This is a genomic window from Cupriavidus sp. GW822-FHT03E04, assembly GCF_058801495.1.
Genome location: NZ_JBXANI010000013.1, coordinates 1 through 55510 on the forward strand (window position 1 = coordinate 1; position 55510 = coordinate 55510).

54 protein-coding genes and 5 tRNA genes (1 of these 59 cut by a window edge) are annotated in these 55510 nt (G+C 65.4%); 39 read left to right on the plus strand and 20 right to left on the minus strand.

The window, feature by feature from the left end; all coding sequences use genetic code 11:
• The 5 genes from AC1RQC_RS19660 (at window position 1) to AC1RQC_RS19680 (ending at window position 4017) form a co-directional block, all read left to right on the plus strand.
• Window positions 1-76, plus strand: a tRNA-Gly gene (locus AC1RQC_RS19660).
• 79 nt (window positions 77-155) lie between these two features.
• Window positions 156-231: transfer RNA gene (locus AC1RQC_RS19665), tRNA-Gly, on the plus strand.
• Window positions 232-335: 104 nt separating this feature from the next.
• Window positions 336-409: transfer RNA gene (locus AC1RQC_RS19670), tRNA-Cys, on the plus strand.
• A 438-nt stretch (window positions 410-847) separates the two neighbouring features.
• Window positions 848-2392, plus strand: coding sequence for a methyl-accepting chemotaxis protein (locus tag AC1RQC_RS19675; RefSeq protein WP_492374584.1), 1545 nt, complete (start codon window positions 848-850; stop codon window positions 2390-2392).
• 386 nt (window positions 2393-2778) lie between these two features.
• A complete protein-coding gene (locus AC1RQC_RS19680) occupies window positions 2779-4017 on the plus strand; it encodes a cation:proton antiporter domain-containing protein (RefSeq protein ID WP_492809111.1) in 1239 nt (412 codons plus the stop codon).
• A gap of 27 nt (window positions 4018-4044) precedes the next feature.
• On the opposite strand, the gene AC1RQC_RS19685 is transcribed toward AC1RQC_RS19680, so the two are convergent.
• Window positions 4045-4950 carry a LysR family transcriptional regulator gene (locus AC1RQC_RS19685; RefSeq protein ID WP_492374582.1) on the minus strand — a complete coding sequence of 302 codons (906 nt, stop codon included), beginning with the start codon at window positions 4948-4950 and terminating at the stop codon, window positions 4045-4047.
• Between the two features lie 124 nt (window positions 4951-5074).
• Between AC1RQC_RS19685 and AC1RQC_RS19690 the strand changes: the two genes are divergently transcribed.
• On the plus strand, window positions 5075-6178 hold the full coding sequence (locus AC1RQC_RS19690; protein ID WP_492374581.1) for a YeiH family protein: 1104 nt from the start codon (window positions 5075-5077) through the stop codon (window positions 6176-6178).
• Window positions 6179-6228: 50 nt separating this feature from the next.
• Here the strand turns inward: AC1RQC_RS19690 and AC1RQC_RS19695 are convergent.
• A tRNA-Leu gene (locus AC1RQC_RS19695) sits at window positions 6229-6315 on the minus strand.
• Window positions 6316-6523: 208 nt separating this feature from the next.
• Here AC1RQC_RS19695 and AC1RQC_RS19700 point away from each other — a divergent pair.
• The 3 genes from AC1RQC_RS19700 to AC1RQC_RS19710 all read left to right on the plus strand — a co-directional run bounded on the left by AC1RQC_RS19700 (window position 6524) and on the right by AC1RQC_RS19710 (window position 7994).
• The gene (locus tag AC1RQC_RS19700) at window positions 6524-6850 is read left to right on the plus strand and encodes a hypothetical protein (RefSeq protein WP_492376824.1); all 327 of its coding nucleotides are present in this window, start codon (window positions 6524-6526) and stop codon (window positions 6848-6850) included.
• A 282-nt stretch (window positions 6851-7132) separates the two neighbouring features.
• Window positions 7133-7390, plus strand: coding sequence for a hypothetical protein (locus AC1RQC_RS19705; protein WP_492884391.1), 258 nt, complete (start codon window positions 7133-7135; stop codon window positions 7388-7390).
• 196 nt (window positions 7391-7586) lie between these two features.
• Window positions 7587-7994, plus strand: a complete 408-nt coding sequence (locus AC1RQC_RS19710) for a heme-binding protein (protein WP_006158644.1) — start codon at window positions 7587-7589, stop codon at window positions 7992-7994.
• Window positions 7995-8242: 248 nt separating this feature from the next.
• On the opposite strand, the gene AC1RQC_RS19715 is transcribed toward AC1RQC_RS19710, so the two are convergent.
• The 4 genes from AC1RQC_RS19715 to AC1RQC_RS19730 all read right to left on the minus strand — a co-directional run bounded on the left by AC1RQC_RS19715 (window position 8243) and on the right by AC1RQC_RS19730 (window position 10659).
• Window positions 8243-8575: a hemin uptake protein HemP gene (locus AC1RQC_RS19715; protein ID WP_492809115.1), complete on the minus strand. Its 333-nt coding sequence runs from the start codon at window positions 8573-8575 to the stop codon at window positions 8243-8245.
• 217 nt (window positions 8576-8792) lie between these two features.
• Entirely contained in the window at window positions 8793-9206 is a 414-nt protein-coding gene (locus AC1RQC_RS19720) for an ExbD/TolR family protein (protein WP_492809117.1), read from the minus strand.
• Between the two features lie 29 nt (window positions 9207-9235).
• Complete coding sequence (locus AC1RQC_RS19725) at window positions 9236-9973, minus strand: MotA/TolQ/ExbB proton channel family protein (RefSeq protein WP_150983190.1); 738 nt, start codon at window positions 9971-9973, stop codon at window positions 9236-9238.
• Between the two features lie 29 nt (window positions 9974-10002).
• Window positions 10003-10659, minus strand: a complete 657-nt coding sequence (locus tag AC1RQC_RS19730; RefSeq protein ID WP_150983191.1) for an energy transducer TonB — start codon at window positions 10657-10659, stop codon at window positions 10003-10005.
• Between the two features lie 448 nt (window positions 10660-11107).
• Here AC1RQC_RS19730 and AC1RQC_RS19735 point away from each other — a divergent pair, with 448 nt between their 5' ends.
• On the plus strand, window positions 11108-13408 hold the full coding sequence (locus tag AC1RQC_RS19735) for an AAA family ATPase (protein ID WP_492376244.1): 2301 nt from the start codon (window positions 11108-11110) through the stop codon (window positions 13406-13408).
• Window positions 13409-13429: 21 nt separating this feature from the next.
• On the opposite strand, the gene murI is transcribed toward AC1RQC_RS19735, so the two are convergent.
• Complete coding sequence (gene murI, locus AC1RQC_RS19740; RefSeq protein ID WP_492809120.1) at window positions 13430-14242, minus strand: glutamate racemase; 813 nt, start codon at window positions 14240-14242, stop codon at window positions 13430-13432.
• A gap of 96 nt (window positions 14243-14338) precedes the next feature.
• Window positions 14339-15862 carry a fumarate hydratase gene (locus AC1RQC_RS19745; RefSeq protein ID WP_183035092.1) on the minus strand — a complete coding sequence of 508 codons (1524 nt, stop codon included), beginning with the start codon at window positions 15860-15862 and terminating at the stop codon, window positions 14339-14341.
• 285 nt (window positions 15863-16147) lie between these two features.
• Here AC1RQC_RS19745 and AC1RQC_RS19750 point away from each other — a divergent pair, with 285 nt between their 5' ends.
• The 3 genes from AC1RQC_RS19750 (at window position 16148) to AC1RQC_RS19760 (ending at window position 19039) form a co-directional block, all read left to right on the plus strand.
• Window positions 16148-16960, plus strand: coding sequence for a hypothetical protein (locus AC1RQC_RS19750; RefSeq protein ID WP_492829151.1), 813 nt, complete (start codon window positions 16148-16150; stop codon window positions 16958-16960).
• Between the two features lie 82 nt (window positions 16961-17042).
• Window positions 17043-17777, plus strand: coding sequence for a response regulator (locus tag AC1RQC_RS19755; protein ID WP_492376240.1), 735 nt, complete (start codon window positions 17043-17045; stop codon window positions 17775-17777).
• Entirely contained in the window at window positions 17774-19039 is a 1266-nt protein-coding gene (locus tag AC1RQC_RS19760; RefSeq protein WP_492809124.1) for a sensor histidine kinase, read from the plus strand. Before AC1RQC_RS19755 ends, AC1RQC_RS19760 begins: the two co-directional genes overlap by 4 nt.
• Window positions 19040-19120: 81 nt before the next feature.
• Here AC1RQC_RS19760 and AC1RQC_RS19765 read toward each other — a convergent pair whose 3' ends face one another.
• Window positions 19121-20056, minus strand: coding sequence for a DMT family transporter (locus AC1RQC_RS19765; RefSeq protein WP_492884393.1), 936 nt, complete (start codon window positions 20054-20056; stop codon window positions 19121-19123).
• A gap of 356 nt (window positions 20057-20412) precedes the next feature.
• Here AC1RQC_RS19765 and acs point away from each other — a divergent pair, with 356 nt between their 5' ends.
• From acs to AC1RQC_RS19785, 4 genes are all read left to right on the plus strand, one after another.
• Window positions 20413-22395, plus strand: a complete 1983-nt coding sequence (gene acs / locus AC1RQC_RS19770; protein WP_492884395.1) for an acetate--CoA ligase — start codon at window positions 20413-20415, stop codon at window positions 22393-22395.
• A gap of 101 nt (window positions 22396-22496) precedes the next feature.
• The gene (locus tag AC1RQC_RS19775; protein WP_492376236.1) at window positions 22497-24548 is read left to right on the plus strand and encodes a VC_2705 family sodium/solute symporter; all 2052 of its coding nucleotides are present in this window, start codon (window positions 22497-22499) and stop codon (window positions 24546-24548) included.
• 62 nt (window positions 24549-24610) lie between these two features.
• Window positions 24611-24700: transfer RNA gene (locus AC1RQC_RS19780), tRNA-Ser, on the plus strand.
• Between the two features lie 501 nt (window positions 24701-25201).
• Window positions 25202-25582, plus strand: coding sequence for a DUF5594 family protein (locus AC1RQC_RS19785; RefSeq protein WP_492809129.1), 381 nt, complete (start codon window positions 25202-25204; stop codon window positions 25580-25582).
• 21 nt (window positions 25583-25603) lie between these two features.
• On the opposite strand, the gene AC1RQC_RS19790 is transcribed toward AC1RQC_RS19785, so the two are convergent.
• Both AC1RQC_RS19790 and AC1RQC_RS19795 read right to left on the minus strand, forming a co-directional pair.
• A complete protein-coding gene (locus AC1RQC_RS19790; RefSeq protein WP_492809131.1) occupies window positions 25604-26428 on the minus strand; it encodes an IclR family transcriptional regulator in 825 nt (274 codons plus the stop codon).
• The gene (locus AC1RQC_RS19795; RefSeq protein ID WP_492376233.1) at window positions 26428-27210 is read right to left on the minus strand and encodes an IclR family transcriptional regulator; all 783 of its coding nucleotides are present in this window, start codon (window positions 27208-27210) and stop codon (window positions 26428-26430) included. Before AC1RQC_RS19795 ends, AC1RQC_RS19790 begins: the two co-directional genes overlap by 1 nt.
• A gap of 216 nt (window positions 27211-27426) precedes the next feature.
• Here AC1RQC_RS19795 and AC1RQC_RS19800 point away from each other — a divergent pair, with 216 nt between their 5' ends.
• From AC1RQC_RS19800 to AC1RQC_RS19825, 6 genes are all read left to right on the plus strand, one after another.
• Window positions 27427-28584, plus strand: a complete 1158-nt coding sequence (locus AC1RQC_RS19800) for an acyl-CoA dehydrogenase family protein (RefSeq protein WP_416049155.1) — start codon at window positions 27427-27429, stop codon at window positions 28582-28584.
• Between the two features lie 65 nt (window positions 28585-28649).
• Entirely contained in the window at window positions 28650-29627 is a 978-nt protein-coding gene (locus AC1RQC_RS19805) for a Bug family tripartite tricarboxylate transporter substrate binding protein (RefSeq protein WP_492376232.1), read from the plus strand.
• 54 nt (window positions 29628-29681) lie between these two features.
• Complete coding sequence (locus AC1RQC_RS19810; protein WP_492376231.1) at window positions 29682-30923, plus strand: CaiB/BaiF CoA transferase family protein; 1242 nt, start codon at window positions 29682-29684, stop codon at window positions 30921-30923.
• Between the two features lie 82 nt (window positions 30924-31005).
• Window positions 31006-31209 carry a hypothetical protein gene (locus AC1RQC_RS19815; RefSeq protein WP_043347764.1) on the plus strand — a complete coding sequence of 68 codons (204 nt, stop codon included), beginning with the start codon at window positions 31006-31008 and terminating at the stop codon, window positions 31207-31209.
• An 89-nt stretch (window positions 31210-31298) separates the two neighbouring features.
• Window positions 31299-31520, plus strand: coding sequence for a hypothetical protein (locus AC1RQC_RS19820; RefSeq protein WP_253927639.1), 222 nt, complete (start codon window positions 31299-31301; stop codon window positions 31518-31520).
• A 117-nt stretch (window positions 31521-31637) separates the two neighbouring features.
• A complete protein-coding gene (locus tag AC1RQC_RS19825) occupies window positions 31638-31922 on the plus strand; it encodes a hypothetical protein (protein WP_043347757.1) in 285 nt (94 codons plus the stop codon).
• A gap of 122 nt (window positions 31923-32044) precedes the next feature.
• On the opposite strand, the gene AC1RQC_RS19830 is transcribed toward AC1RQC_RS19825, so the two are convergent.
• Window positions 32045-33316 (minus strand): serine hydrolase domain-containing protein, encoded by a 1272-nt coding sequence (locus tag AC1RQC_RS19830; protein WP_492387192.1) that lies wholly within the window; start codon window positions 33314-33316, stop codon window positions 32045-32047.
• A 202-nt stretch (window positions 33317-33518) separates the two neighbouring features.
• On the opposite strand from AC1RQC_RS19830, the gene AC1RQC_RS19835 reads away from it, so the two are divergent.
• Both AC1RQC_RS19835 and AC1RQC_RS19840 read left to right on the plus strand, forming a co-directional pair.
• Complete coding sequence (locus tag AC1RQC_RS19835) at window positions 33519-33746, plus strand: hypothetical protein (RefSeq protein WP_150983206.1); 228 nt, start codon at window positions 33519-33521, stop codon at window positions 33744-33746.
• Between the two features lie 128 nt (window positions 33747-33874).
• Window positions 33875-34159: a hypothetical protein gene (locus tag AC1RQC_RS19840; RefSeq protein ID WP_043347749.1), complete on the plus strand. Its 285-nt coding sequence runs from the start codon at window positions 33875-33877 to the stop codon at window positions 34157-34159.
• A 518-nt stretch (window positions 34160-34677) separates the two neighbouring features.
• Here the strand turns inward: AC1RQC_RS19840 and AC1RQC_RS19845 are convergent.
• The 5 genes from AC1RQC_RS19845 to AC1RQC_RS19865 form a co-directional block, all read right to left on the minus strand.
• Complete coding sequence (locus AC1RQC_RS19845) at window positions 34678-35064, minus strand: hypothetical protein (RefSeq protein ID WP_043347745.1); 387 nt, start codon at window positions 35062-35064, stop codon at window positions 34678-34680.
• A gap of 98 nt (window positions 35065-35162) precedes the next feature.
• The gene (locus tag AC1RQC_RS19850; RefSeq protein WP_492376099.1) at window positions 35163-35537 is read right to left on the minus strand and encodes an MliC family protein; all 375 of its coding nucleotides are present in this window, start codon (window positions 35535-35537) and stop codon (window positions 35163-35165) included.
• Window positions 35538-35660: 123 nt separating this feature from the next.
• Window positions 35661-37265, minus strand: a complete 1605-nt coding sequence (locus tag AC1RQC_RS19855) for a glycerol-3-phosphate dehydrogenase/oxidase (protein ID WP_492376100.1) — start codon at window positions 37263-37265, stop codon at window positions 35661-35663.
• Between the two features lie 111 nt (window positions 37266-37376).
• A complete protein-coding gene (gene glpK, locus AC1RQC_RS19860) occupies window positions 37377-38939 on the minus strand; it encodes a glycerol kinase GlpK (RefSeq protein ID WP_492376101.1) in 1563 nt (520 codons plus the stop codon).
• Entirely contained in the window at window positions 38936-39079 is a 144-nt protein-coding gene (locus AC1RQC_RS19865) for a hypothetical protein (protein WP_492884397.1), read from the minus strand. Before AC1RQC_RS19865 ends, glpK begins: the two co-directional genes overlap by 4 nt.
• On the opposite strand from AC1RQC_RS19865, the gene AC1RQC_RS19870 reads away from it, so the two are divergent.
• Both AC1RQC_RS19870 and purU read left to right on the plus strand, forming a co-directional pair.
• Window positions 39078-39944 (plus strand): NUDIX hydrolase, encoded by an 867-nt coding sequence (locus tag AC1RQC_RS19870; protein ID WP_492376102.1) that lies wholly within the window; start codon window positions 39078-39080, stop codon window positions 39942-39944. The two genes, AC1RQC_RS19865 and AC1RQC_RS19870, sit on opposite strands and share 2 nt — an antisense overlap.
• Before the next feature lie 29 nt (window positions 39945-39973).
• Complete coding sequence (gene purU, locus AC1RQC_RS19875; RefSeq protein WP_043347737.1) at window positions 39974-40840, plus strand: formyltetrahydrofolate deformylase; 867 nt, start codon at window positions 39974-39976, stop codon at window positions 40838-40840.
• 127 nt (window positions 40841-40967) lie between these two features.
• On the opposite strand, the gene AC1RQC_RS19880 is transcribed toward purU, so the two are convergent.
• Window positions 40968-41735, minus strand: coding sequence for a DeoR/GlpR family DNA-binding transcription regulator (locus AC1RQC_RS19880; RefSeq protein ID WP_150983211.1), 768 nt, complete (start codon window positions 41733-41735; stop codon window positions 40968-40970).
• A gap of 156 nt (window positions 41736-41891) precedes the next feature.
• On the opposite strand from AC1RQC_RS19880, the gene AC1RQC_RS19885 reads away from it, so the two are divergent.
• The 8 genes from AC1RQC_RS19885 to AC1RQC_RS19920 all read left to right on the plus strand — a co-directional run bounded on the left by AC1RQC_RS19885 (window position 41892) and on the right by AC1RQC_RS19920 (window position 49531).
• Window positions 41892-42992: an ABC transporter ATP-binding protein gene (locus AC1RQC_RS19885; protein ID WP_492809137.1), complete on the plus strand. Its 1101-nt coding sequence runs from the start codon at window positions 41892-41894 to the stop codon at window positions 42990-42992.
• Window position 42993: 1 nt separating this feature from the next.
• On the plus strand, window positions 42994-44100 hold the full coding sequence (locus AC1RQC_RS19890) for an ABC transporter ATP-binding protein (RefSeq protein WP_492376104.1): 1107 nt from the start codon (window positions 42994-42996) through the stop codon (window positions 44098-44100).
• Window positions 44097-44990, plus strand: coding sequence for a carbohydrate ABC transporter permease (locus tag AC1RQC_RS19895; protein ID WP_492376105.1), 894 nt, complete (start codon window positions 44097-44099; stop codon window positions 44988-44990). The genes AC1RQC_RS19890 and AC1RQC_RS19895 overlap by 4 nt, the downstream gene beginning before the upstream one ends.
• A complete protein-coding gene (locus AC1RQC_RS19900; RefSeq protein ID WP_492376106.1) occupies window positions 44983-45816 on the plus strand; it encodes a carbohydrate ABC transporter permease in 834 nt (277 codons plus the stop codon). The genes AC1RQC_RS19895 and AC1RQC_RS19900 overlap by 8 nt, the downstream gene beginning before the upstream one ends.
• Window positions 45817-45828: 12 nt before the next feature.
• Window positions 45829-46137, plus strand: coding sequence for a DUF2160 domain-containing protein (locus AC1RQC_RS19905; protein ID WP_459371386.1), 309 nt, complete (start codon window positions 45829-45831; stop codon window positions 46135-46137).
• Between the two features lie 147 nt (window positions 46138-46284).
• Window positions 46285-48015 (plus strand): ABC transporter substrate-binding protein, encoded by a 1731-nt coding sequence (locus tag AC1RQC_RS19910; RefSeq protein WP_492376115.1) that lies wholly within the window; start codon window positions 46285-46287, stop codon window positions 48013-48015.
• A 336-nt stretch (window positions 48016-48351) separates the two neighbouring features.
• Window positions 48352-48828, plus strand: coding sequence for a copper resistance protein CopQ (locus tag AC1RQC_RS19915; protein ID WP_492376107.1), 477 nt, complete (start codon window positions 48352-48354; stop codon window positions 48826-48828).
• Window positions 48829-48964: 136 nt separating this feature from the next.
• Entirely contained in the window at window positions 48965-49531 is a 567-nt protein-coding gene (locus AC1RQC_RS19920) for a TetR/AcrR family transcriptional regulator (RefSeq protein WP_492809138.1), read from the plus strand.
• Between the two features lie 16 nt (window positions 49532-49547).
• Here the strand turns inward: AC1RQC_RS19920 and AC1RQC_RS19925 are convergent, their stop codons facing one another.
• Window positions 49548-50942, minus strand: coding sequence for an APC family permease (locus tag AC1RQC_RS19925; protein ID WP_492809139.1), 1395 nt, complete (start codon window positions 50940-50942; stop codon window positions 49548-49550).
• 128 nt (window positions 50943-51070) lie between these two features.
• On the minus strand, window positions 51071-51943 hold the full coding sequence (locus tag AC1RQC_RS19930) for a LysR family transcriptional regulator (RefSeq protein ID WP_492809140.1): 873 nt from the start codon (window positions 51941-51943) through the stop codon (window positions 51071-51073).
• Window positions 51944-52082: 139 nt separating this feature from the next.
• On the opposite strand from AC1RQC_RS19930, the gene AC1RQC_RS19935 reads away from it, so the two are divergent.
• From AC1RQC_RS19935 to AC1RQC_RS19950, 4 genes are all read left to right on the plus strand, one after another.
• The gene (locus AC1RQC_RS19935; protein WP_492376116.1) at window positions 52083-52688 is read left to right on the plus strand and encodes a cysteine hydrolase family protein; all 606 of its coding nucleotides are present in this window, start codon (window positions 52083-52085) and stop codon (window positions 52686-52688) included.
• A 256-nt stretch (window positions 52689-52944) separates the two neighbouring features.
• A complete protein-coding gene (gene waaC / locus AC1RQC_RS19940; protein ID WP_492376111.1) occupies window positions 52945-53943 on the plus strand; it encodes a lipopolysaccharide heptosyltransferase I in 999 nt (332 codons plus the stop codon).
• Window positions 53944-54195: 252 nt separating this feature from the next.
• On the plus strand, window positions 54196-54810 hold the full coding sequence (locus AC1RQC_RS19945; protein ID WP_492376112.1) for a TetR/AcrR family transcriptional regulator: 615 nt from the start codon (window positions 54196-54198) through the stop codon (window positions 54808-54810).
• Window positions 54811-54869: 59 nt separating this feature from the next.
• On the plus strand, window positions 54870-55510 hold the 5' portion of the coding sequence (locus AC1RQC_RS19950; protein WP_492884399.1) for a YbfB/YjiJ family MFS transporter. 595 nt of this gene lie beyond the right edge of the window; the window shows 641 of its 1236 coding nt (coding positions 1-641); its start codon is at window positions 54870-54872; its stop codon lies off the right edge, out of view.

Genomic DNA, 55510 nt, shown 5'->3' on the forward strand with positions numbered 1-55510 from the left:
GCGGGAGTAGCTCAGTTGGTAGAGCGCAACCTTGCCAAGGTTGAGGTCGCGAGTTCGAGCCTCGTCTCCCGCTCCAGGTTTCGGTTAAGTCTGGAAGTCCACAATGTGTGTTTTGTGGTTCCAGGTTGGCACGCAGAGTAGTCAAAGTAGTAAATGCGGGAGTAGCTCAGTTGGTAGAGCGCAACCTTGCCAAGGTTGAGGTCGCGAGTTCGAGCCTCGTCTCCCGCTCCAATCCCAAAGGGAAGCACCGCTTCCCTTTTTGTTTGTGATGGTAGTGCGCAAGCGCAGCCCGGCAGGGTCTGGCGAATGCGGCTACAATCCAGCAGCCGTCACCCGGCGGGGTGGCAGAGTGGTCATGCAGCGGCCTGCAAAGCCGTGTACGCCGGTTCGATTCCGACCCCCGCCTCCAGTATCTTCAAGCACAGAGCGCTACCCTAACCGGTGGCGCTTTTTGCTTTCTGGCGATCCGATCGCTGGCGCCATCCGCACCGGCAATTCCCTCTTCCTTTCCCCTCCTTCTTCCCCCTCTTTTTTCCCCTCAAATTTCCGCTAGATTGCGCGTCTCGGCTCTTTTTTGTCGTTTATCCTCTCCGATTTTTAGGACAAGTCCTAATATCGTCGCTTATTTTTGTTGTATTTCCCAATTCTGCTTCAGCTATTCCAGCGGCTGCCGTAAAGGCGGATGTGAGGGTCGTCCAAAAGACGGCTCACCGGATTCCGAGATTGTTGCAAGCGCGCTTCCAAAACAGACTGCTTGACCCCGTTCCCGTTGCTCACGGGCGTCATTTCATCGTCCACCTTTCTTGGAGAATCGGTGCCGCCCTCTCGCGCGCGCCGACATTGCGTCATGAACATCACCCAACGCCTCTTAGCTACCTTGTCGCTGGCCTTGCTGGCCCTGCTTGCCGTCGGAGTCGGCGGCCTCTGGCAGCTTCGCGAGTCGCAGGAGCGTTTTACCTACTTCAATGACAACACGCTCATCAGCGTTCGCACGCTGAGCGACCTGCGGGATACCGTCAGCACCATGCGCGTGTCGCTCTACCGCTATGCCTTGTCGCCGGAGGCGAGCAGCCGCGCCGAAGCCACGAAGGCGTTGGCGGAGGCGGATGCGGTTTTCGACAGCACGGTCGCGACCTACGAGCGCAGCGATATTTCCGACGAGACAGACCGCCAGATGCTGGAGGCGGACCGCGCCGCGGCGAGGCAATATCGCGCGGAGCGGGAGCGCTTCCTGGAGCGCTTCGCCGCCAACGACGATGAAGGTGCGCGTGGCATGCTGATGGGGGGCTCGCTCTTTGTCGCGGCCTCGGCGCTGCGCACCGCCATCAACAAGCACGTGGCGTATAATGCGGGTCTGGGCGAGCAGGTGGTGGTGAGCAACGGCAAGGCATACGGACTGGCCTTGACGGTCTTCTCGGCGATCATTGCCTGCGGCTTTCTGGTTACCGGTACGCTTGGCTATTCGCTCTACCGCCACATCCACAACAGCCTTGCCGAGATTGAGCAGACCCTGCGCTATGTGAGCGAGTCGCTCGACCTCAATCGCCGCGCTTCGGTGCGCCATGAGGATGAGATCGGGCGCACGGCGATTGCTTTCAACCAGTTGATAGAGCGCGTGGCGTCGGCACTGCATGAAGTCCGCTCGTCGACCGACTCGGTCAGTACGGCCGCCCACCAGATTGCGGCGGGCAACGCGGATCTGTCCACGCGTACCGAGCAGCAGGCGGCATCGCTGGAGCAGTCTGCCGCCAGCATGGAAGAGTTGACCACGACCGTGCGCCAGAATGCCGACAATGCGCGCCAGGCCAGCAGCCTGGCGGACAATGCCGCCGAGGTGGCGGAGCAAGGCAGCACGGCCGTGCAGCAGATGGTGGAAACCATGGGTGCAATCAGCACCAGTTCCACCCGCATTGCTGAAATCACCACGCTGATCGAGGGCATCGCCTTCCAGACCAATATCCTCGCGCTCAATGCGGCGGTCGAGGCGGCGCGCGCCGGCGAGCAGGGCCGCGGCTTTGCGGTTGTGGCTGGCGAGGTACGCAGCCTGGCCCAGCGTTCGTCCAGCGCGGCGAAGGAAATCAAGGATTTGATCGACACCTCGGTGGACACGGTTCGCCAGGGCTCGACGCAGGCCGAGGGTGCGGGCAAGACCATGAGCGAGATTCGCCAGGCCGTGCGGCGCGTCTCCGACATCATCGGGGAGATTGCCGCGGCGTCGAGCGAGCAGAGCACCGGGATCGAGCAGATCAACCAGGCCGTCGGGCAGATGGACCAGGTCACGCAGCAGAACGCAGCTTTGGTGGAGCAGGCGGCAGCGGCTGCGCAATCGCTGGAAGAGCAGGCCGACAAGCTGCGCGATACCGTGGCGACGTTCCAGTTGGCCGGGCGGTAGGACTTCAGGGCGGCGGGATGGCAGGTGGGGCGGCGCACTTGCGCGGGGATGGGGGCACATCCTGCCCCGATTCCGCGCTTTGCCATTGTGGTGATCGTGTTACATTCCATGTTGTAGTCTTCACGGGGCGTTCAGGGGATATCCGACCTGAACAGCGTGCCATCGTCGTCCGCTTGGACTCATGCCGCGCTTTTTGCCTCCAGGCTGCCGTAAAACTCCCGTTCCCGTTTTCCCTCAATCAGTGCGGTACCTCTCGGCCTGTGCCCGGCGTTCAACGCCGCAGCGCGGCCCAGAGGTCGCTTTGTGGTCCCCGCCATACGGCCGCTGGGGGCGGGCGGGTTGTCCAGTCACCGCCGCCATGGCCAAGCACGAGGAACCCAGAACGCATGCATCACGCTACCCCGCTCATCAGCACCATCGTCGGCGGTCTCGTCCTGGCGTTTATATTGGGCGCGCTGGCCAACCGGCTAAAGCTCCCGCCGCTGATCGGATACTTGTGCGCGGGCATCGTGGTTGGCCCGTATACGCCGGGCTACACCGCGGACCAGGCGCTGGCGCCGGAACTGGCGGAACTTGGCGTGATTCTGCTGATGTTCGGGGTTGGCTTGCATTTCTCGCTCAAAGACCTGATGGCGGTGAAAACGATCGCCATTCCCGGGGCGGTGGTACAGATCGGCATCGCCACCTTGCTCGGGATGGGCGCGGCCTGGGGCTTTGGCTGGGAATGGGGGCCAGGCCTGGTCTTCGGGCTGGCGCTTTCGGTGGCTAGCACCGTGGTATTGCTCAAAGCTTTGCAGGAGCGCGAGCTGGTGGAGTCGCCGCAGGGCCGGATCGCGGTGGGCTGGCTGATCGTGGAAGACCTGGCCATGGTGCTGACGCTGGTGCTGCTGCCGGCGCTGGCGGGCCTGCTCACGCCGTCCGCAGATGCCACGGCGTCAGGCGTGGCCGCACCGGACTCCGGCGACATCGTGTTCGCCGTGTTCGCTACCCTGGGCAAGGTGGCTGCCTTCGTCGCGGTGATGCTGGTGATCGGCCGTCGCTTTATTCCCTGGATGCTGGAGCGCATCGTCTGGACCGGGAGCCGTGAACTCTTCCGTCTGGCGGTGTTGGCAACGGCGCTCGGCGTGGCCTTTGGCGCGTACTCGCTGTTTGGCGTGTCGTTTGCGCTCGGTGCATTCTTTGCAGGCATGGTGCTGGCGGAGTCGGAATTCAGTCACCGCGCGGCAGAGGAGTCGCTGCCCCTGCGCGATGCGTTTGCAGTGCTGTTCTTTGTTTCGGTCGGCATGCTGTTCAACCCCATGGTGCTGATCAACGACCCCTGGGGCGTGCTGGCCACGCTGTTCATCATCGTGGTGGGCAAATCGCTCGCTGCGCTTTGCATCGTTCGGGTGTTCGGGCATTCCACCCGTACCGGCATGACCATCGCGGTCAGCCTGGCCCAGATCGGCGAGTTCTCCTTTATCCTCGCGGGCCTCGGTGTCTATCTGAAGATCCTGCCTGAGCGGGGCCACGCCCTGATCCTGGCAGGCGCGCTGCTGTCCATCGTGCTGAACCCGCTGCTGTTCCACCTGCTCGATCGCTATACCGCCAAGCATGCAGGCGAAGCGGATCCCCACCCCGCGTGAGCGCGGGCATGCAGCGGCTTGCGCAGCTCACTGGCTGGTCGCCGCGGCATCGCGGCGAAGATACTCCGTAAAGGCCAGCAGGCCCTGCGTAGGGTACTTGTCCTGGTGAACCACGAGGTGCAGCGGCCTCACCACGTCGGGCAGGCCATTGCGCAGCGCCACCAGTGTGCCGCGTTGCAATTCGTCTTCCACCACCTGCAGCGACAGGCAACTCACTCCATAGCCGCTCATCACGGCACGCTTGATCGCTTCGGAGTTGCCCAGCTCCAGCGCAAAGCGCAACTCGCCCAGCAGTGGTGCCAGCCGCTGTTCGATGATCTCGCGCGTGCCCGAGCCGGGTTCGCGCACGACCCAGTCGGCGTCGCGCAAGGCAGCCAGATTGCCAGGGTAGCTTGCGAGCGGGTGTGACGGGCTGACCACTACCACCATCACATCGTCCCGCCAGTGGGCGCTGCGCAGGTCGCGCTCGTGGCATGTGCCCTCGATCAGCCCGATGTCCGCCTCGAAATGCAGCAACGCCTGCAGGACCTCGCGCGTGTTGCCAATGCGCATGTCGAGCGCGCAGGGCCCGCTCTGTGCATGTCGAAAACCCGCGAGCAGACCCGGCAGGATATAGCTGCCGATGGTGTTGCTGGCGGCAATGCGCAGTTGCACCCCGGGTTGCACGGTGAAGCGCTCGAGTTCCTGTGCCTGGTCCAGCAGCGACAGTGCGCGCGGGAAAAACAGCCGGCCGGTCTCATTGATGCTCAGGCGGCGCGCGACCCGGTCAAAGAGGGCGCCGCCCAGCGTGGCCTCCAGATCCGCCAGCGCGGCGCTGACCGCGGATTGCGACATGGCCAGCGCATCGGCCGCAGCCACGGTGCTGCCGTGCTGGGCCACCGCGACGAACACGGAGAGTTGGCGCAGGGTCAGGCGTAGCGGGCGATGGGTCATATCTGTAAAGCAGGTAATGTATAGCGATATTACCTGTTTTACAGATTTCTGCCTGCTAAGTACGCTTCGGACATATTCAATATGCGCCCCGAAGCCCTCCGGCGTTACGGGCAGGACCCCCGCCATGTCTTCCATTCAATCGTCCGCAGTTGCCAATCTCGGCACCGAACCGCCTTCGTGGCCGACCCGGGTCTTGACGCTGGTGCCGCTGGGTTTCATCGCCTGGCTGGCCATGGTGTTCTCGGCCAACCCGGCGGTCTCTCACCTCGGCATGAGCGCGCTGACGCTGGCCATGTTCGCCGGCATGGTGGCGGGCAATACGCTGCCGCAACGCTGGCTCACCCCGCTTGCGCCGGGCATGCAGCTGGCACGCCAGCAACTGCTGCGCCTCGGCGTGGCGTTGTATGGCCTGCGCCTCACCTTCGGCGCTATCGCCGACCTGGGCTTGGCAGGCGTGCTGGTGCCGCTGGCCATGCTGGTCTCGACCATGTTGCTGGGGATCTGGATCGGTTCTTCGCTGCTGGGACTAAGCCGCCGTGAAGCCATCCTCGTTAGCGCGGGCAGCGCCGTATGTGGCGCCGCGGCGGCCATCGCGGTGGCTTCGGTGGTGCGCACCGACGACCGCCAGACGGCCGTGGCCGTGGCCACGGTGGTGCTGTTCGGCACGGCTGGCATGCTGCTGTATCCCTATCTGTTTGAGCTGGCCACCCAGCACTGGCACCTTGCCATCAGCGAGCGCACGTTTGGCATCTACACTGGCGCCACGCTGCACGAGGTGGCACAGGTTATCGCCTCGGGCAAGATGGTCAGCGATGCCACCGCGGATGCCGCCGTGGTGACCAAGATGGTGCGCGTGTTGGCGCTGGGTCCGCTGTTGCTGGTGCTGGCGTTGTGGCCGAAGGCCGGCATCGGGCTGGAGGAAGACGGCAAAGGCGAGAAGGCGGCAGGCGGGCGTCCGTGGGGTGCCATCCTGAAGGCGATCCCGTGGTTTGCGGTGGGTTTCGTGGCGGTGATGGCCGTGCATTCGGCGGGCCTTGTGCCCCAGGGCTGGAAGCCTGCCCTGCTGGCCTTCGATAACTGGCTGCTTGCCTGCGCGATGCTGGCAATTGGCTTGCACACCCGCATCGGCACCTTGCTGCGCGCCGGGCGCAAGCCCCTGGTGCTGGCCGGCCTGCTGTTTGTGTTCCTGGTGTGCGGTGGCGCGCTGTTGTGCGCGGCGGTGGCCTGAGCGCGCAAAGCCGGGACAGGGGGAGGGCGGAAGCTGGGGAGGGTGGATGCTGGTGCGGCCGACGGGGGTCGAACCCGTAAGCCCGTAAAGGCGGCAGATTTTAAGTCTGCTGAGTCTACCAATTTCTCCACGGCCGCACGGCAAGCCCGATATTGTGGTCGGTTGGGCGCGGTGATGCAAGCTTCGCGCGGGATTTGTACCGTGGGCAGCCAGGCGGGTGGCAGCAACGTGTTTATGCGTCGGTTGTTACGCTTGGTAACAATGTAACGTTCTCGGTTTCACCTGCAAATTTCCAGGAACCTACAATACCTCTTATCGAATAACGCATTGCAAGAGGCAAGGATCATGAAACGTTGGTGGCTCGCAGGACTCGCTTTGCTTGGGGCGCTGGCATCCGGTGCGGCAATGGCCCATGTGAGCGTTGGCGTGGCGATTGGGGTGCCTGGCGTTGTGGTCGGCGGCCCGGCGTACTATCCGCCGCCAGCCTACATTGCCGCGCCGCCCGTGGTCATGGCGCCTGCCCCTGTCTACTATGGTCCGCCGCCGGTCATCGTGCGGCCGGCGCCGGTCTACTACGGTCCGGGGCCGGCCTATTACGGCCCGCGTTACTACGGCCGCGGCTACTATGGGCGGGGCTACTATGGCCCGGGACATGGACGCCACTGGCGATAAGCATGAACGACCTGCCTCGTGCAGGCTGGTAAAAGGGGCCCTGCGGGGCCCTTTCGTTTTTCACGCACAGCCCTGGGAGGCAAACTGTAGGCGGCAATCCGGACAAGGTTCCATTGTTATTGGTGGGGTCAAAAAATTTGAAGAGACAGGTCAAACCGGCTCTCATATCCTTATTAGGGTTTCCACCTATACTGCTGCTGTGACGCCGTGATGACAAGATTCCGCAATGCTTCATCATCCAGCGCCCCTCCAGCACGACCTAATTCCCAAGAGGATCCGCCCATGAAGATCAAAAACAGCCTGGTGGCGATCGCAGCCCTGACCGCCCTCTCCGCACTCTCCGCCTCCACCTTCGCAGCCGGTATTGCCAAGGCAGACCCTTACACCGATGGCGCCAAGATCGGCAAGGTTGATCCCTACACCGATGGTGCCAAGCTTGGCAAGGTTGACCCGTACACCGACGGCGCACGCAAGGTGGATCCCTACACCGACGGCGCCAAGGTTGGCGATCGCCGCGACCAGTTCAGCGACGGAGCCTGAGTTTGCCGGACACAAGCCTGTGGCCCTGAGGGCTTCGGCCGTCCGCATCCAGCAACGCCGTGAATCATCGAAAGGCCCGCCTCGAGCGGGTCTTTTGCTTTTTGCGGGCAGGTGCCAGGACGGTGGCGGCATGGTCATGCCAAGGGCCGTGGCGCTATACTTCCGGCTCACTGAAATGATCTTCGAGGAGAGTGGTATGCAGCAAAAAACCGTGCTGACGGCAGATGATGTGAAGAAGGTACTGGCCGCAGCCGAGCTGGAAGCCAAGAATCACCAATGGGCGGTTTCGATTGCCATCGTGGACGACGGTGGTCACCTGCTGGCATTGCAACGCCTGGACGGCGCCGCACCGATCTCGAGCTACATCGCGACCGAAAAGGCACGCACGTCGTCGCTGGGCCGTCGCGAGTCCAAGGTTTACGAAGACATGATCAACAACGGCCGTCACTCTTTCATGACCGCGCCGGTGTTGCAAGGCATGCTGGAAGGTGGTGTGCCTATCGTGGTCAATGACCAGGTAGTGGGTGCAGTTGGCGTGTCGGGCGTGAAATCGACCGAAGACGCACAGATCGCGCGCGCGGGCATTGCCGCCCTGGGCGTCTGATACTCGCCTGCAAACAGAGGCGGCCGTGGTGCCGGCAGTGAGCGTGGCTCACTGCCCACGCACCTCCTGCCGACTGCGGAGCAAATCGCTTGTGCTTCCGGATGCTGAAGCCTGTCGACGGGCTTTGGCATCGGGCTGCCGGTTCCGGTAGCCCTTCTTGCATCGAAATCCCGTACAGCGTTACATGGTTGCCACAATGGTTTCCCACGGCATGGCTTGTGCTGGCGCGTGCGCGCGCCTGGGCACGGTCACTTCGTCAGGATCAGCTTGCCATAGCGCGTGATGCGCAGCGTGTAGACCTCGCCGTTATGCAGGATCGGCAGCAGGTTGGCGCCACGCATCAACAAATCCAGGGGCACTGCATCCCCTGCGGGCGCAGCTGGGAGGCTGTCGCGCACCAGCGCTTCGAGCCGTGCGGGCAGGGCAGCTACAGCAGATTTCATCGATTCGATCGCCGCGCTGGCGGGGCTTTCGCGCCGCGCCTGCGCAGCCTTGTTGGAATTGACTTCGACCCGGCGCAGGGAAAGGCGGCGACGGGTGACTTCATGCGGTTGCGACAGCGGCAGGGTCAGGGTGCTCATGGGCGGGCTCCGGTCCGGTGGTCTGTGGCGGCTGCGCGAGACTGCGAGCGGTCACGACCGGGTTCAAGTTGGCTCAATCTTAAATGAGAATTGTTATCATTACAATAGAGATTTTTAATCGTGCAGGACGGGTCAGCGCAAGCAAAAAGGGCACTCCTTTGAGCGCCCTTTTTGTCGATGCTACGTTGCCGGCCCAAAGAGCACGGCACGAACAACACTAGTGCTTGGGTTCCGTGATGAACCCGATCTTGCCCAACCCGCCGTGCTGAGCGGCTGCCATGACTTCCGCCACACGCTCATAGCGCACGTCGCGATCGGCCCGCAGATGCAGCTCAGGCTGCGGCTGCTGCTGCGCGGCCTGGGCTATGTTGGCTTCGAGCGTGGGCTCGTCCACCTCAGCCTGGTTCCAGAAGACCTTGCCGCTGGCGTCGATCGACAGGTTGATGTTCTGTGGCTTGGGATCGTTGGGCGTGTTGGTTGCACGCGGAAGGTCGATCTTGACCGTGTGGTTGATCACGGGAATGGTGATGATGAAGATGATCAGCAGCACCAGCATGACGTCGACCAGCGGCGTCATGTTGATTTCGCTCATTACTTCGTTATCGTCCGAGTCGAGGGTGCCGAATGCCATGATGACTTCCTTGTTGCCTTGCTGCGGCCTTACTGATTCTTGACTGCGAGGCGCACACCGTTGTCATCGGTGGCACGCGCGCTGGCGCTGGTCGGGCGCACACGGGCGCCGGTGACGAAGTAGGCGTGCAGGTCGTGGGCGAACCGGTTGAGTTTCGAGATCACGCCCTTGTTGCCGCGGGTCAGCGCGTTGTAGCCCAGCACCGCGGGGATCGCAACGGCCAGGCCGAAGGCGGTCATGATCAGTGCCTCGCCCACCGGGCCTGCCACCTTGTCGATGGTCGGCACGCCGGAGGCGCCGATGTTGATCAGCGCGTGATAGATGCCCCACACGGTGCCGAACAGGCCAACGAACGGCGCTGTGGAACCGACGGACGCCAGCACGGCCAGGCCCGATTGCATGCGTGCAACGGCCTCGTCGATGGCGCTCTTGAGCGAGCGGGTGATCCAGTCCGAGATGTCCATCACGTCGTGCAGCTGCGGTTGGCTGGCGCGATGGTGCTGCGCGGCTTCCTTGCCGGTCATGGCTAGCGTGCGAAACGGGTTGGCTTCGCTGCTGCCGAGGGTTTCGAGAGCGTGGTCGAAATCGTCGGAGTGCCAGAACTGCTTTTCAGCGCCATGCGCCATCTTCTTCAGCCGGAAGAGATCCCACGCCTTCGTGAGAATCACGATCCACGAAGCCAGCGACATGATGAGCAGAATGATGGCGGTGGCACGCATGACGAAATCGCCTTGCGTCCAGAGGTGAGAAAGTCCGAGGTCCTGCATGTTGGTTCCTGGTGAGGTCGGTATTGAAATCAGTTGAGTTCGAACCCGATCGGCTGCTGGGCGGTAACCGCCACGGCACGACCGTTGTCCAGATAGGGCTTGCAGCGCATGCGTCGCACCGCCTCCTCGGCGGCCTGGTCCAGCCTCGAGGATCCGCTCGAGGTCACGACTGCGGTCTTGACCACCTTGCCGGTATCGTCTGTAGTCAGACGCACCACGGCCTTGCCGGTTTCACCCATGCGGCGCGATTGCGACGGATAGGTGGGTTGCGGCGGGCTGCACTGGATCTCGCCAATGCCGACCGCGCGTGGCGCTGCCGACACCGGAGCGGCCGGCTCGGGGGCGGGGGCGGGCGGTGCCGGCGGGGCAGGTGGCGCGGGCGGTGCTTCCACGGCATTGGGCGTGGGTGGCAGCGATGCCACCGGCGTCGGCGTGGGGCGCGGTTGCGGCGGTGCAGGCTTGGGTGTAGTGACCTTCACCTGCTTGGGCGGGGTTTCCGGTTTGGGCTTTGGCGTCTCGACGGCGGGCTTTTGGGGTGGCTCGAGCGGGATGATGCGGGCGACGACTTCTGGCGAGATCACGGCCTCCGTGATCTTGCGTCCCAGCCCGCTCTGGATCAGGTAAAGCAGGCCGACGTGGAACAGCAGGACGGCAAGCGTGATCTTGAAAAAACGTTGATCGAACATGAGAAAACAGCAGATGTCGGCGAATTGGCGCGGCGCCGGCTTTATTAGCGATAGGGCCTATTTGCGATAGAACAGGATCAGCGAGATGCCACAACCGACCAGCAAGCTAAGCAGCAATTCCATGATAAACGCTCCTTCAACAGTGATGCCGGTGGGAGCGCCGCTCTTGAGGCAGCGTGTCAGGTCGTCAGTATAAACGATAATGATTCTTATTTGGTGGCATTTTGTGCAATGCGTTGAATCGCTGCCGCGCAGCCGTCTTTATACGCCGATTTGGCGATACCTTCCCGCGGCTGCGACAAAATGCGCGCTCTCGCACGGCACAGGGTTGCTGGCAATGCCCGATTTGCCACAAAGCGCGCTAGCATAGGAAAAAGACGAGCCATTCGATCCATTCGAGCATTTCGCCGCGCTGGCCGCGGCGCCCCCCGTGCGAGAGGACCAGGCCATGGATTTCACCCGTTTCGCCGAAGACGACCGCTCGACCCTCCTGCGTGCTGCGACCGGCTCGCCATGCACCTCCGCGCTCGACTGGATGTGCGCCCAGTTCGCCCTGCGGGTCGTGTGCTCGCTGGGGCCCAGATTCAACCTGCGCAGCAATATCAACGACATCCTGACGGTCAGCGCACAGGAGATGGTGTGGCCGTACGGCGTGGTGTTGCGCGTCCAGCGCTTCCTTGCCGCGCGCTGCGCCGATATGCCGGCCTGGAAAGGTGCAGCGCGCCTCACGCCTGAAGAATTCCTGGAGCGGCACGGGCAATGGAACAGCGCGTTCGACGAGAGCGCGCTGTTCTACTACCTGGATGAGTACGTCAAGCATCACGCCAAGGATATGTTCGCCGTGTTCGATGCGTCGGCGGCGGCGCTGGCAGCGCGGCTGGATGGCGAGCGCGTGCTGCTGGTGCGTAACATCGACATGCTCAGCCATGTGCTGGATTTGCCCGAGCATGAGCGCAAGCTGTTGCTGTATGCGGCGCTCGCAAAATACAAGCGCGACCTGCGCGCGGTGATGGTGGACTGCAAGGTGGCGCACAGCCAGGAAGCCTTCCAGATCCTCGCCGGCTTGACCGGCGCAAGTCCGGCCGCGGTGGCGGTGTCGCTGCGGCCCGGATCGCGTCTGGAGACGCTCAACCTGATCGAGCAGCCCCTGCCCGAGAACAGCGTGACCGATCTGGGCGACCTGATGCGCCTGTCGGACCGGCTGCTGCATGTCCTGCTTGGCAACTACGCGAACGAAGCCGAGATGATGGCGGTGTTCACGCGCCCGGCGGCAGCACCCACGCTTGGCACCGGCGACTATCCGCACGTCGAGACCGATGCGCGCTACCTGTCGGCGCTGCTGGCCAACGCCACGCAGCAGCATGCCTGCGGCGTCAACGTGTTGATCTACGGCCCACCCGGCACCGGCAAGACCGAGTTCGCGCGGCTGCTGGCGCGCGAGGCTGGCTGCGAGTTGTACGAAGTGGACTGCCTGGACCGCGACGGCAACAGCTTGTCAGGCAAGGATCGCTATCGCTCGCTGCAGGTGTCGCAGGCGTTCCTGCGTGGCCGCCCGCGCACGGCTCTGCTGTTCGACGAAGTCGAGGATGTGTTCCCGGGCAGCGCGCGCGAGCTCACCAGCCTGTTTGGCCAGGAGGACCCGCGCGGCTCGGTGAACGGCAAGGCCTGGGTCAACCAGACATTGGAGCAGAACCCGGTCCCGGTGATCTGGATCTCCAACTCGATTCGCCAGATCGACCCGGCCTATCTGCGCCGTTTCCAGTTCCACCTGGAGCTGAAGATCCCGCCCCCGCTGGTGCGCGAGAACATCATTCGCAAGCACCTGGGCACGCTGGACGTGAGCGACGCCTTTATCGCGTCGCTGGCCGCGCGCAAGACCTTGACACCGGCGCAGGTGCAATCGGCCGCGCGCTTCGTGCAACTGGCGGGCTCGGGCGTGGCCGAGCCGGTGGAGGCGCTGATCTTGCGGCAGCTTGACCATGCCGACCGCGCCATGGGCTTGCGCCCGGAAGTGGAAGGGCGCCCGGTGGTGACGCACTACCGCCTGGATTACCTGAACCTGGAGACGCGCTACGAGGTCGGCAAGATCGTGCAGGCGCTCAAGGCACGGCAGCGCGGCACCTTGTGTTTCTATGGTCCTCCGGGCACCGGCAAGACCGCGCTGGCCGAGCACATCGCGGCCGCGCTCGAGCAACCGCTGATGATCCGGCGCGCCTCCGACCTGATGAGCAAGTACGTGGGGGAAACCGAGCAGCAGATCGCGGCGATGTTCGCGCGCGCGGAGGAAGACGGTGCCATCCTGCTGCTCGACGAAGCCGACAGCTTCATGCAAAGCCGGCAGAACGCCGTGCGCAATTACGAGGTGTCCGAGGTCAACGAGATGCTTCAGGGCATGGAGCGCTTCAACGGCATCTTCGTTTGCACCACCAACCTGTTCGAGCGGATCGACGAGGCGGCGCTGCGCCGCTTCTCGTTCAAGATCCGTTTCCTGCCGCTCAAGCCCGAGCAACGCACGGCGATGTTTGTCGAGGAAGCGCTGGATGCCGATCCGCAGCGCATGGACGCAACCATGCGCGAGGAGCTGGCGAAGATGGATTGCCTGACGCCGGGCGACTTCGCCACGGTCAAGCGTCAGTGCGTGCTGCTCGGCGAGACGCTGACGCCAGACGAGTTCCTGGCACAGTTGCGCCAGGAACATGCGGTCAAGCCGGATGTGCGGCAGCGTCGCCCGCTGGGGTTCCTGCAATGACCTGAAGCGGGAGCCGGTGCCTCAGTCGAATGCGGGCGCCGGCTCGATTACCAGGGTTTCCGCGGGCGCGTCCACATGCAGCAGCGCCGCGGCCATGGCGCGCAGGTGGGCGGCATCCTTGGTCGACGTGTAGCGGTCGTTGGGCACCGCGTCGGCGTTTGCAGCCATGTCGTGCTCGGCCAGCTTGCGCCGAAGTTGCCGCGCGATCGCGTCACCGGTATCGACCAGCGTCAAACGGTCGCCCACCAGTTCACGCACGGTGTCCGACAGGAAGGGGTAATGGGTGCAGCCAAGTACCAGCGTATCGGCGCCGGCCTCGAGCATGGGCGACAGGTAGGTGGTGAGTTTCTCGCGCACGGCCGGGCCATCCACATCGCCTTGCTCGATCAGCGGCACCAGCCCGACGCCAGCCTCGCAGAGGAAGCGGCTCTCGCCTTCCAGGGAGGCAAGCAGCCGGCCGAACTTTGCGCTCTTCAATGTGTTACCCGTGGCCAGCACGCCAACTACTTTGCTGCGGCTGGCGGCGGCGGCGGGTTTCAGGCCGGGCTCGACGCCGATGATCGGCAGCGCCAGCTTTTCGCGCAGCGTTTGCACCGCATGCATGGTCGCCGTGTTGCAGGCGATCACCAGGGCCTTGCAGCCCTGCGCCACCAGCCATTCGCAAACCTGCAGCGTGCGCGCCTCGACAAAATGCTCGGGCTTCTCGCCATAGGGCGCGTACTTCGAGTCGGCTACGTAGATCAGCGATTCCTGCGGGAGCAGGGCACGGATTTCGCGCAACACGGACAGGCCGCCGAGGCCGGAATCAAAGATGCCGATGGGTGCGTTGTTCACGGGAGGGTTCGAGGCAATCAAGAGGTTAGGTAGCAAAAAGCCGGGTCGGAAGACCCGGCTTTTGCAGACAGCTGCGCTGTCACGGCGTGGCTCGCGTTACAGCGCAGCGACCGGGATCTTGCCGATCTTGGCTTGCCATTCGGCGGGGCCGGTCTTGTGCACCGAGGTGCCTTCGCTGTCCACGGCCACCGTCACGGGCATGTCCTTGACGTCGAACTCGTAGATGGCTTCCATGCCCAGGTCTTCGAAGCCGACCACCTTGGCGTGCCGGATAGCCTTGGCCACCAGGTAGGCCGCGCCGCCGACTGCCATCAGGTAGGCAGACTTGTGCTTCTTGATGGCCTCGATCGCCACCGGGCCGCGCTCGGCCTTGCCGATCATCGAGATCAGGCCGGTTTCGGCCAGCATCATCTCGGTGAACTTGTCCATGCGGGTAGCGGTGGTGGGACCTGCCGGGCCGACGGCCTCGTCGCGCACCGGATCGACCGGGCCCACGTAGTAGATCACGCGGTTGGTGAAGTCCACTGGCAGCTTCTCGCCCTTGGCCAGCATGTCGGCGATGCGCTTGTGCGCGGCGTCGCGGCCGGTCAGCATCTTGCCGTTGAGCAGCAGGGTCTGGCCCGGCTTCCACGAGGCGACTTCTGCCGGCGTCAGCGTGTTCAGGTCGACGCGCTTGGAAGTCTCGGTGTTCGGTGCCCACTCGACCTTCGGCCAGGCCGACAGGTCAGGCGCTTCGAGCTTGGCCGGGCCGCTGCCGTCCAGCGTGAAGTGCACATGGCGGGTGGCCGCGCAGTTCGGGATCATCGCGACCGGCTTGGAGGCAGCGTGGGTGGGGTAGCCCATGATCTTGACGTCCAGCACGGTAGCCAGGCCGCCCAGGCCTTGCGCGCCGATGCCAAGCGCATTGACCTTCTCGTACAGCTCGACGCGCATTTCCTCGATCCAGTCCTGCGGGCCGCGAGCGATCACGTCCTGGATGTCGATCGGGTCCATCAGCGATTCCTTGGCCATGACCATGGCCTTCTCGGCGGTGCCGCCGATGCCGATGCCCAGCATGCCCGGCGGGCACCAGCCCGCGCCCATGGTCGGCACGGTCTTGAGCACCCAGTCGACGATGGAGTCGGACGGGTTGAGCATGACGAACTTCGACTTGTTCTCCGAGCCGCCGCCCTTGGCCGCCACCTGGATGTCCACGGTATTGCCCGGCACCACTTCGTAGTGGATCACGGCAGGGGTGTTGTCCTTGGTGTTCTTGCGGCCGCCTTCGGGCGGGCTCACGATGGACGCGCGCAGCACGTTGTCCGGGTTGGTGTAGCCGCGGCGCACGCCTTCGTTGATCATGTCCGACAGGCCCATGGTGGCGCCATCCCAGCGCACATCCATGCCGACCTTGACGAAGATCGTCACGATGCCGGTGTCCTGGCAGATCGGGCGCTTGCCTTCAGCGCACATGCGGCTGTTGGTCAGGATCTGCGCGATCGCATCCTTGGCCGCGGGACTCTGCTCCAGCTCATAGGCACGGCCCAGGCTGGTGATGTAGTCCATCGGGTGGTAATAGCTGATGTATTGCAGGGAGTCGGCGACGCTCTGGATGAGGTCTTCTTGTTTGATGACAGTCATTTTTGTGGGGAGGACAGTCGAGGGGAAATTCAGCCCGAAATCATACACCTAGCGAGGGGGAGGTGCCTGACTGCATGCGGTTGTCGACAAGGCCGCAGGTGCGCTTCGCTGCTCACGGCCGGCCGATGCGCGCTTCCTGCCGCGAAGTTCTTCGCCTGCCTGCGACGCTTGCCTTACAGGGCCTTACGGGCGGGTGAAAAGGCCCCGATTCCGTTTTCTCCTTGGCGCATGTTCACGGTGGGCCGGCGGTTATCTTGGCATCTCCTCAATAACGGAGATGTGACCATGACCTTGAGCGCAATTGGCAGCAACACGTCGCTGTCCAGCCTCTTTCAGACGCAGTACACCGGCAAAAGCTGCGGTAGCCAGGATGCGTCCAGTGGCAGCGACACCAGCAACTCGGCCAGCAATCCGGCCGATGCGCTGATGCAGGCACTTCAGCAAACGCTGGCGCAGTTGGGCATCACGACCTCGTCGTCCAGCACTGACAGTTCGACGACCGCGGCGTCCGCCTCGTCTGCCACTTCCGCCACCTCTGCCAGCACCGCTTCGGGCGCCGCCGCCAGCAGCAGCACCACCGCGTCCAGCGCAACGGACAGCGCCGATGCGTCCGGCAACGCGGTGCAGGCGTTCGTCGGCGCGCTGTTCCAGGCACTTGCCGCCCAGGCTGCCGGCACCACCGCGAGCCAGGGCACGAGCGCTGCTACCACCGCTACCACCGCCGCCAGCACGACCGACAGCACCGTAGCCAGCGCGACCGGCACCGATGCTGCGCAGACGACCCAATCGCCGGCTGGCGCAACCGGCCATCACCACCATCATCACCACTACCAGAGCGTCAGCGCGGACCTGTCCAGCCTGGCGCAAGAAGCTGGCGCCAGCAGCACTTCATCGAGTGGTGCCAGTTCGGATAGCGCCAGCAACCCGGCCTCAGCAACGCTCGCGACCCTCGAGACGGATTTTTCCGCGCTTCAGCAATCCGGTAGCTCGGGATCGACGGTATCCTTGCAGTCGTTCCTGCAGACGCTCTCGGCCAACCTGAGCAGCGGCAACGGTACGATGAGCACCGTTGGCAACTTCGTTACCACGCAGGCATAAAGAACCACCCGCAAGGGGGTGCTGCTGTTCCCGGCACGCCCTGCGCATGCTGCCCCGGCAGCGTGCGCGCGCCATCACATTCATGACTCCTCACGTGCTTCTCGTCGACGACGACCCTGTCGCCTGTGACCTGCTGTCACGCATCCTGCTATCCAGCGGCATGACGGTGTCAGTGCTGCATGACGGCTACGATTTGTCGCGTCGCCTCACGCAAGAGAGGCCATCGGTGGTGCTGCTCGATATCATGATGCCGCGCAAGGATGGGCTGAGCGCGTTGCAGGAAGTGCGCGCTGCCGGTGACGATGTGCCCATGATTTTCCTGTCGGCGCGTGGCGAGGCCGCCGACCGTGCCGCGGGCCTGGAGCTTGGCGCCGACGATTACCTGCCCAAGCCATTTTGCTCGCGCGAATTGCTGGCGCGGATCCACGCGGTGCTGCGCCGCCGCCCGCAGGCCCCGGGGAGCGCGCCGGAGCAGCGTCACTCTTACAGTTTTGGCCCGTTCGACGTCGATTTTTCCGCCCGCATCTTGACCCGCGACGGCGAGCGCCTGCCTTTGCGCGATACCGAATTCGCCATGCTCAAGGTCTTCACCGGCCACCCGATGAAGGTGCTTTCGCGCGCCCGGCTGCACGACCGTCTCTATGGCTCCGACATGCATTTCCGCGACCGCAGCCTGGATGTGCCGGTCTGGCGTTTGCGCCGCGTGATCGAGGAGGATCCATCCGTGCCTCGTTACATCCAGACCGTGCGGGGCCGCGGCTACGTCTTCGTCCCCGGGCTCGACGCGTTCTGCGCCGACGAAGCGCCGGACGCATGAAGAATCCGTTCAATACGCTGTTTGGGCGCATGGCGGTGCTATCCGTCTCCGTGCTCGTCATTGTCCATCTGGGCTGGACTGCGCTGATGTTTCACCTGCGCCCGCATGGTCAGGCGGACGGCATGGCACGGGGCATCGTGCTGGCGCTGGGCACGCTCGACGGGAGGCCGGGTGCCGGCGCGCAGCGCAAGCCAGGCGCCGCCATCCGGCTTGCCGCCCTTGGCACCGAGCCCGCCGCCGGCCCGTTGCCAGAACATGGACCCTTGCGCCATCTGCTGCGTGACCTTCGGCAAGGGCTTCCAGCAGGGTCGGAGCTGCGTGTGGACCAGGCATGGCCGCCGCACCTGTGGGCGCGCCTTCCCGGGCAGTCCCGCTGGGCGGTCATGGCGCTGGACATGCGGCCGCCGCCATTGCCGCCGTTCGTCTTTGAAACCACGGGCATGCTGGTCGCGGCGATCCTGCTGTCCCTGTTCGTGGCATGGCAGATGCAGCGCCCGATCGCCCGCGTGGCCGGTGCCGCGCGCGAGCTTGGCAATGGCGGGAGCGCGGCGCTGATTCCGGTGACGGGCCCGTCCGAGTTGCGCTATCTGGCCGAGTCCTTCAACGACATGATGCGCAGGCAGGCGGAGAGCCGCGAGAACCAGGCGGTCATGCTCGCCGGCGTGGCGCACGACCTGAAGTCGCCGCTGACCCGGCTGCGCCTGCGTGCCGACGTGCTCGCGGACACCGCTGAGCGCGGTGGCTTTGTGCAGGACATCGACTCGATCACGCATATCGTCAACCAGTTCCTGGAGTACGCGAACGAGAGTCCCGATCCCGGTGCGGCCATCGAAGTCGATGCCTTTCTGCGCCAGCAGTTTTCCGGCGCGTTGTTTCAGTTGCGCGTGGACGCCGGGCCGCGGTTCTTGTTGCCACGCACGCTGGTGGACCGGATGGTCACCAACCTGGTGGACAACGCGCTAGAGTACGGCATGCCGCCGATCCAGATCGAGACCCGGCTGGACGGCGAGCACTGGCATATCGTGATACGCGACCATGGCGAGGGCATGCCGGATGCGCAGGTCGAGGTGGCGATGCGTCCATTCGTGCGGCTAGACACCTCGCGCGGCGGCGACGGCCATTGTGGCCTTGGGCTGGCGATCGTCAGCCGCCTGGTGGAACGCATGGGGGGCAAATGCCTCGCTCGCAATGCGCCCGGGGGCGGTTTCCAGGTCTGCCTCGTGCTGCCCGCGCCGCAACCGCCAGAGCATCTGGTGGCATGAAGCGCTGGCTGCCGGCGAAAAAAACCGCAGTCTTGGCTGCGGTTCTGTGATGCCGGCGTTGGGCCGAAGCCCCTCAATGGGCTAGCCCTTGCCTGTCCTGCTGGCGCGCCAGGCGCGGCGGGCCAGCGGTCCGGGCCAGCTCGCCAGTGCGATGCCGGCCAGCACACAGGCGAGCGCCACGCCGTGCGGCCAGCCCGGCGTCTCCCCGAGGAAGACGATGCCGTAGGTGGCGGCCGCGATCGGCAGCACCGCAGTGAACACGCCCGCCATCTGTGCCGGCACATGCCGCACGCCTTTCATCCACAGCCAGAACGAGAAGATGCTGGCCGACAGCGCATACCAGAGCACCATCCACCATATGCTCGCCGGAACCGATGCCATGTCGAAATGCAGCAGCGGCATCAGGCCCAGTGGCAGCATCAGCAGCCCGCCGATCAAGTGCGTGTAGGCGCAGATCTCGATGGCCGCCAGGGTTTGCGCCAGGCGCCGCGAGAGGATCACGTAGATCGATTCGCAGACCACCGCGCCCATGATCATCAGGTTGCCGAGCAGCGCATGCTCGCTGCCGACGTCGGCAGCGCTGCTGCCGCCGTGGTCTGTGCCCCGCGCCACGTTCAGCACCGCAATGCCCGCCACCGCCAGCAAGACCGAGAACACGGTGCGCCGCGATAGCCGCTCGCGCAGCATCAGCCATGAGAGCAGGGCCACGGTCGCCGGGATGGTGCTGGTGATCACGCCTGCGGCCATGGCGCTGGTCAGCCGCACGCCGCCCAGCATCAGCAGCGTGAACAGGAACGTGCCGAAAAAGGCTTGCAGGAAGAGGTTGAGCCATTCGCCGCGCGAGACGGCGCGCATGCGCGCGGGGCGGTACCAGGGCGCCAGGCACACGATGGCGATGGCGAAGCGCAGCAGCGCGAACAGCAGGATGGGTACGTAAGCGACGATGGCCTTGCCCAGCCCGACATTGCTGCCGACGAGGGCCATTGAGGCAATCAGGAAGAGGGCGTGGATGGGCACGGGGTTCTGGGTGGCGGCGCTGTTTGATCGGGATCTGGCCGGCTTCTGGCCTGGTTCTGGCACGGTACTGGCCGGTGGCTAGCGCAGGCGCGTTGCGCTGAGCATGTCTGCCAGCGAAGGTCCGCAATGCCGCAGCGCCGCGTTCGGGATAGGGCTCGCGGCATTATAGCTGTGCTAGCCTAATGGAGAAGGCTGCACATCCTTACCCGTGTCCGGCCGTTATCCATGGTGCGCCGCAGCAGCCGGCGCGCAGGTGGCGGCATGCGAGCGGGTTGGGTTTGGCAGCGTCAGGTTTAAGTAAGCCGTCGAGCGTAAGTTCGCAGCCAGGCAGCCACGCTATATCAGGAGACAAACAAATGTCCGCCATCGAGTCCGTGATGCAGGAGCATCGCATTTTCAATCCCCCGGCGTCGTTCGCCAAGCAAGCCGCGATCCCCAGCATGGAGGCTTACCAGGCTTTGTGCGACGAGGCCGAGCGCGACTACGAGGGTTTCTGGGCGCGCCACGCCCGCGAGCAACTGCACTGGACCAAGCCCTTCACCAAGGTGCTGGACGAGAGCAATGCGCCGTTTTACAAGTGGTTCGAGGACGGCGAGCTCAATGCTTCCTTTAACTGCCTGGATCGCAACCTGGACAACGGCAATGCCGAGAAGGTGGCCATTGTCTTCGAGGCTGACGACGGCACCGTTACCAAGGTCACCTATCGCCAGTTGCATGCCAAAGTGTGCCAGTTTGCCAACGGCCTCAAGGCGCTGGGCATCAAGAAGGGCGACCGCGTCGTCATCTACATGCCCATGTCCGTCGAGGGCGTCGTAGCCATGCAAGCCTGCGCGCGCCTTGGCGCCACGCACTCGGTGGTGTTCGGCGGCTTCTCCGCCAAGTCGCTGCAAGAGCGGCTGGTCGACGTGGGCGCGGTGGCGCTGATCACCGCCGACGAGCAGATGCGCGGCGGCAAGGCGCTGCCACTCAAGGCCATCGCCGATGAAGCGCTGGCGCTGGGTGGCTGCGAAGCCGTGAAGAGCGTGATCGTGTACCGCCGCACGGGCGGCAAGGTCAACTGGGCCGAAGGCCGCGACCGCTGGATGGAAGATGTCGCCGCCGGCCAGCCGCAGACCTGCGAGGCCGAGCCCGTCAGCGCCGAGCATCCGCTGTTCGTGCTCTACACCTCGGGCTCAACCGGCAAGCCCAAGGGCGTGCAGCACAGCACCGGCGGCTACCTGCTGTGGGCGCTGATGACGATGAAATGGAGCTTCGACATCAAGCCCGACGACATGTTCTGGTGTACCGCCGATATCGGCTGGGTCACCGGGCACACCTACATTGCCTACGGCCCGCTGGCCGCCGGCGCCACGCAGGTGGTGTTCGAAGGGGTGCCCACTTATCCCAACGCCGGCCGCTTCTGGGACATGATCGCGCGCCACAAGGTCAGCATCTTCTACACCGCGCCGACCGCGATCCGCTCGCTGATCAAGGCGGCCGAGGCCGACGAGAAGATCCATCCCAAGCAATACGACCTGTCCAGCCTGCGCCTGCTCGGCACGGTGGGCGAGCCCATCAACCCCGAAGCGTGGATGTGGTACTACCAGAATATCGGCGGCGAGCGCTGCCCGGTGGTCGACACCTTCTGGCAGACCGAGACCGGCGGCCACATGATCACGCCGCTGCCGGGCGCCACGCCGCTGGTGCCGGGCTCGTGCACCTTGCCGCTGCCGGGCATCATCGCGGCCATCGTTGACGAGACAGGGCAGGACGTACCGAACGGCAGCGGCGGCATCCTGGTGGTCAAGCGGCCGTGGCCTTCGATGATCCGCACCATCTGGGGCGACCCGGAGCGCTTCAAGAAGAGCTACTTCCCGGAAGAACTCGGCGGCAAGCTGTACCTTGCCGGCGACGGCTCGATCCGCGACAAGGAGACCGGCTACTTCACCATCATGGGCCGTATCGACGACGTGCTCAACGTCTCGGGCCACCGCATGGGCACGATGGAAATCGAGTCCGCGCTGGTCTCCAACCCGATGGTGGCGGAAGCCGCCGTGGTGGGCCGCCCGGACGACATGACCGGCGAGGCCATCTGCGCCTTCGTGGTGCTCAAGCGCTCCCGCCCGAACGAGGAAGAAGCCAAACAGATCGCCGCGGAGCTGCGCAACTGGGTGGGCAAGGAGATCGGCCCGATCGCCAAGCCCCGCGACATCCGCTTTGGCGACAACCTGCCCAAGACGCGTTCCGGCAAGATCATGCGGCGCCTGTTGCGCTCGCTGGCCAAGAACGAAGAGATCACCCAGGACACGTCCACCCTGGAAAACCCCGCCATCCTGGAGCAGTTGAAGCAGGCACAATAACGCGATAACGAGACAACGCGGTCATCCGCCCCTGCCGGCACGCCTTGCGCGTGCCGGCAGGTTGCTTGCTTGCCCAACCCGGCTGCCCAACCACTGCTCCCATGCCTGATGAACAGTCGCGCTTTCGCCGACGGCTGCTGCTGTACTACGGCTTGTTCACGATAGGCCTGTTTGTCTTTATCGGCATGATGGGCCTGCTGGAGCATTCCAGCGGCGATGCCCTCTGGCTCGGTTACGTCTTCCTGTTCGTCACCATCGCCATCTATGCGTGCATCGGGCTGATCTGCCGCACCTCCGACCTCAATGAATACTATGTAGCTGGCCGGCGCGTACCCGCGTTGTTTAACGGCATGGCGATCGCAGCCGACTGGATGAGCGCGGCGTCCTTCATCGGCTTGGCCGGCATCTTGTTTGCGTCGGGCTACGAAGGCCTGGCCTACGTGATGGGCTGGACCGGCGGCTATTGCCTCGTTGCGTTCCTGCTCGCGCCCTACCTGCGCAAGTACGGCGGCTACACCATCCCCGACTTCCTCGCCGCGCGCTATGGCAATGGCAAGCCCGGCGGCAACATGCCAGTGCGCGCGATCGCCGTGTTGGCGGCTTCGCTATGTTCCTTCGTCTATCTGGTGGCACAGATCCAGGGGGTAGGGCTGATTGTCACGCGCTTTATCGGCGTGGAGTTCGCCGTCGGCGTATTCTTCGGCCTGGCCGGCATCCTGGTGTGTTCCTTCCTTGGCGGCATGCGCGCGGTGACGTGGACCCAGGTTGCGCAATACATCATGCTGATCGCGGCCTTCCTGGTCACGGTCTCGATGATCGCGTGGAAGCACCATCACCAGGCGCTGCCGCAACTGAGCTACGGCACGCTGCTGCAGCAGCTCGACACGCGCGAGCGCAGCATCGAGCGCGACCCGGCCGAGCAAGCCGTGCGCGAGTACTACCGCCAGCAGGCCGTCCAGATGCAGGACCGCATCTCGCGGCTGCCGCAATCGTTCGATGAGGAGCGCAATGCGCTGTCCGCGCGCTTGCAGGAGCTGCGCTTGCGTAACGCACCGCTGCGCGAGATCAAGACGGTGGAGCGCGAGCGGGTCGAGTTTCCGCGTGACGTTGCCGCGGCCCAGCAGCAATGGAACCAGCAGCGCGAAGAAGCCCTGGCGCGCAGCCAGCCTTCCACGCCGTCGACCGAGCCCTATCCGTCGCCCTCGGAGGCGGAGCGCAAGACCAAACGGCTGAACTTCGTGTTGCTGGTGTTCTGCCTGATGCTGGGCACCGCCAGCCTGCCACACATCCTGACGCGGCTCTACACCACACCCTCGGTGAAGGAGTCGCGCAACTCGGTGGCGTGGGCGGTGTTCTTCATCGCGCTGCTCTACGTCTCCGCGCCCGCGCTGGCGGCGCTGGTCAAGTACGAGTTCTTCCAGCACCTGGTTGGCACGCCATACGCGGAACTGCCGCAGTGGGTGGTGCAATGGCGCAAGGTCGATCCGCCGGTGTTCGGCATTCGCGATGTGAACGGCGACGGCATCGTGCAGTGGGCGGAGATCCTCATCCAGCCCGACATGATCGTGCTGGCCGCACCGGAAATCGCGGGCTTGCCTTACGTGATCTCGGGGCTGGTTGCCGCGGGCGCGCTGGCGGCCGCGCTATCCACCGCCGACGGCCTGCTGCTCACCATTGCCAACGCGCTGTCGCACGACGTTTTCTATCACATGGTCGACCGCACCGCGAGTCACCAGCGGCGTGTCACCACGGCCAAGATCGTGCTGCTGGGCGTGGCCCTGTTTGCCTCTTACGTCACCTCGCTGCGGCCCGGCAATATTCTCTTTCTCGTTGGCGCGGCCTTCTCCCTGGCCGCGTCCAGTTTCTTCCCGGTGCTGGTGCTGGCGATCTTCTGGCGCCGCACCACGGCTGCGGGCGCGGTGGCAGGCATGGTGGCCGGACTCGGCGTGGCGGTCTACTATATCTTCGTCAACTACCCGTTCTTTACCCGCATGACCGGCATTTTCGGCAATCGCTGGTTCGGCGTGGACCCGATCGCTTCCGGCGCATTCGGCGTGCCCGCCGGCTTTGCCGTAGCCATCCTGGTCAGCCTGCTGACGCCGCGCAACGCCCCGGTGATTGACCGTCTCGTGACGTACTTGCGACGCGGCTAGTGTCTTCGATCACGAAACACTAGATTTGCGAAACAACACTCTGATATACTCGCGGACTTGCTGGAGAGATGGATGAGTGGTTTAAGTCGCACGCCTGGAAAGCGTGTATAGGTTAATACCTATCCGGGGTTCGAATCCCCGTCTCTCCGCCAGAACAACGGAAAAAGCCCTTGGTATTCAAGGGCTTTTTCTATTTTCGGGGCAGCTTCAGGGGCAGCGCGCGCGTCTTGCGCGCCGGCATGCGCGAACTCCCCATGCATAAAAAAAGCACCTGTAGCAGGTGCTTTTTTATTTCCCGCGGTTGAAGGGGGAGGGGACCGAACCGGGTCGGCAAACTCATTGGGATCCGGTTCGGACTTGCAAGCCTAATCGGCTTGCTCGATCTCACTGCCATGCTGGCCAGAGGATCATCTGCCACTTACCTTCGCTTTGCTACTGCGTGTCTCAGTCGGCAGGACTTCAGTATAGGTCAGCAGGAATCGGGGTCAACCTGAGTTTAATGGCGGGTTGCTGGTGGCTCTCATGGACGGCTTTTGCCGGCGGTTCATCGTGCTTGTGAGTTCTGCTGCAGGTGGTGAACCGCGCGTGTTCCCGATGCCGTCGCGGCAAACGCGCCGTGCTACGATCGATAAAAAATCGGGATGAGACACACAGTGAGCCAAGACATTGCAGCGCGTTTCAATACGGAGTTCGCCCCGCGGATTGCGCAGACGATCGCGGATTTGTTCAAGCGCCGCATTCACGTCGAGGTGGTGCCGGACGAGAGGCCTGGCCGCGCTGCGCGCGTCCGCCTTTCCGGCGAGCCGTTCGATGAGCCGCGGCGGTTCGCGCAGCCATTGAACGTCTACCTGTCGTGGGACGGCCTCGAGGTGGAAGCGCTGTTCGCCGCCGGTGGCGCGGAAAAATTCGAACACTATCTCGCGGCCCTGCCGGGCAAGATGCGCGCGTGGCAAACACCCCGGCAGATCGATTTCGGGACGCGCTCGCAGGCAGACCCTACCGTGCTGCTTGGCGGGCTGGATTTCGAGCATTGAGGCTGAGCTGTTCGGGCGTACTCACCGCATCCCCTGCAGCCTTTCCACGTTTCGCACCAGATCCATCAGCCCCGGCGCGACTTCCCGCTCGCGCGCGGCGAATGGCTTGGCTTGTGCTGATACCCCGCAGTTGAAGATCAGCCATTGCGAATCCACCGGCCGGAACAGCGGCACGGCAAAGGCATGGACATCGCTGCGCCATTCGCCACGGTTCACGCAGTAGCCCTTGGCCTCGAAATCCTGCCGCAGGCGCAAGATCTGTGGCTGGAAGCGCAGGAAGGCATCGGGGTCTTGGAGGCGCAGGCGATTGAGCACGCTTTCACGCTCTTCGGCGGGCGCCTTGCATAGCCAGGCCTTGCCGATCGCGGTGGTGAGCATGGGCAGCGCGGCGCCGATGTCCGGCACCGCGACAAGGCTGTCGGTGGAGCGGGCGGTCTCCACATAGATCATCTGCGTGCGGTCGCGCATGCCTAGCGATACCGCACCGCCGACGCGGTCGGCGAGCTCTTTCATCAACGGCCGGGCGATCTGGCGGATATGCATGCTGGCTAGCAGCGGATAGCCGAGCGAGAGCACGGGCGCGCCGAGCCGGTACTTGGCTTGCGCGGCGTCGCGCCGCAGGTAGCCGAGCACGGTCAGCGTGTGCGTGAGCCTTGCCACGGCTGATCTCGACTGGCCGGTGCGTTGTGCAAACTCCTTGTTGCCGAGCAGGGATTCGCCAGGGCGGTAGGCCAGCAGGATATCGATGCCGTGCGCGAGCGTGGTGGCGAACTGGCGATCGCCGGTGTCGCGCTCGTCGCCTACGGGCGTGCCGCGCGATCGGCCGGGTGAGGGCGCCGATGCCATCACGCGATCCCCAACGACGCTTCCACGCGCCGCACCATCCGCAGCAGGCGCGGCCCCATTTCGCGTTCGAGCTTTCGTGGTGTCATCCTGCCGCCTGGCACCCCGCAATTGAAGACCAGCACCTCGCCGTCGATCTCGGCACGCATCGGCACGGCCACGGCATGCACGTCGCGCTGCCATTCCCCGCGCGACAGGCAGAAGCCAAGCGTGGCGAAATCGTGCGCCGCGGCTTCCAGCGCGGTGGCGTGCGCCTGCCATTGCGCGGCGTCGCTGGCGCGTAGCGCCGCCAGCACCGGCTCGCGCTCGTCGGGGGATGCCTGGCACAGCCAGGCGCGTCCGATGGCGGTGGGGAGCATTGGCAGCGATGCGCCGATATCGGGCCGGAAGGCGATGGCGTCGTGCCCGCGGCTGGTCTCCACGTAGACCATTTGCAGCCGGTCGCGCAGGCCGAGCGAGACCGAGCCGCCCACTTCGTCGGCGAGCTGCTTCATCAACGGGCGCGCAAGCTGCCTGACCTTGAGGCTGGCCAGCAGCGGGTAGCCAAGCGAGAGCGCAGTGGAGCCCAGCCGGTAGCGGCGCAGATCGGTGTCGTAGAGCAACAGGCCGCGTGCCGCCAGCGTGTACGTCAGGCGGCTGATGGTGGCCTTGGACAGCCCGGTGCGCTCCGCCAATTGCTTGTTGCTCATGACCGTCTCTCCCACGCGAAAGCACTGCAGCAGCGCTAGCCCGTGCGCCAGCGTGGTGGCGAAGGCAGGGTCCGGGTGATGGGGGCGGAGCGGCATCTGGCGTGAGAGAAAAGCGGTTCAAAGGCGGTTCAAAGGCGGCGCATGGGCTGCATCGCAGGGCAGTGGTACGCATCCATCATAGCCATCGCCGGGCATTCCGGGCACGCCTCGCGTTCAAGATAGCGAAACATCGATCCGCTTTTCTGGCACGGGTTGCTACGCTGGTTTCCACGCAGCCGATCCCGGCCGCACTTACCGGATGGAGCAAGACTGATGATCAGGGAACCGGACGCCTTTCAAGCCTTTCTGGCCGAATTGCGGCGTTTCGTGCGCGAGCGGCTGGTGCCGCGCGAGGCCGAGGTGGCCGCGCTCGATGCCATACCCGAAGCGCTGGTAAAGGAAATGGCCGAGCTGGGCTTGTTCGGCTTTTCGATTCCCGAGGCGTACGGCGGCGCCGGCATGACAACCGAGGAACTCGTGCTGGCGGCGCTGGAGTTGTCACAGTGCTCGGTGGCCTTCCGCGCGCGGGTGGGCACCAATACCGGCATTGGCTCGGAAGCGCTGGTGGCGGATGGCACGCCCGAGCAAAAGCGCCGCTACCTGCCTTTGCTCGCCAGTGGCGAGCTGACCGGCTCGTTCGCGCTGACCGAGCCGGAGGCCGGCTCGGATGCCACGGCGCTGACGACTTCCGCGCGGCGCGACGGCGACCACTATGTGCTCAACGGCACCAAGTGCTTCATCACCAATGCGCCCATCGCAGGCTTGTTCACCGTGATGGCACGTACCGATCCCGCGCGTAGCGGGGCGGCCGGCATCTCGGCGTTTATCGTGGAGCGCGGCACGCCGGGCCTGACCACCGGGCAGCCGTATCGCAAGATGGGGCAAGAGGGCTCGCCGGTCTCGGAGGTGCACTTCAACGATTGCCGCGTGCCCGGCGCCAACCTGATCGGAGGCGAGGAAGGGCAAGGATTTCGCACGGCGATGAAGGTGCTCAACAAGCAGCGCATCCATCTGGCGGCGCTGTGCACGGGGCCGGCCATCCGCATGCTGGACGAAGCGATCCGCTTCGTCACCGGGCGCCAGCAGTTCGGCCAGCCGTTGGCGGAGTTCCAGCTGGTGCAGGCAATGATCGCCGATTGCCAGACCGAGATCTTTGCTGCGCGCGCGCTGATCATGGAAACGGCGCGCCAGCGCGATCGCGGCGAAGACGTGACCATGCAAGCCTCGATGTGCAAGTACTTCGCCTCCGAGATGTGCGGGCGCGTGGCGGATCGCTGCGTGCAGATGTTTGGCGGCTACGGCTATATCGCGGACTTCGGCATCGAGCGCTTCTATCGCGACGTACGCCTGTTCCGCCTGTACGAAGGCACCAGCCAGATCCACCAGCTCAATATCGCCAAGCGCACGCTGGCGCAGGCCGCGGCGAGCTGATCACGAAAGCGCAGAACAGCCGCCGGCCAACTTGCCAGGCGGCGTCATTCCTTCAAGGAGACACCATGTTGAAAACCTTGCTTGCAGCGGGCTCCGTCCTGCTGACCCTGCCTGGGCTTGCGCAACCGGCGCTGGCCGAGGCAAGTTATCCGGCCAAAGTGATCCGCCTGGTCGTGCCGTTCCCGCCGGGTGGGTCCACCGACACGCTGGCGCGCTTGCTGGCCGAGCAATTGAAGGAAGAACTCGGCCAGACCGTGGTCGTTGAGAACAAGGCAGGCGCTGGCGGCAATATCGGCGGCGATGCGGTGGCCAAGGCTGCGCCCGATGGCTACACGCTGCTGCTGGCCGCGGCCGGTCCCACGGTGATCAACCCCAGCCTTTACGCGCGCATGTCCTATGACCCCCTGCGAGACCTCGCACCGGTCACGATGCTGGCGCGCGAGCACAACCTGATGGCGGTCAACCCGTCGGTGCCTGCGCACAACCTCAAGGAGTTCATCGCCTATGCCAAGAGCAAGCCCGGGCAGCTCAGCTTTGGCTCGCCGGGCAACGGCACCACGGCGCAACTCGCGGGCGAGCTGCTGAACCAGTCCGCCGGCATCAAGCTGCAGCACGTACCGTACAAGGGCAGCGGCCCCGCGGTGGCCGACCTGATCGCCGGGCATATCACGCTGATGATCGACAACATGCCGGCGTTGCTGCCGTTTGTGCAATCGGGCCGCCTGCGTGCCCTGGCGGTGGCCAGCGACAAGCGCGCCAGCGCCTTGCCCGATGTGCCGACGGTCGAGGAGGCCGGGCTCAGGGGCTATGTGGTGACCGCGTGGAAGGGGCTGATGGCGCCGGCTGGCACGCCGCGCCCGATCATTGCCAAGCTGCATGATGCGACAGCGAAGATCCTGGCCAAGCCCCAGATTCGCAAGCGCCTGGTGGACCTCGGCGCGGAGCCGGTAGGCAACACGCCCGAGCAGTTCGCCGCGCTGATCCGCAGTGATACGGCGTGGTGGGCCGCGCTGGTGAAGTCGACTGGAACCACGCTCGACTAAGCACGCTGCCCTGAGCCAATTTCCAACACACCAGAACATCGCCTCGGCACCCGCATGAACCACATAGATCAAGACGCGCCCGCCGCGCAGCAGAACGGACCGCTCGCCGGCGTGCGCATCCTCGACATGGCCACGGTAGTCGCCGCGCCATTTGCCAGCACGCTATGCGCGGACATGGGCGCGGAAGTCGTCAAGCTCGAGTTGCCCGATGGCACCGATCCGCTGCGCGGGCTCGCGCCGGTGAAGGGCAAGCTGCCGCTGTACTGGAAGGTCACCAATCGCGGCAAGCGCGGCATCACGCTGGATGTGCGCAAGCCGCAAGGACGCGCGCTGTTTCTCAAGATGCTGCCGCGGTTCGATGTGCTGGTAGAGAATTTCCGCACTGGCACGCTGGATCGCTGGGGCCTCGACGCCGAGACCTTGCACGCAGCCAATCCGCGCCTGACGATCCTGCGCCTGACCGGCTTTGGCCAGACGGGGCCGTATGCGGGGCGAGCCGGCTTTGCGCGCGTGTTCGAGGCGATGAGCGGGTTCACCAACCTGGCGGGCGATCCGTCGGGCTCGCCGATGCACATGAACTATCCGATGGGCGACATGGTGGCCGGGCTGTTCGGCGCGTTCTCGATCGCAGCCGCCGTGGCCGACAGCCGGCGCGCGCACGCGCATGGCAACGAGGCGCGTGGCCGCGAGATCGACCTGTCCGCCACCGAGGCACTGTTCCGCCTGCTGGAGCCACTGGCAGTGGAGTACGAGCAACTGGGGCAGGTGCGCCAGCGCGCCGGCAATCGCGCCACCTACACCGCGCCATCGAATATGTACGCTACCGCGGACGGGCACTGGGTTTCGCTCGTGGCGTCATCGGACCCGATCTTCCGCCGGCTTTGCCATGCCATCGGCAAACCTGCCATGGCCGACGATCCGCGCTATGCCAGCAACCCGGCGCGCGTGCGTCATCTCGATACGCTCGACGCCATCGTCAAGACCTGGTTTGCCGCGCATGACGACGAAGCCGTGGCGCGGGCGCTGGGCGCGCACGAGATCCCGTTCAGCAAGATCTTCACCATTGTCGATATCCTGGAGGATCCGCATTTCCAGTCACGCGGCGCGGTCGTCCGCCTGCCCGACCCCGATCTCGGCTCGATTCCCGCGCCCTGCGTGGTGCCGAGGTTTTCCGGCCATGCGCCACCGGCACCCCGCAGCGGCCCCGCGGTGGGCGAGCACAACGCGGCGTTCTACGCCGAGCTTGGCCTGACGCCGGCCGATCTGGAAACGCTGCGCGAACTGCAGGTGGTCTGACAAGCGCGGTGCACCGGCGTTGCGGCAGCCTCGTGCGCAACTCGTGCTACAGTGGCCTGATCCGATTCTCCGGAGGAGCATCATGGCTAAGGATTCCACGCCGCATCTTCAGGCAATTGTCCAGACAGCGCCGCAGGCCGGGCGCTATGTGTGGGTGATCACGCTGGTCGACTTCGCTGCGCAGATGGTCAAGCGCACCATTGTTTCGGACGATACCTTCACCACCTCGGACGCGGCGCGCGTGGCTGGCGACGCGCAGCTCAAGGCGATGGCGGCGGATAAGTAGCCGCTACGCGCGCCATGGGAAAGCGCAGCATTGACACTGTCGGCGCGCAGCGGCCCGCTCGCTGACTGCATGTGCAAGGCGCGGGAGCGATGATGAGCATGTGCGAGGCCTGTGCGCAGATACGGCCCGGCTCGACCGGTGGCACGGGGCATCCCCGGCTGCTTCTGACGGATACGCAGCGCATCAAGCCGCGTGGCCAGCCCGCGATCACCTTTGCCACCTACACCTGTGCCGATTGCGGCTGCCGCTGGCGCCATGAGAGCGACAAGAACGGCAAGGGGCCGGGTTGGTCGATACAGCCGGCAGACTGACGCGGCCCGATTTGCCTGAAAGCATTCCCGCCACCGCCTGGCAACAGGGCGGGGCGAATCCGTGGCGGTGCGGCGCCGGCCGCATCCACCCATCCATCATCGACAGGGGAGCGCAAGTTGGACACTGGACCTTTCACCCGCTACAAAGGCTTCGATCTCTACCCGCTGATCTATCGTCACCAGGCGGAACGTACCTGGCCCGAGCGCCGGCCGGATCGCAGCTTCAACGCGTCGGTGGTGATCTGCCGCGAAGGGCATGAGCCGGGGACCGAGCGCTCGCGCGTGTTTCGCCTCAGCGCCGCGCCCTGGGACAATATCGGCACCGCGCGCCGCGGCGCCGTGAAGTTCGGCGAGGACATCATCAACGGCCTGGTGCCGGGCGAGTCCGTTGCTGCGCTGTAGGGCGGCCTTGGGGGCGGTCAGGCGCGGCAGGCACGCCAGCCGCGGTGGCAGCGGGCGGCCACCGCGGCGCTTCATCACGGCGCTATGGCGCTATGAAGTCATGGGCTCATGGGCTCATGGGCTCATGGGATCATGGCGCTGTACACCGTGTTCCTGAACCACGCGCGGTAATACTCGCGCTGCCCCGGCGCCTGCATCATCCAGATCGCCACGGTCTTCTCCTTCGGGTCGACCCAGAAGTAGGTGCCCCCGACCCCGCCCCAGTAGTAGTCCCCGACCGATCCCGGCGTGGCCGATTCGCCGGTGCCCGTGCGCGTGCCGAACCCCAGGCCAAAGCCATAGCCCGGCCCCGGCAGGTAGGCCGCGCCGCGCGCCAGGGAACGGGCGCCCACGATGCCAAGGTGGTCGGCCGTCATGTAGGCGACCGTCTTGGGCGATAGCAGGCGCACCCCGTCGATCTCGCCGCCATTGAGCAGCATCTGGGCAAAGCGGAAGTAGTCGGCCGCGGTCGACACCAGGCCGCCGCCGCCCGATTCAAGCTTCGGGGCGCGGCGCACGTCGATCAGCCCGACCGGCACCTTGCTGTCGGGATCGACGGCAAAGGGCTCCGCAATGCGGCCTTGTTGTGCCGGCGGAACCCAGAAACCGGTGTCCTTCATCTGCAATGGCGCAAAGATCCGCTGCTGCAGATGCGTGGCCAGCGTCTGGCCCGACACGCGCTCGAGCAGGGCGCCCAGGACATCGGTGGAGCGGCTGTATTCCCACGTGGTGCCGGGCTGGAACTGCAGCGGCACCTTGGCCAGACGCGCGATGAACTCGGTATTGCTTTGCTCGGTGGCATCCACGTCCAGCCGCTTGTATTCCTCCTTGACAAGCGACTTGCCGAACACGCCGTAGGTCAGGCCAGACGTGTGGCGCAGCAGGTCCTGCACGGTCATTTCGCGCTGGGCGGGCACCAGTTCCAGCACGGGCTTGCCGGCAGCGTCGATCTTCTCCACGCCAACGCGCAGGTCCTTAAGCTCGGGCAGGTACTTCGACACCGGGTCGGCCAGCTGGATGCGGCCGTCCTCGACCATCATCATGACTGCCACCGAGACGATCGGCTTGCTCATCGAGTAGATGCGGAATATCGAGTCCGGGCGCATCGGCACCTTGCCCGCCGCGTCCTGCCAGCCAATGGTCTGCGTGTTGACGATGCTGCCATTGCGGGCCACCAGGTAGACGGCGCCGGGAATGCGCCCTTGCGCGACATCGGCACGCACGCGCGCGCTCATGCTGTCCAGTTGCGTGGCGGAGAAGCCGGTCGTGAGCGGTGCGGTATTTTGCGTGTTGGCCGGGGCCGCGCAGGCAGCCAGCAGTGCGACCGCCAGCGCAGGCAAAGTGCTGCGTATCATTTGTCTCATCCTTTGTCTTATCGTTGTCTTGGCAATGTCTTATCGATGCAGCCTCGGTGTGGCACCGATGTGGCATCGGGAAGGGCTCGATTGCTGCAAATGCAAGGTGATCATCGCATGCGGGTTGGCGCGCGTGAATCGAGGCTCACCCGAATCGGGCCGCGCGCCATGCTACGATCCCGACAAATCATCGGAGGTGAAGATGTCAAAACACGTGTTCACTCGCAGCCAGTACCTGGCCATCCTCAATGAAAGCCTGAAGAACGACCCGAGGTGGAAGCCAGGCATGGCCTTTGTCTTTCATCCGTTGGGCGCGGACGAAGCCAGCGCGACCGGTGTCGGGTGCACCGGCCCCGACGAGGCGCTTCCCGTCTATGCGGAGATCGAGCGGGTGGCGGCGGATTTGATCGAGGTGAGGCAGGCGCGGTAGGGGGCTGGCGCGGTGACGCCATGCAGTGCCGGCCAGGCGTGCATCGCGTCATGTGCACGTCGGAAAGGTGGGCCTTCCCGCCGACCTGCGTACAATACCGCCCCAGACAGACTCTAGCGGAACAAGCCGTGAAAAAGACCGACCTCGAAAAGAACAAAGCGTTGAAGCTCGCAAACAGCCTGAAGCTGTCCGCGGCAGTCCGTGCCGGCCGTGATACCGGCCCGGCCAAGGTCGATCGCCGCGAACAGCGCCGGCTCGACCAGGAACAAGGCCTGGTGCCGTTTGCATGCAAGCTGGATGCCGAACTGGTGAAGCGCCTGCAGGCACTGGCGCCGGCACACGCCGGTGGCATGAGCGGCCTGCTGAAAGAAGCGCTGGAACGAGGCCTGCCGCAGGAAGACGCGGCAGCCTGATTGCAGCGCGCTGGGCCGGGTGGGCAAGAAGCACTGGTTTGTGCCTTCTTGTCCACGCAAACGGTGTGGTGCGCAGGGCCGTAGCAAACAGAAGCAAGCAAAACGCCCGCTGGGTTTCAGCGGGCGTTTTGCTTTTGCTGTTTTGCTTTGAGGGAAGGGGGGTCTCCCGGATGCCGTTCCTGTGTGAGCGAGGGCAAAACCTCAATGCACGAACAGCCAGATCAGCAGCAATACGAAGGCAGGGACACCGAGCAGCCAGGCGAGAATGTAGGGCATGATTTCCTTCCTTTCCTATCTGTTTTCCACGGTTCCACTATAGGCACGGCCGTTCTGGCAGGGTGTCCGGCGGTTTCCGCTTGCGGTGTAGGACTGGGCTGACGGGGGCGGGAAAGACTCGGGGCAGTGCGGTTGCCCGCGGCGAGGCACGCCAGGGCGGAGGGAACGGAGCGGCCGCGGGGACCGCTCCAGGGGATCACAGCCTTATGGCCGTCATCCCTTCGGGGTGGAGCAAAGGGCGCTCAGTCCTCTTCGCCTTCTTCCGAGTCGAGGAAATCGCGGCGAAGCATCCAGTTTTCGATGGCCTCATCGCAGATTTTCTTGAGCTTTTGCTTCTCCGGCACTTTGTCGAACAGCTCAAAGTTCACCAGCGCGATGCCGGCGTCGGAGATGTAGAACAGGCGGCCGGGCTCGTCGTAATGCACGATGCGCCCGTCGATGCCGCTTTCCTCGCTGTCGACCGGCATGTCTTCCAGTTCGACTACCCGGCAGGTGAAGCGGGGCGCGCGGGTGTGGGTCAGATATTCAAATTCGTCATGCATGACCTCGCCGCCCTTGGGCGTAAAGATCGCGAAGCCCCAGATAAAGCGGGGCATCGGCAGATCGGACAGATCATCAATCTCGTCCATGGTGTTCTCCCTGATTCGATAACCCGCATTATCGCTCGGCCAGGGCACAAGCACCAAAATGTTCTGGCGATGACCTGCTCGGGCGCTGCTCCGGAGCCCTATTTCGCTGCGTGGCAGTTGGCGTAGGCCGGTGGCGCGCTCTCGCCCTTGGTCAGGTCCTGCAGCATGCCTTCGTCGCCCTTGGTGATCCACAGATACGCGCCATGCGCATAGCGGGCGCCCGAGCCGGTCAGCACGCTGACAAAGAGCAGCGGCTTGCCATCCAGCCGCAAGATGGCGATCTGGTTGTCGGTGCTGTTGAAATAGCGCGCCGTGACCTGCTTGCCGTCTTCGCACTGGTAGCGCACGGCACGGGGCGGGTCGAAGCGCACGCCGTCGATGCCGGGCTTGGCCATGGCGGGGGCAACGGCCAGGCCGATGGTGGCGGCGATGGCGCAGGTAGTGAAGCGACGCAGGGGCGAACGAAGAGGCATATGGTTTCCTTGTTGGCTAGCTCGGTAGCAAGATGCCGATGGCTGATGAGGCGGCCCAGGTCGTGACTGGCGTACTCCCCGCGGCACGCGCGGCGGGGTGGCGTCCCTGCCGCGGGTTGTCGCTCAGGCCAACATATAGCCGCTTGCCAGCTCCCGGAAGCTGGCTACCTCGGCCGCTTGCCAGGCGGCGTCGTGCCCATGCTCCTCGGCCAGGATCTCGGCCACCCGCGGCGCTGCCGCGCTCGCGGCGCTGGCTTCCAGGAACAGGGCGCGATTGCGGCGCGCCAGCACGTCCTCGACTCGCCGAGCCAGTTCGAAACGCGCGGCAAAGCGCACATGGGCGGCGGTCAGCCCGGCGCCGGGCACGAGCATGTCGTCGTTGCCGGGCAGCGTGTGCAGCATGCCGACCTCGTTGCCGTAGTAACGGTCCGGCGAGCCGCTGCCGGGCGCGGGCAGGTTCGCGGGCAAGCCCTGCGCGCCGTGCAGCGGCAGATCTGCTGTCACGCAGGGCGCGGCCGGCAGCATCTGGCGCTGGATGGCCGTGCCCACCACGTCCTCGGCCATCTTGCGGTAGGTGGTCCACTTGCCGCCGGTGACGGTGATCAGGCCGGCCTTGGACACCAGGATGGTGTGCTCGCGCGAGAGCGAGGCGGTGGAGGCTTCGCCGGTGGCCTTGACCAGCGGGCGCAGGCCGGCCCAGACGCTGGTCACGTCGGCGCGGGTTGGCGCGCGCGACAGGTAGCGCGTGGCGGTCTCCAGGATGAAATCGACGTCGTCGGCGCCGGCGCGCGGCTCCAGCGGCAGGTCCTTGCGCGGCGTATCGGTGGTGCCGATGATGGTGTGGCCGTTCCAGGGCACGACGAAGAGCACGCGGCCGTCATCGGTCTTGGGGATCAGGATGGCACGGTCGCCGGGCAGGAAGCTGCGCGGCAAGGTCAGGTGCACGCCCTGGCTGGGGGCCACCATGCTGCGGGCCTGGCCGTCTTCCATCTGGCGCACGGCATCCACCCACACGCCCGTGGCGTTGATCACGCAGGACGCCTTCAGGTCGAAGCTGGCGTCGCCCAGTACGTCCTTCACGGTGACGCCGTCGATCACCCCGTTGCGCTGCGACAGCCCGCTCACGCGCAGGTAGTTGATGGCCGTGCCGCCCACGTCAAACAGCGTGCGCATCAGCGCGATGGCCAGGCGGGCGTCGTCGAACTGCCCGTCGAAATACAGGTTGCCGCCGCGCAGGGGCCGCCCACCCACGTGCTCGGCCAGGGTCGGCGCCGCTGCCAGGGTTTCGCGGTGGTTGAGCCAGCGGCTGCCGGACAGGTTGAGGCCGCCGGCCAGCATGTCGTATAGCTTCAGGCCGATGCCGTAGAAGGGCTGGTCGAACAACTGGTAGGCCGGCACCACGAAGCCGAGCGGCCACACCAGGTGCGGCGCGTTGCGGGCCAGCAGGCCACGCTCATGCAGCGCCTCGCGCACCAGGCTGATATTGCCCTGCGCGAGATAGCGCACGCCGCCGTGAACCAGCTTGGTTGCCTTGCTGGAGGTGCCCTTGGCGAAGTCGGCGGCCTCCACCAGCAGCGTGCGGTAGCCGCGCGAGGCGGCGTCCACCGCCGTGCCCAGGCCGGTGGCGCCGCCGCCGATGACGATGACATCCCACTTAGGCTCGCGCTCCAGGGTGGCGAGCAGGGTGGCGCGGTCGGGCGGCAGGATGGGGGTGTGCAGTGTCTGCATGATTCCTTGTTTGGTGCGAATGCGTGTCGCGGTGTTGCTTGTATGTACTTTTGTACTTGCCGTGTAGGCTTGTGTGCCTTGTGTGGCTTGTGCGCTGCGCTCAGCTCGCGCTCAATTTGTCGAGTGCGGTGGCGCGCCATCTTCCCGCGCCCAGTCGCGTGCGCGCTCTACCGCGCGATGCCAGCGCCAGAGCCGGTACGCGCGCGCGTCGGCGCTAAGGTTGGGCTCGAAGCGATGCTCCACCTGCCACTGGCTGGCGATCTCGTCCTCGCCGCTCCAGTAGCCGGTGGCCAGTCCCGCCAGGTAGGCCGCGCCAAGCGCCGTGGTCTCGGTCACGCGCGGGCGAACCACGGCCGTGCCAAGCAGGTCGGCCTGCATCTGCATCAGCAGGTCGCTGCGCGATGCGCCGCCGTCCACACGCAGTTCGGCCAGCGAGATGCCGGCATCTTTCTGCATGGCGTCCAGCACGTCCACGCTCTGCAGTGCGATCGACTCCAGCGCGGCGCGGGCAATGTGCGCTCGTCCGGTGCCGCGGGTCAGGCCGACCAGCGTGCCGCGCGCGAACGGATCCCAGTGCGGCGCGCCCAGGCCGGCAAAGGCCGGCACCAGCACCACGCCTTCGGTGTCGTCGCACTGGCGCGCCAGCGGCTCCACCTCGGGCGCGCTGTTGATGATCTGCAGCCCGTCGCGCAGCCACTGGATGGTGGCGCCGCCCATGAACACGCCGCCTTCCAGGCAATATTGGGTGCGGCTGGCGGGCGGCGTGGTGCCGCCCAGTTGCCAGCCAATGGTGGTGAGCAGGCGATTGTGCGAAGTGACCGGCTGCGATCCCGTGTTCATCAGCAGGAAGCAGCCCGTGCCGTAGGTATTCTTGGCCATGCCCGGGGACAGGCAGGCCTGGCCGTAGGTAGCGGCCTGCTGGTCCCCGGCGATGCCGGCAATGGGGATCTCCGCGCCAAACAGCCGCAGCGCCGTGCGCGCCACCTCGCCGCTGGAGGGCACCACCTCGGGCAACAAGCTGCGCGGGATGTCCAGCAGGTCGAGCAAGTCATCATCCCACTGGAAGGTGTGGATGTTGAACAGCATCGTGCGCGACGCGTTGGAGACATCGGTGACATGGCGCTTGCCGTCCGTCAGCTGCCAGATCAGCCAGCTGTCGACCGTGCCGAACGCCAGCTCGCCACGCGCCGCGCGTTCGCGCGCGCCCTCGGTGTTGTCGAGCATCCAGCGCAGCTTGGTGCCGGAGAAGTAGGCGTCGATGATCAGGCCGGTCTTGTCGCGGAACAGCTCGCCATGGCCGTCGGCCTGCAGCGCCTCGCACATCGGCGCGGTGCGGCGGTCCTGCCAGACCAGCGCGCGGCCGATGGGCTCGCCGGTCTGGCGGTCCCACAGCACGGTGGTCTCGCGCTGGTTGGTGATGCCGATGGCGCTCACCTGGCTGGCCGCGACGCCGGCGTCGTTCAGCACCTCGTGGGCCACCGCCAGCTGCGACTGCCAGATCTCGTAGGGATCGTGCTCGACGTGGCCGGGGTGCGGGTAATATTGGCGGAATTCGCGCTGCGCGACCCGCGCCACGTTGCCGGCGTGATCGAACAGGATCGCGCGCGAGCTGCTGGTGCCCTGGTCGAGCGCCAGCACGAATTGCGGCAGGCCCGAAGGCTGGGTTTGCTTCATGCGTCTTGTCCTGGATTGACTGCTTTTACCACTACATTAACCACTACATTAACCACTACATTAACCACTACATTAACCACTACATTAACCATTGCATTGACCATTGCAGGCGTGCCTTGCCGGCCGCCGGGATCCTTCATGTCCGATACCTTGCCCGATAGCGCCAGCCAGAACCCCGTCGTGTCCCGCGTTGCCGCCTCGCTGGCGGCGCGCAGCCGTTTCGATGCCGGCGCGCATTTGCGGCTGACCGTGGCAGGCCGCCAGGTGGGCTGGCTGCCGCGCGCGCATGCGCAGATCCTGCGCGCGCAGGATACGGTGCCGGGCGTGCTGGGCGAGCCGCGGGGTGGCAGCGTGGCGCTGCTGCCGGACTGCGGCGATGCTTGCACTCGCAGCGCGGCGCTGAAGGTGCTGGCGCACTGGCTGGCGGATGCCGGCCATGTGCGCGGCTGGCGCGACGAGCTGTTCGCCGTCACGCCGGAACTCGCGGCGCCGGCCTTCGCGGTGATCGAGCGCGCGGCCGCGCGCTTTCTCGGGCTGCTGACCTTTGCCTCGCACATGAACGGCGTCATTGCCGGCGCGCGCGCGCTGTGGATTTCACGGCGCAGCGCCGCCAAGGCGGTCGACCCCGGCATGTGGGACAACCTGGTGGCTGGCGGCATGCCGCACGGCAGTGATCCGCTTGCCACGCTGGTGCGCGAGTGCGACGAGGAGTCAGGCATTGCGCCCGTGCTGGCGCAACGCGCCGAGGCGCATGGCGTGATCGAAGTGCTGCGTGAAATCCCCGAGGGCGTGCAGTGGGAGGCCGTGTACGTGTACGACCTGTTGCTGCCGCCGGATTTCGTGCCGCATAACCGCGACGGGGAGGTGGCCGAGCACCGCCGTATCGAGCCGGAGGCATTGCTTGCTATCATGGCGGATGGCGCCATGACGGTCGACGCGACCCTGGTGACGCTGGATGCGCTCAATCGCCGCGGCTGGAGCGCCCCCGGCATCCCCCGCCCTTGATCGGCGCGCACTAGACAAAACCACACACGATGAGCAATACCGGATTCATTCTCACCATTTCCTGCCCGGATCAGCCTGGCATCGTCCATGCCGTCTCGGGCCTGCTGTTCCAGCACGGCTGCAATATCGTCGACTCCGACCAGTACGGCGATGAGTTCACCGGCCGCTTCTTCATGCGTGTGCATTTCACGCCGGCCGCCGGCGGCCCGGACCTGGCCACGCTGAAGACCGCGTTTGCGCCGATCGGCGATCAGTTCGCCATGCAGTGGGACTTGTTCGATGCCAGCGTCAAGCCGCGCGTGATGATCATGGTGTCGAAAATCGGCCATTGCCTGAACGATCTGCTGTTCCGCGCCAAGGCCAGCGGCCTGCCGGTGGAGATCGCCGCCATCGTGTCGAACCACCGCGATTTCTACCAGCTTGCCGCGTCGTACGATATCCCGTTTTTCCACCTGCCGATGATGAACGCCTCGGCTGAGCAGAAGGCCGCGCAAGAGAACAAGGTGTTCGAGATCGTGCGCGAGCAGAACATCGACCTGGTGGTGCTGGCGCGCTACATGCAGGTGCTGTCCGACGACCTGTGCCGCAAGCTGGCCGGCCGCGCCATCAATATCCATCACTCGTTCCTGCCCAGCTTCAAGGGCGCCAAGCCTTACTATCAGGCGCACGACCGCGGCGTGAAGCTGATCGGCGCGACCGCCCACTACGTGACCGCGGCGCTGGACGAAGGCCCGATCATCGAGCAGGAAATCGAGCGCGTGGACCACAGCATGGATCCCGAGCAGCTCACCGCGGTGGGGCGTGACGTGGAGTGCGTGGCGCTGGCGCGTGCCGTCAAATGGCATGCCGAGCACCGCATCCTGCTCAACGGCCACAAGACCGTCGTCTTCAAGTAAGACCTCCGGCAAGTCCCTAAGCGAGTCCTTAGGCAAGCCACTCAGCAAGCCCTTCGCCAGGTGCCCGGCGGCAGTCGCGCCGGCACCGCCTCGCCCGCAGGGGCGCCTGCGCCGTGGCTGGCCGCTCTCAGGCCTGCGCGACCACACAGCGCACTCCGCTTTCTTCCAGCATGCTCTCGAATGGCGGCTTCAACGGCTCATCGGTGAACAGCCGGTCGATCTCCGAGACGTGCGCCAGTTCCACCATGGCCTGCCGGTTGAACTTGCTGGCGTCCGCCGCCAGCCAGACTTCGCGCGAATGCTCGATGATGGTCCGCGCTACCTTCACTTCGCGAAAATCGTAATCGCGCAGCGTGCCGTCGGCCTCGATGCCCGAGATGCCGATCAGGCCGATATCCACCTTGAACTGGCTGATGAACTCCACCGTGGCCTCGCCCACGATGCCGCGGTCGCGCGAGCGCAGCACGCCGCCGGCGACGATCACTTCGCAATCGGGGTTGTCGGCCAGGATGCTCGCCACGTTCAGGTTGTTGGTGATCACGCGCAGGCCGCGGTGATGCATGAGCTCGCGCGCGATTTCCTCGACCGTGGTGCCGATATTCAGGATCAGCGAGCAACCCTCGGGCACGGCGCTGGCCACTGCGCGCGCAATGCGGGCCTTGCCCTCGGCATTGAGCCCCTGGCGCTGCCGATAGGCGATGTTCTCCACCGTGGAGCCCTCCACCCGCACACCGCCGTGAAAGCGCGCCAGCATGCCGCCTTCAGCCAGCAGGTTGACGTCCCGGCGCACGGTCTGCAGGGTCACCCCGAACTTGCGGGCAAGTTCGTCGATGGAAGCGAAGCCCTGGCTGCGAACCTCTTCCAGCAGGGCGGTCTGGCGTGGATTTAGCGTCATGCCGGCATTCTAGTTCAAACACAAACGAAAACAAATGATGCGGTGCATGATTGTTTTATTTTCGTTTTTGCTCTAAAACGAGCGGGAAGCAAGGATTTGTGCGTTTGCATCATTGCGGTATATGTGATGTATGTGGCATTCGGAATCGGAGACTCGATGCAGCTCAGATTGGAAGGCATCGCCCAGCAAGCAGGTTCGCAGGCGTATCTATATCCCATGTCGCTGACGCCCGTGCCGGGCGCGGTGACCATCCTGCTAGGAGCCACCCAGGCCGGCAAGACCTCGCTGATGCGGGTCATGGCGGGGCTGGACCGGCCCAGTGCCGGCCGCGTCGAGGTGGACGGCGTCGACGTGACCGGCATGCCGGTGCGCGAGCGCAACGTCTCGATGGTCTACCAGCAGTTCATCAACTACCCGTCGATGACCGTCTTCGACAATATTGCTTCGCCGCTCAAGCTGCGGCGTTCCAAGGATATCGATGGACAGGTGAGGGCGCTGGCCACCCGCCTGCATATCGAGCACCTGCTCGAGCGCTTTCCCGCCGAGCTCTCCGGCGGGCAGCAGCAGCGCGTGGCGCTGGCACGCGCGCTGGCCAAGGGCGCGCCGCTGATGCTGCTCGACGAGCCCCTGGTCAACCTGGACTACAAGCTGCGCGAAGAGTTGCGCGAGGAACTCACCCAGCTTTTCGCGCATGGCAATGCCACCGTGATCTATGCCACCACGGAGCCGGCCGAAGCGCTGTTGCTGGGCGGCTATACCGCGGTGCTGGATGCCGGCGAGCTGTTGCAGTACGGGCCCACGCCAGAGGTCTTCCACTATCCCGCCTCGCTGCGCGTGGCGCGTGCTTTCAGCGATCCCCCCATGAACCTGATGGCCGGCAGCCTGCTGGCCGGCGCGGTCACGTTGCCTGGCGGCGTTGTGGTCCCCTTGCCCGGGGCCGTGGAACAAGGCGGCACGGTAACGGTCGGGGTGCGGGCCGGTGCGCTGCGCCTGGACGCCGTGCCCGGCTCGGTGCCGGTGGCGGGCCGGGTGGCGCTGGCCGAGCTGTCCGGGTCGGACACCTTCGTGCACATGGATTCCCCGGTTGGCAACCTGGTGGCGCAGTTTCCGGGAGTGGTCGACTTGGAACTGGGCGCACCGCTCACGCTGCACCTGGATCCCGCGCAGCTCTACCTGTTCGACGCAGACGGCATGCGCATTCATGCGCCAAGCCGGCCGTTGAAGGTCGCCCCCGCCACTGCCGAGCTGGGAGCCTGAGATGACACGCATCGACCTCGAGCTGTCCCATTCATACCGTCCCGATCCGCAAGCGGATGAGGACTACGCGCTGCTGCCGCTGAAGTTCACGTTCAATGACGGCGGCGCCTACGCCTTGCTCGGGCCCTCCGGCTGCGGCAAGACCACCTTGCTCAATTGCATTTCCGGCTTGCAGCGGCCATCGCATGGCACCGTTTCCTTCGATGGCCGCGACGTGACAGCAGCCACGCCGCAGGCGCGCAACATCGCCCAGGTGTTCCAGTTCCCGGTGATCTACGACACCATGACGGTGGGCGAAAACCTGGCCTTCCCGCTGCGCAACCGCGGCGTGCCCGCGGCCCAGGTGAAGGAGCGCGTGGGCCGCGTGGCCGAGATGCTGGACCTGTCCGCATCGCTGGACCGGCGCGCCAGCGGCCTGGCGGCCGACGCCAAGCAGAAGATCTCGCTCGGGCGGGGCCTGGTGCGCCAGGACGTATCGGCCATCCTGTTCGACGAGCCGCTGACCGTGATCGATCCGCACCTGAAATGGCAGTTGCGCCGCAAGCTCAAGGAGATTCACCACGAGTTCCGGCTGACGCTGATCTACGTCACGCATGACCAGACCGAGGCGCTCACCTTTGCCGACCAGGTGGTGGTGATGTCGCGCGGCAGGGCGGTGCAGGTGGGGCCGGCCGATGCGCTGTTCGAGCGCCCGGCGCATACCTTCGTTGGCAACTTCATTGGCTCGCCGGGCATGAACTTCCTGGCAGGGGCATGGCGCGATGGCGCCATCGAAATTGCCGGTCGGCGCTATATGCCAGAGTTCGCGCCGACCGTCGCCACGGCCTTGCAGGCGGCCGGCAGCTTCAAGGTCGGCGTGCGCCCCGAGTACCTGCGCCTGGCCGCGAGCACCGATCCGCAGGCCGTGCCCGCACGCGTGGAGCGCGCGCAGGACATTGGCACCTACTGGCTGGTCACCGCCACCGTGCAGGATGCCAGCGGCCACGCTGCCACCGTGCGCGGCCGGCTCGGCAACGAGGGCGCGGCGCTGCGGGCGGGCGAGACCGTGTGGCTGTCCGTGTTCAACCGTCATACCTGTTACTACGTCAACGAGGAGCTGGTGGCATGAGCACGCTGAAGCCCGTCAACCAGAAGGCCTGGCTGCTGGTCATCCCGGTGGTCCTGTGCGTGGCGTTCTCTGCCATCCTGCCGCTGATGACCATCGTCAATTACTCCGTGCAGGACATCATCTCGCCCGAGCGGCGCGTGTTCGTCGGCACCGAATGGTTCCGCACCGTGCTGCGCGACGGCGAGCTGCACGACGCGCTGCTGCGTCAGCTTGGCTTTTCGCTGGCGGTGCTGGCGGTGGAGATCCCGCTGGGCATCCTGCTGGCGCTGTCGATGCCGGCCAAGGGGGTGAAGGCGTCGGCGGTGCTGGTGGTGATCGCGCTGTCACTGCTGATTCCATGGAACGTTGTGGGCACGATCTGGCAGATCTTCGGGCGCACCGACATCGGCTTGCTGGGTGCGGGGCTTGCCGGCATGGGCTTTGCCTACAACTACACCGGCAGCGCGGTGGACGCGTGGTTCACGGTGCTGGTGATGGACGTGTGGCACTGGACGCCGCTGGTGGCGCTGCTGTGCTACGCCGGCTTGCGCGCGATTCCCGACGCGTACTACCAGGCCGCGCAGATCGACGGCGCCTCGCGCCTGGCGGTGTTCCGCTATATCCAGCTGCCCAAGCTGCGTGGCGTGCTGATGATCGCGGTGCTGCTGCGCTTCATGGACAGCTTCATGATCTACACCGAACCCTTCGTGCTGACCGGCGGCGGGCCTGGCAATGCGACCACGTTCCTGTCGCAATACCTCACGCAGAAAGCCGTGGGCCAGTTCGACCTGGGCCCGGCCGCGGCATTCTCGATCGTCTACTTCCTGATCATCCTGCTCATGTGTTTTATTCTCTACAACTGGATGCAGCGCGCGGGCACCGCCGGCAGCGAGGACATGCCCAATGCGTGAAGCCAAACGTGAAGCCAAGCAAAGCGCCACTTACTGGCGTGCAGTCTTCCTGGTGGTGTACCTGGTCTTCGCCATCCTGCCGATCTACTGGATGCTGAACATGTCGTTCAAGTCCAACGAGGAGATCGTTTCCACGCTGTCGCTGTGGCCCAACGATTTCACGCTGGAGCACTACAAGACCATCTTCACCGATCCGTCCTGGTACTCGGGCTACATCAACTCGATGATCTACGTGGCGATGAACACGGTGATCTCGATCACAGTGGCGCTGCCCGCGGCCTATGCGTTTTCGCGCTACCGGTTCATCGGCGACAAGCACGTCTTCTTCTGGCTGCTGACCAACCGCATGACGCCACCGGCGGTGTTCCTGCTGCCGTTCTTCCAGCTCTACACCACCATCGGCCTGATGGACACGCACCTGGGCGTGGCGCTGGCGCACCTGGTGTTCAACGTGCCGCTGGCGGTGTGGATCCTGGAGGGCTTCATGTCGGGCGTGCCGCGCGAGATCGACGAGACGGCCTATGTGGATGGCTATTCCTTCCCGCGCTTCTTCATCACCATCTTCCTGCCGCTGATCAAGGCCGGCGTGGGCGTGGCCGCATTCTTCTGCTTCATGTTCAGCTGGGTGGAGCTGTTGCTGGCGCGCACGCTGACCTCGGTCAACGCCAAGCCGATCGTTGCCACCATGACGCGCACGGTGTCGGCCTCCGGCATGGACTGGGGCGTGCTGGCCGCGGCCGGGGTGCTCACCATCGTGCCCGGCGGCATCGTGATCTGGTTTGTGCGGCACTACATCGCGAAAGGCTTCGCGATGGGCCGCGTGTAAGGAGAGGATGCCATGTTCAACTGGATGGTATGGACCACCCCGGTGGCCGTGTTCTTCATCAGCATCGCGGTGATGCTGGTTGGCATGACGATGTGGGAGACGCGCGCCCCTACCATGGAGCGCAAGGGCTTCCTGCCGATCGCGACCACCCGCGGCGATCGCCTGTTCATCGGCCTGATGTGCGCGGCCTGGATCAACCTCGCGTGGGTAGGCCTGGGCGAGAAGATGATGGCGTGGTTTTCGCTGGCGGAGGAGCCTTCGATCTGGATCAGCCTGGTGCTGTCCATGCTTGCGCTGGGCCTGGTGATGCGCAAGGGCTGAGCCGCATGCGGATCGCGTACCTGAGCCGACAAGAATAAAGCGACGGATTTTTCGTCAATGGGCATAGCGGCCTGCACCTTCCCCGGACCGCGACCCAGACAAAGAGCAGGGAGGGGGATTCTCGAGGAGACGTCAATGAAGGTGCACGTGAAATTGGGCATGACGGCGCTGGCCTGCGCAGCGGCGCTCGCTTGCGGCCACGCCGCTTGGGCAGGCGAGGCCGAGGCCAAGAAGTGGATCGACAGCGAGTTCCAGCCGTCGTCGCTCGCCAAGGACAAGCAGCTCGCTGAAATGAAGTGGTTCATGGACGCTGCCGCCAAGCTCAAGGCGAAAGGCGTGACGCAGATCAGCGTGGTCTCGGAGACCATCACGACCCACGAGTACGAATCCAAGACGCTGGCCAAGGCCTTCGAGGAAATCACCGGCATCCAGGTCAAGCACGACATCATCCAGGAAGGCGATGTGGTGGAGAAGCTGCAGACCTCGATGCAGTCCGGCAAGTCGATCTATGACGGCTGGATTTCCGACTCCGACCTGATCGGCACGCACTATCGCTACGGCGCCATCCTGCCGCTGACCGACTACATGGCCGGCGCCGGCAAGGAGTGGACCAATCCCGGGCTGGACGTGAAGGATTTCATCGGTACCAAGTTCACGACCGCGCCGGATGGCAAGCTCTACCAGCTGCCCGACCAGCAGTTCGCCAACCTGTACTGGTTCCGCGCCGACTGGTTCGCGCGCAAGGACCTGCAGGACAAGTTCAAGGCCAAGTACGGCTATGACCTGGGCGTGCCCACCAACTGGTCGGCCTACGAGGACATCGCCAGCTTCTTCTCCAACGACGTCAAGGAACTCGACGGCAAGAAGGTTTACGGCCATATGGACTACGGCAAGAAGGATCCGTCGCTCGGCTGGCGCTTTACCGACGCCTGGCTCTCGATGGCCGGGTCGGCTGACAAGGGCCTGCCCAACGGCATGCCGGTGGACGAATGGGGCATCCGTGTCGGCGCTGACAAATGCACGCCGGAAGGTGCATCGGTCTCGCGCGGCGGTGCCACCAACAGCCCGGCCGCGGTCTATGCGCTCACCAAGTACATCGACTGGATGAAGAAGTACGCGCCGCCGCAAGCCATGGGCATGACCTTCTCCGAAGCCGGCCCGGTGCCGGCGCAAGGGCAGGTGGCGCAGCAGATCTTCTGGTACACGGCCTTCACCGCCGACATGACCAAGAAGGGGCTGCCGGTGGTCAATGCGGACGGCACGCCGAAATGGCGCATGGCGCCGTCGCCCTATGGCCCGTACTGGAAGCAGGGCATGCAGAACGGCTACCAGGACGTGGGCTCCTGGACCTTCTTCAAGAACACCGATCCCAACCGCCTCGCGGCGGCCTGGCTCTACGCGCAGTTCGTGACGTCCAAGACGGTATCGCTGAAGAAGTCGCTCACCGGCCTGACCTTTATCCGCGACAGCGACATCCATCACGAGTACCTCACCAAGAATGCCGCGCAGTATGGCGGCCTGATCGAGTTCTATCGCAGCCCGGCGCGGGTGGCGTGGACGCCCACCGGCACCAACGTGCCCGACTACCCCAAGCTGGCCCAGCTGTGGTGGAAGAACGTGGCGACCGCTGTGACCGGCGAGAAGACGCCGCAGGCCGCGATGGACAACCTGGCCGAGGAAATGGACCAGGTGATGGGGCGGCTGCAACGCGCCGGCATGACGAACTGCGCGCCCAAGCTCAACGCCAAGAGCGATCCCGCCAAGTGGCTGTCCGACGACCACGCGCCCTGGAAGAAGCTGGCCAACGAGAAGCCGAAGGGCGAGACCATCGCCTATGACAAGTTGTTGCAGGCATGGAAGGAAGGGAAGGTGCGGTAAGCGCCATCCCCGATGGCGTAGCGGACGGTGGCCTTGTGCCACCGTTTTTTCTTCCGGAGTTTGTGATGCGTTATCGACAAAAGCGATCTCCTGAAAAACCCCTTGACTATCTATCTACCAGTAGATAATATTCAACACATGGAAGCCGCTGCTCCGCCCCAGCAAGAAAAGCTGCAGCAGGAAAGAGGATCCAGCGCATCACCCGGGGAATTCCCGTTTTTTTTGGCCAGCTCATCTATCTACTAGTAGGTAACAGGCGAAGGAAGCGAAGGGTTCCAAAGCGTACCGATTCGATTCCGCCCAAGCGCGGGTCCTCAAATGCAAATGGAGAACATCATGACCTCGAACCTCTTCGCCAAGACCCTGATCACCGCCGCCGCCCTTGCTGCTGCTTTCGTTGCCGGCACTGCCCAGGCTTCAGGCCCGAAGGACAGCACGTTCTCGGGTGACAAGTACGGCTACGTGTTCCGCACCACCACGCCCGACGCCTTCACCGACGGCGCGCGCAGCGGCAAGTTCGACCCGTTCACCGAAGGCGCACGCGTTGGCAAGGCTGACCCGTACACGGACGGTGCCCGCATCGTGGCCGGCCTGGATCGCACCGGCGTCTCGGCTTCGCCGTCGCGGGCCGTTGACCAGTTCACCGACGGCGCCCGTGCCGGCAAGTTCGACCCGTACACCGATGGCGCACGTATCGTCGCCGGCCTGGATCGTAGTGGCGTGTCGGCCAGCCCGGCTCGCAGCGTGGACGCCTATACCGACGGTGCCCGTACCGGCAAGTTCGACGTGTTCACGGAAGGCGCCAACGCTTGAGCTACGCGCGACGCCTGAGCACGCTGTGAATCAATCGGTCATCCAATGAATGCGGTGATACATGCAAAGAGCCGGTAACACCGGCTCTTTGCCATTGCCGGCGCCTCGAGGGTCCGCCGAAAGGTGGATGCATGCCATGACGACTCCGTCCGTACGCGATCAACTGCTGGAGCACACCCTGGTGCTGGTGCGGCAGCGGGGGTTCAATGGATTCAGTTATCGGGACCTTGCCGAGCGGGTAGGGGTCAAGACCTCCAGCATCCATTACCACTTTCCCTCCAAGGAGGACCTGGTGCAGGCGGCGGTGACGGAGTACAGCGCCCGCAACTCAGAGCGCGTGCGCGGCATCGACACCAGCCTGCCGGTGGACGAGCAGGCTCGCGCTTACCTCGCGCCCTGGCTGGCTACCGCGGGTGGCGACGCCATCTGCCTGGTGGGCATGCTGTCCACGGATGCCGTGTTCCTGCCGGAAGCGGTGCATCGCATCCTCAAGGATTTCTACCGCCTGCACGAGACCTGGCTCACGCGCCTGCTGGAAACCGCGCAGGCCGTGCGGCACAAGGCTTTGCCGATTCCGCCGCAGGCGCTGGCGCAAGCCGTGTTTGGCGCGCTGCAAAGCGGGCTGGTGGTCGCGCGGCTGTTCGGCGCGCCACAGCGTATCGAGGCCGCCGCGGACCTGTTGACAGCATCGGTATCCGCCTAGGCGCCCCGGGGGCGTGTCACGGGCCAGGGGCCCCGAGCGCTCCGCGTGCGGCAAGCCGCCGGCGCCGGTTGAGCCAGAGCGGCACCGCGCCAACCGCGATGCCGCCCAGGGCCACCAAACGCGTGGCCAGGTCGAAGCTGGGGATGCTGTACAGCCCGATGAACCACAGGAACGCCGCGCTGCAAGCGGGCCAAAGCACTAGCAGCAACAGCCTGGCGGGTGCGCGGGCGGCACCGCGCCGGCAGTGCCAGGCACAGGCGAAGCCGGCTAGCCCGTAATAGAACGCCACCTGGAAGCCGATGGCATTGACCGAGTCCTGGATGATCTGGCCCACGCTGTTGAAGCAGGCGGACAGCGCCAGCAGCAGCAAGCCGAACGAGGCAATCACCGCGGTGGCCACCCACGGCGTGCGCCAGGTGCGGTGCAGCTCGGCATAGCGCGGGTGCAGCAGGCCATCGCGGCCTTTGGCGTAGAGCGTGCGGGTGAACTGCAGGATCGAGGTCTCCAGCGTGCCCACGGTGCTGAGCATGACGGCCAGCACGGCCAGGTAGTCCCACGGGCGCGGGAGCAGCCGCGCGGCGAGCGCAAACACCACGTTGGTGCCGGCTCGGCGGATCTCCTGGTCGCTCAGCACGGCCTGGCTGGCGATGACGAAGGCCATGAACAGTGCCAGCACGATGACCATCGCCATCAATGCGCCGCGCCCGGGCGCATGCGCCGGATCGCGCGTTTCCTCGGTCAGGTTCGCCGTCACGTCCCAGCCCCAGAAAAAGAACAACGCCACCAGCGCCCCATTGGCAAACAGCTGCGGGTTAAAGTCAAATGGTGACAGCATGGCCAGCGAGGGCGGGTGGGCAAGCGGCAGCGGCGCACGCAGCAGGGCGGCGAGCACGATCGCGGCCAGCACCCCGACCTCGACCAGCGTCATTGCCACCTGGGTGTAGCTGGTCAGCTTGACTCCCTTGACCACGACCACGCTGACCGCCAGCAGCCAGCCTGCGGCGACCAGGGTCACCACGGGCGGGCGCTCCGCCAGCGCCGGATCGAACAGGAGCAGGGTGGCGGTGGCAGCCGGAATGGTGCCGGATACCATGAATACCGCCGACGCCACCAACAGCGTCCAGCCCGCGAAAAAACCGAGCACCGGATGGAAGATCTCGCAGACCCAGGTGTAGCAGGCGCCCGCGCTGGGCTGCAGCCGGTTCAGTTGCTGGTAAGACAGCGTCACGCCGAACATGATCAGGCCGCAATACAGCAGGCTGGCCGGCGCCAGGCTCCCCACAGTCGCGACCAGGGTGGCGGTGGTGGCCGCCAGGCTGAAGGCGGGCGCCGTGCCCGCCACGCCCATGACGACGGATTCGCCCAGCCCGAGTGCGCCTGCGTCCAGCGTTGCCGGTGAATTCCGATCCATGGCGAAGCTCCCCGTGCCATCGGTGGCCGGTGGCGGCCTGCCGACAGCACCGTGCGCGAGCCCGTGGGGGCGGGCATGCTTCAGGCAACTATACTGCCTGCCTCCGCCTTTTCAACCGCTTCCGAGGCTCACGGGCATTGCCGCAGTTCCCCGGCCAGCCAGTCGATCACGGGCCGGAACCGGGAAGCGCCGCGAAACTCCTGCGGATATGCCAGCCAGATTTCCCGTACGACCTCCGGCACCTCGCGCACCAGCGCGAGCCGGGCATCGTCCCGCGCCAGGTAGTGCGGCAGCAGGCCGATGCCCAAGCCGTTGCGAATGGCCTCGCGCACTGCCAGCAGGTTGTTCGACTGGAAGCCCGTGCGTGCCGCCAGCGTGCGCGTCCATTCGGATTCCGGCAACGCCAGGCCTTCGTCCAGCAAGCCGCACAATGGCGCGCCGTCGAGATCCTGCTCGCGCCACGGGCCGGCGTTGGCGGGCCGTAGCGGCGCATACAGGCCAAAGCCCATGCTGCCCGCGCGCTGCGCGATGGCATCGCTTTCCTGCGGCCGCGCCAGCCTTACCGCGATGTGGGCGCGGCGCCGTGCCAGGCTGGCGATGCGATTGTCCGTTTCCAGCCTGACCTCGAGTTGCGGGTGCGCGCGATAGAGCCCGAACATGCGTGGTGTCAGGAAGTGGCTGCCGAGCGCGGCGGTGCAGGCGATGCTGACCACGCCGGAGACGCCGCTGCCGGCGTCCTCCACTTGGCGCAGCAAGCGCTGCGCCGAACTCTCCATCTGCTGCGCCGCGGCCAGCGCCGAGCGGCCGGCCGCAGAGAGCGCGAACGCGCCATCGGTGCGTGTTGCCACGGGCTTGCCGAGCGCCGTCTCCAGCCGCCGGATGCGGCGGATCGCTGTCGCGTGCGTGACTTCAAGCTCGCGGGCACAGGCCGAGTAGTTGCCGGTGCGGATCAGCGTGGACAGGGTGAGCAGGTCATCCCAGTGGAGTGAACGTTTTTGCACAATGGATGTGAGCCAGTTGAGAATTGGCGAACAGCATAGCGCGGCTTATCATCGCTTGCATGGTAGTCACCCTGGTGGCGCCTGCCCGTGTATTCCCACGCCGTTTCCGACATCTGACGCACAAGCACTAGGAGCCATGATGACCACACCCTTTACCCTGCTCGACCTCGCCGGCGCCAGCCGCCTTCCTTCGGCGTGGGAAGCTGCCACGCTGGTGCTGATCGACCACCAGCGCGAGTATGTCGACGGCAAGCTCCCGCTGGTGGGCATGCCCGCTGCCATCGCGGCCTGCGGCGAGCTCCTGGCGCTGGCGCGCCAGCATGGCAGCCCGGTGGTGCACGTGGTGCATCACGGGCGGGCCGGCAGCGGCGGCGCCTTCGATCCCGAGGGCCCGTATGCGGCCATCATCCAAGGGCTGGAGCCGCTTGGCGGCGAGCACACCGTGGTCAAGGGCCTGCCCAACAGCTTTGCCGGCACCACGCTGGCCGCCATGCTGGACAAGCTAGGGCGCAAGGAGCTGATCGTGGCGGGCTTCCAGACGCATATGTGCATCAGCGCCACGGTGCGCTCAGCGCTCGATCATGGCTATCGCAGCACCGTGGTGGCATCGGCCTGCGCCACGCGCGACCTGCCTGACCCGCTGGGCGGGGCGCCGCTCTCGGCAGCGGAAATCCACCGTCACTCGCTGGCGGCGCTGCATGACCGCTTTGCCACCGTGGTGGCTGGCCCTGGCGCCTGGGCCTGAGTTGGCGGGAACGGGGCGCAGAGGGCCACCTGATGCGTGGTGGATCCTCTGCCGACCGTATGTCCCACGCTGGTACCCATGTTAAGGAAAGTCAAAGGAAAATGCGGTGTACCGCTGGCTGGCGCCGGGTGCCGCGCGAATCCCATGCGGGGCCGTCGCAGGGCTTGCAAATTGGTGCGCCGCCCATGGGGCTGGTGCATACTACGGCCTCGCTGCCAGCCAGCGAGATCCGTCCGCAACCCGATTCTCCATTTCCATGAAACGCATTCTCCTCATCAAGATCACCTCTCTGGGCGATATGGTGCACACGCTGCCGTTGGTGTCCGACCTGCGGCGCGCCTATCCCGAGGCCAAGATCGACTGGGTGGCCGATGCGTCGTGCGCCGATATTCCGCGCTGGGCCGTGGGCGTGGATCGCGTGATCGCGCCGCCGCTGCGCGGCTTCAAGAAATCCCGCAGCTGGGCCGACCTGCGTGCCATCATCGGCGCGCTGTGGGCCCTGCGCCGCGAGAAGTACGATGTGGTGGTGGATGTGCACGGCGTGTACAAGAGCGCCATCGTGGCCTGGCTGGCGCGCTCCAGCCGGCGCCTGGGCTACGCCGCCGAGTACCTTGGCGAGGCGCGCGCCGTGTTTGCCTACACGCAGATCTTCGGGCCGCATGGCGACGCTACCGCGCGCCACAAGATGCGCATGGTGGTGGCCAACGCGCTTGGCTATCCGCTGGATCCCGTTGAGCATTACGCGCTGCGCGTGCCCGCGCCCGCGGCGCCGCTCAATGCCGATGGCGTGCCGCGCGCGATGCTGTTCCACGCGACTTCCGTCGAGGCCAAGAAATGGCCTGCGCAGCGCTGGATCTCGGTCGGCAGGACGCTCACCGAGCGCGGCTACCGGATCCAGCTGCCCTGGGGCTCGCCCGCGGAGCGCGAGCAATCCGAAGCCCTGGCAGCGGAGATCCCCGGTGCCGAGGTCCTGCCGCGCATGACCATTACCGAATGCGCGCAACGGGTGGATGCCGCCGCGCTCGTGGTTGGCACCGATACCGGTTTCGTGCATCTGGCGGATGCGCTGGGCAAGCCGTCGGTGATGCTGTTCACGGTAACCGACAGCCAGCACTTCGGCATTAACACGCCCGGGCAGTCCGTCTCCGTTGGCGCGCGTGGCGTGGTGCCGGAGATTGCGGACGTGCTCGCCGCGATCGGCCAGGTCACGGCCGGCCAGTCCAGGCCGCAACTGGTGGCCGCCAGCCAGGGCTGATCGCCGCCCGCCCCGCCGCAACGGCGGGGCGTCCTGTCCACTTGCGCGGTACCGGCAGTGCCCGGCGCCCGCGCCGCTTCCCTTGTTCATCACGGAATGCAGGCCGTCCATCCGGGCGGCCGTCTGCGTTGCCCACGCTTGCCCGCATTTTTGCCTTGTGTTCTATATCGACCGATATATAATGCGTTCTATATCGTGTGATACAGAAACTATCCACCCCGACCGACCCAAGTCAGGCAAGCCGGAGCCACCATGGCGCGACCACGCGAATTCGATGAGCAGCAGGTGCTGGAGGCAGCGGGAGACGCATTCTGGGCGAATGGCTTCGAGGCCACCTCCACACGCGATCTCGTGAAGTGCACGGGCTTGACGCAGCCCAGCCTGTACAACGCCTTCGGCGACAAGCGCGGGTTGTTCCTGCGGGCGCTGGAGCACTACCTAGACCGTACCCTGCGCGAGCGCATCGGCCGGCTGGAATCTTCGCAATCGCCAGCGCATGCCATTGCGGCGTTCTTTGGCGAGATCGTCGAGCGCTCGGTCGCGGACGTGCAGCACCGCGGCTGCATGCTGGTCAATGCCGCGGTGGAGTCCACGCCCGGCGACGAAGCCTGCCGGAAAGGCATCGCCGACGAACTCGCCCAGATCCAGGATTTTTTTCAGCGCTGCATGGTAGCGGGGCAGGCGAGCGGCGAGATTCCCGCGGCCATGCCGGCGGCGGATGCGGCTGCGCATCTGCTGGCGGTGCTGCTCGGCGTGCGCGTGCTGGCCCGGGTCAGGCCCGAACGGGCATTGCTGACGGGGGCTGTTGCCCCAGCGCTTAGCCTGCTGGGCCTGCCGCCGCTGCCCGCCGGACCGCGCACGGCATGAGCTCGCATGAGCTCGCATGAGCGCAACAAACGCACACACCGTATCCGTAGGAATGCATCATGTCCGAGCACACAGCCACCATCCCCGGTCCCATGGCATCGACACTCGATGCCCGCGCGTTGTTCGCCACACTGGCCGGGTTGTGCGCCAGCCTGGTGGCCATCGGCCTGGCGCGCTTCGCCTACACGCCGCTGATTCCGCCGCTGATCCAGGCGCAGTGGTTCACGTCGTCGCAGGCGGTGACGCTGGGCGCGGCGAACTTCGCGGGCTACCTGGCCGGCGCGCTGCTGGGCCGTCCGCTTGCCACGGCGCTGTCGAACCGTAATGCGCTGCGTCTGCTGATGGTGATTGCCACCGCCGCGTTCTTTGCCTGCGCGTATCCGTTGTCGGTGAGCTGGTTCTTTGTCTGGCGCTTTGCTTCCGGCGTGTCCGGCGGCGCCATCATGGTGCTGGTCGCCACCACGATCCTGCCGCATATCCCGGCCGCGCGGCGCGGCTTTGCCAGCGGCATGATCTTCCTGGGGCTCGGGCTGGGCATCGCCGCCTCGGGCACCATCATTCCGGAGTTGCTGCGCCTGGGTTTGAAGGACACGTGGATCGGCCTGGGCGTGTTCGCGGCTATCCTCACCGCCGTGAGCTGGTTCGGTTGGCCGGGCGCCACACCGGCGGCACCGGTGGTAGCGGCGTCCAGCGTGAACGC

Coding starts and splice junctions, on each gene's coding strand:
- AC1RQC_RS19905 (WP_459371386.1), top strand. CDS start 45,829: ATGTTCAACTGGATGGTATGGACCACCCCGGTGGCCGTGTTCTTCATC.
- acs (WP_492884395.1), top strand. CDS start 20,413: ATGTCCGCCATCGAGTCCGTGATGCAGGAGCATCGCATTTTCAATCCC.
- AC1RQC_RS19915 (WP_492376107.1), top strand. CDS start 48,352: ATGACCTCGAACCTCTTCGCCAAGACCCTGATCACCGCCGCCGCCCTT.
- AC1RQC_RS19855 (WP_492376100.1), bottom strand. CDS start 37,265: ATGCAGACACTGCACACCCCCATCCTGCCGCCCGACCGCGCCACCCTG.
- AC1RQC_RS19750 (WP_492829151.1), top strand. CDS start 16,148: ATGACCTTGAGCGCAATTGGCAGCAACACGTCGCTGTCCAGCCTCTTT.
- purU (WP_043347737.1), top strand. CDS start 39,974: ATGAGCAATACCGGATTCATTCTCACCATTTCCTGCCCGGATCAGCCT.
- AC1RQC_RS19690 (WP_492374581.1), top strand. CDS start 5,075: ATGTCTTCCATTCAATCGTCCGCAGTTGCCAATCTCGGCACCGAACCG.
- AC1RQC_RS19715 (WP_492809115.1), bottom strand. CDS start 8,575: ATGAGCACCCTGACCCTGCCGCTGTCGCAACCGCATGAAGTCACCCGT.
- AC1RQC_RS19845 (WP_043347745.1), bottom strand. CDS start 35,064: ATGGACGAGATTGATGATCTGTCCGATCTGCCGATGCCCCGCTTTATC.
- AC1RQC_RS19820 (WP_253927639.1), top strand. CDS start 31,299: ATGATGAGCATGTGCGAGGCCTGTGCGCAGATACGGCCCGGCTCGACC.
- AC1RQC_RS19920 (WP_492809138.1), top strand. CDS start 48,965: ATGACGACTCCGTCCGTACGCGATCAACTGCTGGAGCACACCCTGGTG.
- AC1RQC_RS19685 (WP_492374582.1), bottom strand. CDS start 4,950: ATGACCCATCGCCCGCTACGCCTGACCCTGCGCCAACTCTCCGTGTTC.
- AC1RQC_RS19720 (WP_492809117.1), bottom strand. CDS start 9,206: ATGGCATTCGGCACCCTCGACTCGGACGATAACGAAGTAATGAGCGAA.
- AC1RQC_RS19755 (WP_492376240.1), top strand. CDS start 17,043: ATGACTCCTCACGTGCTTCTCGTCGACGACGACCCTGTCGCCTGTGAC.
- AC1RQC_RS19900 (WP_492376106.1), top strand. CDS start 44,983: ATGCGTGAAGCCAAACGTGAAGCCAAGCAAAGCGCCACTTACTGGCGT.
- AC1RQC_RS19795 (WP_492376233.1), bottom strand. CDS start 27,210: ATGCCGCTCCGCCCCCATCACCCGGACCCTGCCTTCGCCACCACGCTG.
- AC1RQC_RS19760 (WP_492809124.1), top strand. CDS start 17,774: ATGAAGAATCCGTTCAATACGCTGTTTGGGCGCATGGCGGTGCTATCC.
- AC1RQC_RS19835 (WP_150983206.1), top strand. CDS start 33,519: ATGTCAAAACACGTGTTCACTCGCAGCCAGTACCTGGCCATCCTCAAT.
- waaC (WP_492376111.1), top strand. CDS start 52,945: ATGAAACGCATTCTCCTCATCAAGATCACCTCTCTGGGCGATATGGTG.
- AC1RQC_RS19850 (WP_492376099.1), bottom strand. CDS start 35,537: ATGCCTCTTCGTTCGCCCCTGCGTCGCTTCACTACCTGCGCCATCGCC.
- AC1RQC_RS19790 (WP_492809131.1), bottom strand. CDS start 26,428: ATGGCATCGGCGCCCTCACCCGGCCGATCGCGCGGCACGCCCGTAGGC.
- AC1RQC_RS19810 (WP_492376231.1), top strand. CDS start 29,682: ATGAACCACATAGATCAAGACGCGCCCGCCGCGCAGCAGAACGGACCG.
- AC1RQC_RS19675 (WP_492374584.1), top strand. CDS start 848: ATGAACATCACCCAACGCCTCTTAGCTACCTTGTCGCTGGCCTTGCTG.
- glpK (WP_492376101.1), bottom strand. CDS start 38,939: ATGAAGCAAACCCAGCCTTCGGGCCTGCCGCAATTCGTGCTGGCGCTC.
- AC1RQC_RS19725 (WP_150983190.1), bottom strand. CDS start 9,973: ATGCAGGACCTCGGACTTTCTCACCTCTGGACGCAAGGCGATTTCGTC.
- AC1RQC_RS19925 (WP_492809139.1), bottom strand. CDS start 50,942: ATGGATCGGAATTCACCGGCAACGCTGGACGCAGGCGCACTCGGGCTG.
- AC1RQC_RS19775 (WP_492376236.1), top strand. CDS start 22,497: ATGCCTGATGAACAGTCGCGCTTTCGCCGACGGCTGCTGCTGTACTAC.
- AC1RQC_RS19815 (WP_043347764.1), top strand. CDS start 31,006: ATGGCTAAGGATTCCACGCCGCATCTTCAGGCAATTGTCCAGACAGCG.
- AC1RQC_RS19830 (WP_492387192.1), bottom strand. CDS start 33,316: ATGATACGCAGCACTTTGCCTGCGCTGGCGGTCGCACTGCTGGCTGCC.
- AC1RQC_RS19885 (WP_492809137.1), top strand. CDS start 41,892: ATGCAGCTCAGATTGGAAGGCATCGCCCAGCAAGCAGGTTCGCAGGCG.
- AC1RQC_RS19745 (WP_183035092.1), bottom strand. CDS start 15,862: ATGACTGTCATCAAACAAGAAGACCTCATCCAGAGCGTCGCCGACTCC.
- AC1RQC_RS19895 (WP_492376105.1), top strand. CDS start 44,097: ATGAGCACGCTGAAGCCCGTCAACCAGAAGGCCTGGCTGCTGGTCATC.
- AC1RQC_RS19700 (WP_492376824.1), top strand. CDS start 6,524: ATGAAACGTTGGTGGCTCGCAGGACTCGCTTTGCTTGGGGCGCTGGCA.
- AC1RQC_RS19680 (WP_492809111.1), top strand. CDS start 2,779: ATGCATCACGCTACCCCGCTCATCAGCACCATCGTCGGCGGTCTCGTC.
- AC1RQC_RS19805 (WP_492376232.1), top strand. CDS start 28,650: ATGTTGAAAACCTTGCTTGCAGCGGGCTCCGTCCTGCTGACCCTGCCT.
- AC1RQC_RS19800 (WP_416049155.1), top strand. CDS start 27,427: ATGATCAGGGAACCGGACGCCTTTCAAGCCTTTCTGGCCGAATTGCGG.
- AC1RQC_RS19865 (WP_492884397.1), bottom strand. CDS start 39,079: ATGAAGGATCCCGGCGGCCGGCAAGGCACGCCTGCAATGGTCAATGCA.
- AC1RQC_RS19710 (WP_006158644.1), top strand. CDS start 7,587: ATGCAGCAAAAAACCGTGCTGACGGCAGATGATGTGAAGAAGGTACTG.
- AC1RQC_RS19735 (WP_492376244.1), top strand. CDS start 11,108: ATGGATTTCACCCGTTTCGCCGAAGACGACCGCTCGACCCTCCTGCGT.
- AC1RQC_RS19880 (WP_150983211.1), bottom strand. CDS start 41,735: ATGACGCTAAATCCACGCCAGACCGCCCTGCTGGAAGAGGTTCGCAGC.
- AC1RQC_RS19705 (WP_492884391.1), top strand. CDS start 7,133: ATGAAGATCAAAAACAGCCTGGTGGCGATCGCAGCCCTGACCGCCCTC.
- AC1RQC_RS19730 (WP_150983191.1), bottom strand. CDS start 10,659: ATGTTCGATCAACGTTTTTTCAAGATCACGCTTGCCGTCCTGCTGTTC.
- AC1RQC_RS19935 (WP_492376116.1), top strand. CDS start 52,083: ATGACCACACCCTTTACCCTGCTCGACCTCGCCGGCGCCAGCCGCCTT.
- AC1RQC_RS19870 (WP_492376102.1), top strand. CDS start 39,078: ATGTCCGATACCTTGCCCGATAGCGCCAGCCAGAACCCCGTCGTGTCC.
- AC1RQC_RS19890 (WP_492376104.1), top strand. CDS start 42,994: ATGACACGCATCGACCTCGAGCTGTCCCATTCATACCGTCCCGATCCG.
- AC1RQC_RS19945 (WP_492376112.1), top strand. CDS start 54,196: ATGGCGCGACCACGCGAATTCGATGAGCAGCAGGTGCTGGAGGCAGCG.